The 56,293-nt window shown below is 67.5% G+C and carries 60 protein-coding genes and 2 pseudogenes; 37 read left to right on the forward strand and 25 right to left on the reverse strand.

Annotation, left to right across the window (positions count from 1 at the left end; genetic code table 11):
- Positions 1-152: 152 nt before the first annotated feature.
- Positions 153-842: a DUF6461 domain-containing protein gene (locus AB0E94_RS43830; RefSeq protein ID WP_360339490.1), complete on the forward strand. Its 690-nt coding sequence runs from the start codon at positions 153-155 to the stop codon at positions 840-842.
- 60 nt (positions 843-902) lie between these two features.
- On the opposite strand, the gene AB0E94_RS43835 is transcribed toward AB0E94_RS43830, so the two are convergent.
- Together AB0E94_RS43835 and tnpA are read right to left on the reverse strand one after the other, a co-directional pair.
- Entirely contained in the window at positions 903-1,475 is a 573-nt protein-coding gene (locus tag AB0E94_RS43835; RefSeq protein WP_360339493.1) for a TetR family transcriptional regulator, read from the reverse strand.
- Positions 1,476-1,661: 186 nt separating this feature from the next.
- Positions 1,662-2,067 (reverse strand): annotated as a pseudogene (gene tnpA / locus AB0E94_RS43840) (IS200/IS605 family transposase).
- Positions 2,068-2,110: 43 nt separating this feature from the next.
- Between tnpA and AB0E94_RS43845 the strand changes: the two are divergent.
- Complete coding sequence (locus AB0E94_RS43845; protein WP_360339496.1) at positions 2,111-3,334, forward strand: transposase; 1,224 nt, start codon at positions 2,111-2,113, stop codon at positions 3,332-3,334.
- 230 nt (positions 3,335-3,564) lie between these two features.
- On the opposite strand, the gene AB0E94_RS43850 is transcribed toward AB0E94_RS43845, so the two are convergent.
- On the reverse strand, positions 3,565-3,777 hold the full coding sequence (locus tag AB0E94_RS43850) for a hypothetical protein (protein WP_360339499.1): 213 nt from the start codon (positions 3,775-3,777) through the stop codon (positions 3,565-3,567).
- A 424-nt stretch (positions 3,778-4,201) separates the two neighbouring features.
- On the opposite strand from AB0E94_RS43850, the gene AB0E94_RS43855 reads away from it, so the two are divergent.
- The 9 genes from AB0E94_RS43855 to AB0E94_RS43895 all read left to right on the forward strand — a co-directional run bounded on the left by AB0E94_RS43855 (position 4,202) and on the right by AB0E94_RS43895 (position 12,148).
- Positions 4,202-5,044, forward strand: a complete 843-nt coding sequence (locus tag AB0E94_RS43855) for a helix-turn-helix transcriptional regulator (protein WP_360339501.1) — start codon at positions 4,202-4,204, stop codon at positions 5,042-5,044.
- A gap of 8 nt (positions 5,045-5,052) precedes the next feature.
- Positions 5,053-5,241, forward strand: a complete 189-nt coding sequence (locus AB0E94_RS43860; RefSeq protein ID WP_360339504.1) for a DUF397 domain-containing protein — start codon at positions 5,053-5,055, stop codon at positions 5,239-5,241.
- Positions 5,242-5,340: 99 nt separating this feature from the next.
- Positions 5,341-6,069, forward strand: a complete 729-nt coding sequence (locus tag AB0E94_RS43865; protein ID WP_360339507.1) for a hypothetical protein — start codon at positions 5,341-5,343, stop codon at positions 6,067-6,069.
- A 180-nt stretch (positions 6,070-6,249) separates the two neighbouring features.
- Positions 6,250-6,795 carry a helix-turn-helix domain-containing protein gene (locus AB0E94_RS43870; protein WP_360339510.1) on the forward strand — a complete coding sequence of 182 codons (546 nt, stop codon included), beginning with the start codon at positions 6,250-6,252 and terminating at the stop codon, positions 6,793-6,795.
- Complete coding sequence (locus AB0E94_RS43875) at positions 6,782-8,401, forward strand: CocE/NonD family hydrolase (protein WP_360339513.1); 1,620 nt, start codon at positions 6,782-6,784, stop codon at positions 8,399-8,401. The genes AB0E94_RS43870 and AB0E94_RS43875 overlap by 14 nt, the downstream gene beginning before the upstream one ends.
- A gap of 169 nt (positions 8,402-8,570) precedes the next feature.
- A complete protein-coding gene (locus AB0E94_RS43880) occupies positions 8,571-9,380 on the forward strand; it encodes an MEDS domain-containing protein (RefSeq protein ID WP_360339516.1) in 810 nt (269 codons plus the stop codon).
- The gene (locus AB0E94_RS43885; RefSeq protein ID WP_360339519.1) at positions 9,377-10,333 is read left to right on the forward strand and encodes a sensor histidine kinase; all 957 of its coding nucleotides are present in this window, start codon (positions 9,377-9,379) and stop codon (positions 10,331-10,333) included. Before AB0E94_RS43880 ends, AB0E94_RS43885 begins: the two co-directional genes overlap by 4 nt.
- Before the next feature lie 242 nt (positions 10,334-10,575).
- Positions 10,576-11,544, forward strand: coding sequence for a sigma-70 family RNA polymerase sigma factor (locus AB0E94_RS43890; protein ID WP_360339522.1), 969 nt, complete (start codon positions 10,576-10,578; stop codon positions 11,542-11,544).
- A gap of 193 nt (positions 11,545-11,737) precedes the next feature.
- Positions 11,738-12,148, forward strand: a complete 411-nt coding sequence (locus AB0E94_RS43895) for an SgcJ/EcaC family oxidoreductase (RefSeq protein ID WP_360339525.1) — start codon at positions 11,738-11,740, stop codon at positions 12,146-12,148.
- Between the two features lie 302 nt (positions 12,149-12,450).
- Here the strand turns inward: AB0E94_RS43895 and AB0E94_RS43900 are convergent, their stop codons facing one another.
- The 3 genes from AB0E94_RS43900 to AB0E94_RS43910 form a co-directional block, all read right to left on the reverse strand.
- Complete coding sequence (locus AB0E94_RS43900; RefSeq protein ID WP_360339528.1) at positions 12,451-12,774, reverse strand: plasmid stabilization protein; 324 nt, start codon at positions 12,772-12,774, stop codon at positions 12,451-12,453.
- Between the two features lie 120 nt (positions 12,775-12,894).
- A complete protein-coding gene (locus AB0E94_RS43905; RefSeq protein WP_360339531.1) occupies positions 12,895-13,773 on the reverse strand; it encodes an SDR family NAD(P)-dependent oxidoreductase in 879 nt (292 codons plus the stop codon).
- Positions 13,774-13,789: 16 nt separating this feature from the next.
- Complete coding sequence (locus AB0E94_RS43910; RefSeq protein WP_360339534.1) at positions 13,790-14,518, reverse strand: hypothetical protein; 729 nt, start codon at positions 14,516-14,518, stop codon at positions 13,790-13,792.
- A 108-nt stretch (positions 14,519-14,626) separates the two neighbouring features.
- Here AB0E94_RS43910 and AB0E94_RS43915 point away from each other — a divergent pair, with 108 nt between their 5' ends.
- Entirely contained in the window at positions 14,627-15,064 is a 438-nt protein-coding gene (locus tag AB0E94_RS43915) for a MarR family transcriptional regulator (protein ID WP_360339537.1), read from the forward strand.
- A gap of 4 nt (positions 15,065-15,068) precedes the next feature.
- Here AB0E94_RS43915 and AB0E94_RS43920 read toward each other — a convergent pair whose 3' ends face one another.
- Positions 15,069-15,656, reverse strand: a complete 588-nt coding sequence (locus AB0E94_RS43920; protein ID WP_360339540.1) for a hypothetical protein — start codon at positions 15,654-15,656, stop codon at positions 15,069-15,071.
- A gap of 263 nt (positions 15,657-15,919) precedes the next feature.
- Positions 15,920-17,221, reverse strand: coding sequence for a hypothetical protein (locus tag AB0E94_RS43925; RefSeq protein WP_360339543.1), 1,302 nt, complete (start codon positions 17,219-17,221; stop codon positions 15,920-15,922).
- A gap of 176 nt (positions 17,222-17,397) precedes the next feature.
- Here AB0E94_RS43925 and AB0E94_RS43930 point away from each other — a divergent pair, with 176 nt between their 5' ends.
- Complete coding sequence (locus AB0E94_RS43930) at positions 17,398-18,291, forward strand: dienelactone hydrolase family protein (RefSeq protein WP_360339546.1); 894 nt, start codon at positions 17,398-17,400, stop codon at positions 18,289-18,291.
- A gap of 5 nt (positions 18,292-18,296) precedes the next feature.
- On the opposite strand, the gene AB0E94_RS43935 is transcribed toward AB0E94_RS43930, so the two are convergent.
- Positions 18,297-18,887, reverse strand: coding sequence for a TetR/AcrR family transcriptional regulator (locus tag AB0E94_RS43935; protein ID WP_360339549.1), 591 nt, complete (start codon positions 18,885-18,887; stop codon positions 18,297-18,299).
- 138 nt (positions 18,888-19,025) lie between these two features.
- Here AB0E94_RS43935 and AB0E94_RS43940 point away from each other — a divergent pair, with 138 nt between their 5' ends.
- The 3 genes from AB0E94_RS43940 to AB0E94_RS43950 all read left to right on the forward strand — a co-directional run bounded on the left by AB0E94_RS43940 (position 19,026) and on the right by AB0E94_RS43950 (position 22,428).
- Positions 19,026-20,048: an alcohol dehydrogenase catalytic domain-containing protein gene (locus AB0E94_RS43940; protein WP_360339552.1), complete on the forward strand. Its 1,023-nt coding sequence runs from the start codon at positions 19,026-19,028 to the stop codon at positions 20,046-20,048.
- Positions 20,041-21,159: an alcohol dehydrogenase catalytic domain-containing protein gene (locus tag AB0E94_RS43945; RefSeq protein ID WP_360339555.1), complete on the forward strand. Its 1,119-nt coding sequence runs from the start codon at positions 20,041-20,043 to the stop codon at positions 21,157-21,159. The genes AB0E94_RS43940 and AB0E94_RS43945 overlap by 8 nt, the downstream gene beginning before the upstream one ends.
- Before the next feature lie 864 nt (positions 21,160-22,023).
- Positions 22,024-22,428 (forward strand): hypothetical protein, encoded by a 405-nt coding sequence (locus AB0E94_RS43950; protein ID WP_360339558.1) that lies wholly within the window; start codon positions 22,024-22,026, stop codon positions 22,426-22,428.
- Between the two features lie 81 nt (positions 22,429-22,509).
- Here AB0E94_RS43950 and AB0E94_RS43955 read toward each other — a convergent pair.
- Positions 22,510-22,707 (reverse strand): annotated as a pseudogene (locus AB0E94_RS43955) (hypothetical protein); the annotation flags it as partial.
- 135 nt (positions 22,708-22,842) lie between these two features.
- Here AB0E94_RS43955 and AB0E94_RS43960 point away from each other — a divergent pair.
- Positions 22,843-25,821: a S8 family peptidase gene (locus AB0E94_RS43960; protein WP_360339561.1), complete on the forward strand. Its 2,979-nt coding sequence runs from the start codon at positions 22,843-22,845 to the stop codon at positions 25,819-25,821.
- A 326-nt stretch (positions 25,822-26,147) separates the two neighbouring features.
- Positions 26,148-26,534 carry a divalent-cation tolerance protein CutA gene (gene cutA, locus AB0E94_RS43965; protein ID WP_360339564.1) on the forward strand — a complete coding sequence of 129 codons (387 nt, stop codon included), beginning with the start codon at positions 26,148-26,150 and terminating at the stop codon, positions 26,532-26,534.
- On the opposite strand, the gene AB0E94_RS43970 is transcribed toward cutA, so the two are convergent.
- Positions 26,531-27,850, reverse strand: coding sequence for an XRE family transcriptional regulator (locus AB0E94_RS43970; protein ID WP_360339567.1), 1,320 nt, complete (start codon positions 27,848-27,850; stop codon positions 26,531-26,533). The two genes, cutA and AB0E94_RS43970, sit on opposite strands and share 4 nt — an antisense overlap.
- 267 nt (positions 27,851-28,117) lie before the next feature.
- On the opposite strand from AB0E94_RS43970, the gene AB0E94_RS43975 reads away from it, so the two are divergent.
- A complete protein-coding gene (locus tag AB0E94_RS43975) occupies positions 28,118-28,396 on the forward strand; it encodes a hypothetical protein (RefSeq protein ID WP_360339570.1) in 279 nt (92 codons plus the stop codon).
- 77 nt (positions 28,397-28,473) lie between these two features.
- Positions 28,474-28,737, forward strand: coding sequence for a hypothetical protein (locus AB0E94_RS43980; protein WP_360339573.1), 264 nt, complete (start codon positions 28,474-28,476; stop codon positions 28,735-28,737).
- 67 nt (positions 28,738-28,804) lie between these two features.
- Here the strand turns inward: AB0E94_RS43980 and AB0E94_RS43985 are convergent, their stop codons facing one another.
- Positions 28,805-29,170, reverse strand: a complete 366-nt coding sequence (locus AB0E94_RS43985) for a hypothetical protein (protein ID WP_360339576.1) — start codon at positions 29,168-29,170, stop codon at positions 28,805-28,807.
- A gap of 95 nt (positions 29,171-29,265) precedes the next feature.
- Positions 29,266-29,886, reverse strand: coding sequence for a TetR/AcrR family transcriptional regulator (locus AB0E94_RS43990; protein ID WP_360339579.1), 621 nt, complete (start codon positions 29,884-29,886; stop codon positions 29,266-29,268).
- Positions 29,887-30,005: 119 nt separating this feature from the next.
- Here AB0E94_RS43990 and AB0E94_RS43995 point away from each other — a divergent pair, with 119 nt between their 5' ends.
- A complete protein-coding gene (locus tag AB0E94_RS43995; RefSeq protein ID WP_360339582.1) occupies positions 30,006-30,788 on the forward strand; it encodes a glucose 1-dehydrogenase in 783 nt (260 codons plus the stop codon).
- 2 nt (positions 30,789-30,790) lie between these two features.
- Complete coding sequence (locus AB0E94_RS44000; RefSeq protein WP_360339585.1) at positions 30,791-31,234, forward strand: nitroreductase/quinone reductase family protein; 444 nt, start codon at positions 30,791-30,793, stop codon at positions 31,232-31,234.
- Positions 31,235-31,547: 313 nt separating this feature from the next.
- Here the strand turns inward: AB0E94_RS44000 and AB0E94_RS44005 are convergent, their stop codons facing one another.
- Entirely contained in the window at positions 31,548-31,967 is a 420-nt protein-coding gene (locus AB0E94_RS44005) for a hypothetical protein (RefSeq protein ID WP_360339588.1), read from the reverse strand.
- Between the two features lie 55 nt (positions 31,968-32,022).
- Between AB0E94_RS44005 and AB0E94_RS44010 the strand changes: the two genes are divergently transcribed.
- Positions 32,023-32,535, forward strand: a complete 513-nt coding sequence (locus AB0E94_RS44010) for a DUF2199 domain-containing protein (RefSeq protein ID WP_360339591.1) — start codon at positions 32,023-32,025, stop codon at positions 32,533-32,535.
- A gap of 36 nt (positions 32,536-32,571) precedes the next feature.
- Here the strand turns inward: AB0E94_RS44010 and AB0E94_RS44015 are convergent, their stop codons facing one another.
- The gene (locus AB0E94_RS44015; protein WP_360339594.1) at positions 32,572-33,270 is read right to left on the reverse strand and encodes an alpha/beta hydrolase; all 699 of its coding nucleotides are present in this window, start codon (positions 33,268-33,270) and stop codon (positions 32,572-32,574) included.
- Between the two features lie 206 nt (positions 33,271-33,476).
- Between AB0E94_RS44015 and AB0E94_RS44020 the strand changes: the two genes are divergently transcribed.
- Complete coding sequence (locus AB0E94_RS44020; protein WP_360339597.1) at positions 33,477-34,082, forward strand: hypothetical protein; 606 nt, start codon at positions 33,477-33,479, stop codon at positions 34,080-34,082.
- A 468-nt stretch (positions 34,083-34,550) separates the two neighbouring features.
- Here AB0E94_RS44020 and AB0E94_RS44025 read toward each other — a convergent pair whose 3' ends face one another.
- The gene (locus AB0E94_RS44025; RefSeq protein ID WP_360339600.1) at positions 34,551-34,892 is read right to left on the reverse strand and encodes a hypothetical protein; all 342 of its coding nucleotides are present in this window, start codon (positions 34,890-34,892) and stop codon (positions 34,551-34,553) included.
- 351 nt (positions 34,893-35,243) lie between these two features.
- Here AB0E94_RS44025 and AB0E94_RS44030 point away from each other — a divergent pair, with 351 nt between their 5' ends.
- From AB0E94_RS44030 to AB0E94_RS44040, 3 genes are all read left to right on the forward strand, one after another.
- A complete protein-coding gene (locus AB0E94_RS44030) occupies positions 35,244-36,899 on the forward strand; it encodes a serine/threonine-protein kinase (RefSeq protein WP_360339603.1) in 1,656 nt (551 codons plus the stop codon).
- Positions 36,900-36,993: 94 nt separating this feature from the next.
- Positions 36,994-37,773: a hypothetical protein gene (locus AB0E94_RS44035; protein WP_360339606.1), complete on the forward strand. Its 780-nt coding sequence runs from the start codon at positions 36,994-36,996 to the stop codon at positions 37,771-37,773.
- A gap of 6 nt (positions 37,774-37,779) precedes the next feature.
- Positions 37,780-38,457 (forward strand): class F sortase, encoded by a 678-nt coding sequence (locus tag AB0E94_RS44040; protein ID WP_360339609.1) that lies wholly within the window; start codon positions 37,780-37,782, stop codon positions 38,455-38,457.
- Between the two features lie 206 nt (positions 38,458-38,663).
- Here the strand turns inward: AB0E94_RS44040 and AB0E94_RS44045 are convergent, their stop codons facing one another.
- A complete protein-coding gene (locus tag AB0E94_RS44045) occupies positions 38,664-39,485 on the reverse strand; it encodes a hypothetical protein (RefSeq protein WP_360339612.1) in 822 nt (273 codons plus the stop codon).
- 685 nt (positions 39,486-40,170) lie between these two features.
- Here AB0E94_RS44045 and AB0E94_RS44050 point away from each other — a divergent pair.
- Entirely contained in the window at positions 40,171-40,869 is a 699-nt protein-coding gene (locus AB0E94_RS44050; RefSeq protein WP_360339615.1) for a hypothetical protein, read from the forward strand.
- 207 nt (positions 40,870-41,076) lie between these two features.
- On the opposite strand, the gene AB0E94_RS44055 is transcribed toward AB0E94_RS44050, so the two are convergent.
- The 3 genes from AB0E94_RS44055 to AB0E94_RS44065 all read right to left on the reverse strand — a co-directional run bounded on the left by AB0E94_RS44055 (position 41,077) and on the right by AB0E94_RS44065 (position 43,900).
- Complete coding sequence (locus AB0E94_RS44055; RefSeq protein ID WP_360339618.1) at positions 41,077-41,709, reverse strand: hypothetical protein; 633 nt, start codon at positions 41,707-41,709, stop codon at positions 41,077-41,079.
- A 123-nt stretch (positions 41,710-41,832) separates the two neighbouring features.
- Positions 41,833-43,149, reverse strand: coding sequence for a hypothetical protein (locus AB0E94_RS44060; RefSeq protein ID WP_360339622.1), 1,317 nt, complete (start codon positions 43,147-43,149; stop codon positions 41,833-41,835).
- A gap of 250 nt (positions 43,150-43,399) precedes the next feature.
- Positions 43,400-43,900, reverse strand: coding sequence for a hypothetical protein (locus AB0E94_RS44065; RefSeq protein ID WP_360339625.1), 501 nt, complete (start codon positions 43,898-43,900; stop codon positions 43,400-43,402).
- A 29-nt stretch (positions 43,901-43,929) separates the two neighbouring features.
- On the opposite strand from AB0E94_RS44065, the gene AB0E94_RS44070 reads away from it, so the two are divergent.
- Positions 43,930-44,577, forward strand: coding sequence for a suppressor of fused domain protein (locus tag AB0E94_RS44070; RefSeq protein WP_360339628.1), 648 nt, complete (start codon positions 43,930-43,932; stop codon positions 44,575-44,577).
- Positions 44,578-44,660: 83 nt separating this feature from the next.
- Here the strand turns inward: AB0E94_RS44070 and AB0E94_RS44075 are convergent, their stop codons facing one another.
- The 3 genes from AB0E94_RS44075 to AB0E94_RS44085 form a co-directional block, all read right to left on the reverse strand.
- Positions 44,661-45,092, reverse strand: coding sequence for a DUF4259 domain-containing protein (locus tag AB0E94_RS44075; protein WP_360339631.1), 432 nt, complete (start codon positions 45,090-45,092; stop codon positions 44,661-44,663).
- Between the two features lie 149 nt (positions 45,093-45,241).
- Entirely contained in the window at positions 45,242-45,937 is a 696-nt protein-coding gene (locus AB0E94_RS44080) for a suppressor of fused domain protein (protein WP_360339634.1), read from the reverse strand.
- Positions 45,938-46,089: 152 nt separating this feature from the next.
- Positions 46,090-46,578 (reverse strand): DUF6193 family natural product biosynthesis protein, encoded by a 489-nt coding sequence (locus tag AB0E94_RS44085; RefSeq protein WP_360339637.1) that lies wholly within the window; start codon positions 46,576-46,578, stop codon positions 46,090-46,092.
- A 410-nt stretch (positions 46,579-46,988) separates the two neighbouring features.
- Here AB0E94_RS44085 and AB0E94_RS44090 point away from each other — a divergent pair, with 410 nt between their 5' ends.
- The 7 genes from AB0E94_RS44090 to AB0E94_RS44120 all read left to right on the forward strand — a co-directional run bounded on the left by AB0E94_RS44090 (position 46,989) and on the right by AB0E94_RS44120 (position 53,585).
- Complete coding sequence (locus tag AB0E94_RS44090) at positions 46,989-47,837, forward strand: ISAs1 family transposase (RefSeq protein ID WP_360339640.1); 849 nt, start codon at positions 46,989-46,991, stop codon at positions 47,835-47,837.
- 83 nt (positions 47,838-47,920) lie between these two features.
- Positions 47,921-48,058 carry a hypothetical protein gene (locus AB0E94_RS44095; protein ID WP_360339643.1) on the forward strand — a complete coding sequence of 46 codons (138 nt, stop codon included), beginning with the start codon at positions 47,921-47,923 and terminating at the stop codon, positions 48,056-48,058.
- A 169-nt stretch (positions 48,059-48,227) separates the two neighbouring features.
- Positions 48,228-50,705, forward strand: a complete 2,478-nt coding sequence (locus AB0E94_RS44100; protein WP_360339646.1) for a fibronectin type III domain-containing protein — start codon at positions 48,228-48,230, stop codon at positions 50,703-50,705.
- A gap of 880 nt (positions 50,706-51,585) precedes the next feature.
- Positions 51,586-52,344 (forward strand): ISAs1 family transposase, encoded by a 759-nt coding sequence (locus AB0E94_RS44105; protein WP_360339670.1) that lies wholly within the window; start codon positions 51,586-51,588, stop codon positions 52,342-52,344.
- Positions 52,345-52,428: 84 nt separating this feature from the next.
- Positions 52,429-52,569: a hypothetical protein gene (locus AB0E94_RS44110; RefSeq protein ID WP_360339649.1), complete on the forward strand. Its 141-nt coding sequence runs from the start codon at positions 52,429-52,431 to the stop codon at positions 52,567-52,569.
- An 85-nt stretch (positions 52,570-52,654) separates the two neighbouring features.
- Entirely contained in the window at positions 52,655-53,122 is a 468-nt protein-coding gene (locus AB0E94_RS44115; protein WP_360339652.1) for a hypothetical protein, read from the forward strand.
- A 115-nt stretch (positions 53,123-53,237) separates the two neighbouring features.
- Positions 53,238-53,585 carry a hypothetical protein gene (locus AB0E94_RS44120; RefSeq protein WP_360339655.1) on the forward strand — a complete coding sequence of 116 codons (348 nt, stop codon included), beginning with the start codon at positions 53,238-53,240 and terminating at the stop codon, positions 53,583-53,585.
- A 294-nt stretch (positions 53,586-53,879) separates the two neighbouring features.
- Here the strand turns inward: AB0E94_RS44120 and AB0E94_RS44125 are convergent, their stop codons facing one another.
- On the reverse strand, positions 53,880-54,302 hold the full coding sequence (locus AB0E94_RS44125) for a hypothetical protein (protein WP_360339658.1): 423 nt from the start codon (positions 54,300-54,302) through the stop codon (positions 53,880-53,882).
- Between the two features lie 432 nt (positions 54,303-54,734).
- Between AB0E94_RS44125 and AB0E94_RS44130 the strand changes: the two genes are divergently transcribed.
- Positions 54,735-55,334, forward strand: coding sequence for a GNAT family N-acetyltransferase (locus AB0E94_RS44130; protein WP_360339661.1), 600 nt, complete (start codon positions 54,735-54,737; stop codon positions 55,332-55,334).
- Positions 55,335-55,466: 132 nt separating this feature from the next.
- Here AB0E94_RS44130 and AB0E94_RS44135 read toward each other — a convergent pair whose 3' ends face one another.
- Positions 55,467-56,072 carry a DUF4760 domain-containing protein gene (locus AB0E94_RS44135; RefSeq protein WP_360339664.1) on the reverse strand — a complete coding sequence of 202 codons (606 nt, stop codon included), beginning with the start codon at positions 56,070-56,072 and terminating at the stop codon, positions 55,467-55,469.
- Between the last annotated feature and the right edge of the window lie 221 nt (positions 56,073-56,293).

The following is a 56,293-nucleotide window of genomic DNA, read 5'->3' on the forward strand; positions in this document are numbered from 1 at the left end:
CGCCGGAGGTAAGGTCGGCAGCCTCCCGCAGTCCGAGCGGATCATCGACAACGAGGCCTACACGGTCGCGATCACCTGATCACGAAGTGGTGGGCCGGGACGGCGTCGCGGCCCACCACGAACCGGCGGCCACCGGCGAGAGGATGGACCTCATGGCGGTTCGTGATCCGGGACCATGGCAGTTGGCCGGCGAGGTCGGCTTCACGGTCACTTTCGGGCGTGGCCTCGATCCGGGCGCGATGCTGGCCGCCTACGGGGCCGATCCGGCGAACGCGCGAGTGCTGACCCAGGCACAGGCCCGGGATGCGCTTCCCACCGAGTGGGGGCGGCCGCTGCTGCGCGCCGGCGCCCTCAGCGGTTCCGGGTGCGCGCCGGGACCCGTACTCCCGTGGGCTTTTTGTCTTGAGCAGGGCGGCGCGGAGGGTGGGCGGGCCGAGGTGCTGGCCGCGCTGTCCGCCGGCGGCGGCGCGGCTCTCGCGTTGGTGGCCGGACCAGGGATGGGCAGCTTCCACGACTACCGCGACGGGATTCGGGCCGAGATGTTCGAGCCGGGAATGTCGTACTCGCCGCGGGGGGAACGGCCGCACCGGTTCTATGAACGCGCGGAGGCGATCGCCCGGAGTGAGGGGCTGCCCGTCGACCGGGCGTGCCTGCGCGCGATCGAGGAGCACATCGGCGCCGTCCTCCGCGCGGACCTGCTGTCGGGGCCGCTGGCCACGCTGGTGCTGGACAGCCCGCTGCCGCCGGCGCCGCCACCGGCCCGGACCGGCCGCCCGCCGGGGCGGCTGATCGGCCGTCTGGACCTCCCGGCAACCCGGCGGATCCCGCCACCGGAGAGCTGAGCGAGAACACTCCCCCGGTCCTGGCGGCTCGCCGATGACGGTGCCGGGAAGAGCGGGCGCTCAGGCGAACAGGATCTGCCGCAGGACACGGCCCAGGTGGCGGGCCAGGTCGTCGGCGGGCATCGTGGCCAGGACGCCGGTGGGGGCGATGTAGCGCACGACAGTGATGCCGATCATCTGGGCGCCCAGCATCGCCACGCGGGCCGGGACGTCGTCCACCGTGTCGCCGAGCACCTCGCCGTACGCCTCGATGCTGTTGGTGACCATCGCGTCGAGCAGGCCTGCCGTCATGCTCTGGTCGGAGGCCATGCTGCGGAGCAGCACGACGAGCGGATCGCCGGCGGCGTTGCGTTCCATGCGCTCGACGAAGGCGTGCGCCACCCGTTCGGGCAGGGTCTCGCGGTCGCCGGCGATGGTCTGATCGAGCTCGCGGTGGCCGGGCACCGCGGCGAGGAACAGCTGCTCCTTGGTGCCGAACTGCCGGAGCACCAGGCCGTGTGTCACGCCGGCCCGGGCGGCGATGTCGCGGACCGTGGCGTGGGCGAAGCCTTTCTCGCCGAAACAGTCGCGGGCGGCGCTGAGGATGGCGAGGCGGTGTCCTTCAGGGTCACGGCGCTGCGGTCGGCGGCTCACACCCCCAAATTACCACGTGGTCATTAACGTGGTTACAGTCTTAATGACCACGTGGTCAACAAGCAGAGGAGACCTTCATCGAGAAGCCTCCGTGGAAACCCCGGCTTTAGCCTTGGGGAGGAATCGGATTTCCTGCGGAGCAGGTCAGGGATAGCCCATCCGCCAACAAGGCGGATGGGCGTCTGATCAGACGTTGCGCTGGTTCTCCACATACCTGTTCACGATCTCCGGGGTTGCGCTGCCAATGGTGGCGACGAGGTAGCTGTTGGTCCACAGAGTCGGAATACGGGTCCGGACCTCGGGGAACTCCTGCCGGACGAGCCGTGAGGAACGGCCTTTGATCTGCTTGACCAGGCGGTGGATGCCGTACTGGGGGGTCGCAGGTGACCTGCAGCTGCACGTGGTCGGGCATGGTCTCCAGCTCGGTGATGGGTGCGTTGCGTTCGTCGCAGACCTCGCGGATGATCTGTTTGAGCCGGATGCCGACGTCTGCGGTGATGACCTGGCGCCGGTATTTCGGGCACCAGACGACGTGAAAGGTGCAGCGGTAGCAGCGGTATACGGCGTTGTTGTTCGATCTGATCTCGTCCACCGCGGCAGCATTGTGGCTTCGATCGATTTGTATGCTGTCCTATGTGGACGAGACGGTGCGTTACACCTACCGGCTGCGGCCCGGCCGCATCGCGGAGGCCGCTCTGCTGGCCGAGTGGTCGCGCTGCCGGTGGCTGTGGAACGAAGCCGTCCACCAGCAGCGTTCCGGCCGCAAGCCGACGTTCGGGAAGCTGTCGAAGCTGCTGACCGAGGCCCGGTCCGTGAACGCCTGGCTGCGCTCCGGATCGCAGAACGCCCAGCAGCAGATGCTGCGCACCTACGGTGCGGCCTTGAACGACTCGTTCAAGGTCAAGGGCCGGGGCCGTCCGAAGGTGAAACGGCTCAAGGACGCCCTGCCGTCGCTGGAGTACACCCGTAACGGGTTCAAGCTGGTCGGCGGCCGTCTGCGGCTGCCGGGCAAGGTGTTCGTCCCGGTCGTCTGGTCCCGGGAACTGCCGTCGGGCCCGTCGTCTGTCCGGGTCTACCGCGACAGTCTCGGCCACTGGTACGCCTCGTTCGTCGTCAAACGCGAACAGGCCGAGATTTCGGCCCCGGACCTGCCCGGCATCGGCGTGGACTGGGGCGTGAAGACCACCGCCACCACCACCGACCCAACGTTCGACCTGCCGCACCTGGGCCACCGCCGCCGCTGCGCCGCGGAGTTGGCCAAGGCCCAGCGCAAGATGGCCCGCCGCCGCCGGCCCAAGGGCCAGCCGCAGTCGAAGGGCTATCTGACCGCGAAGCGGCAGGCCGCCCGGATCGCGAAGAAAGCGGCCCGGCAGAACACCCACGACGCCCGCGTCTGGGCCAAGACCGTAGTGACCCACCACAGCCTGATCGCCGTCGAGGACTTCAAACCGAAGTTCCTGGCCAAGAGCAGGAACATGGCCCGCAAAGCGGCCGACGCCGCGATCGGCGCCTGCAAACGTGAACTGATCGACAGTGGTCTGCGGGCGGGCCGGAAGGTGGTGCCGGTACCGCCCGCCTACACCACGATGACCTGCTCCGGGTGCGGCGAGAGAACCAATCTCCGCCTCGGACTGGGCGTACGGATTTTCGAGTGCACGGCCTGCGGCTACACCGCAGACCGTGACCTCAACGCCGCGAGGACGATCCTCGCCACGGCTGAACGCGACCGTGCCAGTGCCGACGACGTAAGACATCAGATCGCCTCCTTCCGGGAGGATTGGTCACATGCAGTCCGAGCTGGAAATCCAGGGCCTCGCCCCGGAGGAAACTCCCCCGGATTCATCCGTGGGGATCGTTAACACCATGCGAGAGGTGGCCGACGCCGTCGACTTCCTGCTCGACAACAGCGCGATGAACGCCCACGACCTGTACGTCGACGGCGGCGTACTCGCCGCCTGAGCGCCGGCTCACGCCCGTGTTCGCCCGCGACGATCACTTGGATATGCCCGAGATCTACCGGGCCACGAAGCCTCACAGGGATCGGCGCATCGGCATTTCACTGCCATCCGGGCGGCGTCACCGTCGACGTTCAGCGTGTCCATTTCAGGAAGCGGTCGAACATCTCCGCGGCCGGCGTCGGCGGGAGGTCGTGTACTGCCTGCTCGAGCTGGTTCCACATGTAGATGGCGAGCTGGACCAGGTCCTGGTCGGCTTTCAGGTGCTCGCGGGCGGGGGCGCAGGGCCAGTTCTGCTCGCAGGCGAAGCAGTCCCAGGACGGGCGTTGCGGGGTGTGGATCGTCATTGTCGGCGGCTGTGCCGTTGCTGGCCCCTGGTCATCAGGGGGCGCTGGTTGCCGCGTACCGGGGTGAAGTGGGCGGTCGGTCCGTTCCAGCGTGGGTCGGTGATCCGCAAGGACTCGGTAACCGGCGGAGGGTCGGCGGTCGCCGCGTCGGGGCAGGGGAACCAGGCGCAGCCGCAGGCGCATCTGGTCTTCCAGGGTTTGAACCACACGCGCACTTCCCGGTGCCTCCGCATGGCGGTCTCCTTCCGTGGAGATGGGAGGCGGGTGTGGCTGCCGCAGCACGGGTTCCGTCAGCCACCACACCCGCCGCATCGATATTGCGCGCGCATTTTTTGAGAGTCAACTTCAAGGGGACGTTTTTAGTCACTCGAAAGTGACCATGCGGGGCTGATCAAACAGCGATGCGTGCGGCAGAATGCTCGAGGTGGACAGCCCGACGTTCGTGAGATTCCAGCTCGGCGCACAGCTCCGCCGGCTGCGAGACGAAGCCAAGGTGCCGACCGAACAGGCAGCAGACGCCATCGAGGTCACGGCGAGCACGCTGCGCCGGATCGAGTCCGGCAAGGTCGGTATCAAAGGACCCGCGCTGAACGCGCTGCTCGACAAGTACCGTGTCGACGATCCGGAGCTCCGCGAGACCCTGCTGTCGATGGCCCGCGAGGGCAAGGCGCGCGGTTGGTGGGCGAAGTACAGCGACCTGCCACCGGTCTACCGGCAGTACATCGGCCTCGAATCCGCCGCCGAAGAGATCCAGGATTTCCAGACCATCGTGGTCCCCGGTCTCATCCAGACCGAGGCGTACGCGCGGGCCATGACGAGCGAGGACGCGTTCAAACCGAGCACTGCGGCGGTCGAACAGCGAGTGGCCGTCCGTATGGAGCGTCAAAAGCTCATCACCGAAGGCCGTTTGAGGCTCGCCGCCGTCATGGACGAGGCGGTCCTTCACCGCCAGATCGGTGGAGCCGAGGTCATGCACGAGCAACTGAGCGCCATGCTGGCGGCCGCGAGGCTACGAAACGTCACCCTGCAGGTAATCCCGTTCCGCGAAGGCGCCTACGCCTCTATGCTGTCGAGCTTCGCCATCCTCAACTTCCCCAACAATCCAGGTGTGGTCTACATCGAGGGATTGACCGGAGACCTCTACGCTGAAGGTGACGACGTCCAACGCTGCACGACCGTCTTCAACGACCTCCGATCGTCGGCGTTGTCGCCCAGCGCCTCCCTTGAGATGATCAAGAAGATTCGCGACGCGGAGCACCAGCATTAGGAGATCCCATGCTCGACCACAACTGGCGCACCAGCACCCGCAGCGGCAGCAACGGCGCGTGCGTCGAGGTTCGCCGTGTGGGCGACACCGTCGAGGTGCGTGACACCAAGGACCGGACCAAGCCCGCACACGCCTACACCTTGGCGGAGTGGGAAGCGTTCATCAGCGGAGCGAAATCCGGCGAATTCGATCTCTGACAGACCGCCCCGGGAGCCACGGACTGGCCGTTCACCCAGTGAGGGCCGGCACCATGCTGCCGGGCGCCCTCGATCCAACCGGTGATCTAGCGTGATGCTATGAGCGAGTCCTTGGCCGTCGCGATCAACTCGCTTTACGCCGTGTTTGCCGGGGTTCCCCGACCGAGCTCTATCGACTACTGCCCGTGCTGCTTCACTGCCGAAGACGAACAGGCCGTGCTGACCGACATGCCGGTACGACAGCTGCCGGCCGAGGCGCTGCGGCCATACGCGGCCAACGTCATGTTCACCGTCGGGGGTGTCGCCGACTTCCGTTACTTCCTGCCGCGTCTGCTGGAGATCGCCTGCGCTGAGGGGTTCAGCTGGCCGGACTTGGAGTCAGTGGTGGGCAGGTTGCGCTTTGCCGAGTGGCGCGGTTGGCGGGACGAGGAGCGAGACGCCGTCCACGACTTTCTGGCCGCCTTGTGGTCAAGCGCCCTGACCAGTGGACCCGACCAGGAAGACGTCGACACCATCCTCTGCGCGATCGGCAACGCCGAGGACGACCTCGAGCCCTACCTTATCGAGTGGGCGTCAGCCCTTACCCGGCCATCGGACAGGCCCGCGGCGACGGAGCAGCTACGGTCGCTGCTTGAAAGTGGCTACCGCTCGGACCGCAACAGGCGACGGCTCACCAATGCCTTCTGGCAAGACCGTGACCGACAGGCCCAGCAGGTCGTCGCCTGGCTGGCCAGTGCCGACCTTCAGGTGAGGCTGTTCGCGGCGTTCGACGATGCCGACAGCGAGGAGACGCTGCAAACTCTCGCTGACATTGACGATCTCGTGTGATTTCGAACCCTCGGGTCGCCATCTGACGAACTCGCTGTTGCCCCGGGAGCGGCCGGCGATATGCGTCGGCGATGGAGAACACTTGAGTTTTAAGTAACAGGTGTGCAGGATCTTGGCATGGTTCTTCCCACGCCTCAGCCGGCGACGGATCGGCGGGTTCGGCGCACCCGGTCGGCTCTGATGAGTGCGGCGGTGGCCCTGGTCGCCGAGCGAGGCACCACCGCGGTGGCTCTGTCCGACATCGCTGAGGCTGCCGACGTCAGCCGGCGGGTCGTCTACCAGCACTTCGGTGACCGGGACACGCTGCTGCTGGAGGCCGGCCTCGACCTCGCCCGCCGCGAGTTGCTTCCGGCGCTGACCGATGAGGCGCCGGTGGCGAGCCGGGAGCGGGCGCTGCCGGTGGCCCGACATTTCGCGCAGCACCGGACCTTCTACCGTGCGCTGCTGACCGGGTCGTGCGCGTTCGCTCTGGACCGGGGCCTGCTGCGGCTGATCCTGCCGGTCAACCGGCACGGGCTGCAGACGGTCCACGGTGACCGGCTGACCGCGCGGGCCGTCGAGGATCTCGCGACGTTCGTGACCGGCGGCGTGGGCGCGCTCGTCACGAACTGGGTGGTGGACGGCCCCGATCCGCTGGATCCGGACGAGTTCACCGACCGGCTGCTGGCGGCGACGTCGGTGATGATGACCGCCCTGAACGAGAGGATCGTCGATGAGCATCCTTAGCCGGATCATCCAGCGGCGGCTGCAACTGCCTCCGCCGATCACCCGTGACCTGCGGGTTCACCGTGACCTGCGGACACCGATGCCGGACGGTACGGTGCTGCTCGCCGACCGGTGGGAGCCCCGCGACGCTACGCCGGGCCTGCCGGTCGCGTTGATCCGCACGCCGTACGGCCGTCGCGGCCCGTTCGGGGCGATGCTGGCCCGGCCGCTCGCCGAACGTGGTTTTCAAGTGCTGATCCAAAGCGTCCGCGGTGGTTTCGGGTCCGGCGGCAGCCTCGATCCGATGCGGCAGGAACGCGCCGACGGCCTGGCCACTCTGGACTGGGTGATCGGGCAGCCGTGGTTCGGCGACGCGATCGTGCTGTACGGGCTGAGCTACCTCGGATACGTGCAGTGGGCCATGGCCGGTGACCTGCCGCCACAGGTGAAGGCGATGATCCCGCAGGTCACCGAGTCGGCGTTGACGCTGGAGTTCCTGCGCGCCGACGGCCTGTCGCTGGAGACCCCGTTCGGCTGGGGTGTGCTGGTCGGCACCCAGGAACGGCCGCTGGCGATGCTGCGGCAGTTCGCCCAGGCACGCCGGACGGCGCGGGCGTTGTGGACGTTGCCGCTGGCCAGTGCCGACACCGCTGCGATCGGCACGCGGTCGCCGTACATCCAGGATGTTCTCACCCACGACGCGGCCTCGCCGCGATGGACGGACCTGGACCACCGCGAACGTGTCGCCCACGTGGGTATTCCGGTCAGCTCGATCGGCGGCTGGTACGACATCTTCCTGCCCGGTCAGCTGCGTGACTTCCGGGCGCTGCAGCAGACCGGCCTGCCCGTGCGGCTGACCGTCGGGCCGTGGACGCACACCGAGATGACCGGGGTGCCGGTCCGTGAGGCTGTCGAGTTCGGCCTGGCGTACGCGCGCGGCGAGCAACCGCCGCCGCGGCCACCGGTGCGGCTGTACGTGACGGGTGAGGAGGCGTGGCGTGACTTCGCGTCGTGGCCGCCCGACGGGTACGCGCCGCAACGCTGGCATCTGCAGCCCGACGGTGGCCTGGCCGTGCACGCGCCCGCGGCGTCGGCGCCGGACCGGTACCGCTACGACCCGGCCGATCCGACGCCGGCGGTCGGTGGGGTGCGCATGGTCGCCGACGCCGGCCGGGTCGACAACACCGCCCTGGAGGCCCGGCCGGACGTGCTGGTCTACACCGGTGACGTGCTCGACGACGACCTGGAGATCGTCGGCGAGGTCAGCGCGGAGATCTGGTTCGAGTCGAGTGCGGAGTTCGCCGACGTGTTCGTGCGGCTCTGCGACGTCGATCCGCAAGGCCGGTCGGTGAACGTCTGCGACGGTCTGACGAGTGTTTCCGGAGCGGGTACGGCCGGGCGGGTCGAGGTGCGGCTGTGGCCTGCCGCGCATCGATTCCGGCGTGGCCATCGCATCCGGGTGCAGGTGTCCAGTGGGGCGTTCCCGCGGTACGCCCGCAACCTCGGGACCGGGGAACCGCATCCGGTGGCTACCCGTATGGTCGCCGCGGATCAGGCTGTTCATCATGATCCGCAGCGGCCGTCGTCGGTCGTCCTGCCGGTTCGTGCCGGCCAACCGGCCGGGTGATCGGCGCTCGCAGTCCATGGCGTACCACTGAGTGCCAGGTCCGGCCCGCGTCGCGAATCGGCGATCCAGTGCGGCGCTGGCGCCTGTTTCACGCGCGTAGGCGAATGAGAGAGCCAACGCGGCCCCGAGGTGCATCGCCAAAGGCGTCCGGCGGCGCTAGTCTCGCCGCATGACAGCCGCGACTACCACCCATGCGTGCTGGTCATACGACTCCCCGACGGCCCTGGATGCGTACGCCCGGGAGTTCCTGCGCGCTGGGCTCACCGCCGGTGAACGGATCTGGTACGTCCCCGGTTCCCGATCCGGCGCCGTCGCCGACTGGCTGCGAAGTCTCGCTCCGGTGTCGTCTCGGCCCGACCCGATACGGATCATCGCCTGGCAGGACGCCTACACCGCCGGGCAGGTGATCGACCCGGCCGAACAGATCGCCTCCTATGCGGCTGTGACGCAGGCCGCTCTCGCCGACGGCTTCACCGGTTTCCGGGTGGTCGCTGACGTCACCGCCCTGGTCCGCACCCCGGCGCAACGTGATGCGTTCGCCCGCTACGAGTACGCCATCGGCCGGTACATGCGCATCGCGCCGATGCGCGCCCTGTGCACCTACGACCGGCGGGAACTCGGCGAGCGGGTGGTCGACGAGCTGGCGTGCCTGCACGAGACGAGTCACGCGAGCGACGTGACGTTCCAGCTGCACGCCGGGCTGACCAGCGCCGAGGCGGTGCTGGACGGTGAGCTGGACATGGCCGGCCAGGACCTTTTCGCCGATGCCCTGTGGCGCACCGATCTGGAACCGGCCGGCGGCGAGGTGACGGTGGACGCTCGTGGCCTGCGGTTCATCGACCACCAGTCGCTGCTCGTCCTGCAGCGTTACGCGCAAGCCCGCCGGTTGACCGCGGTCGTCCGCACCGGTTTGAGTTCGGCGGTCCGCCTGGCCGGATTGCTCGAGCTGTCGCATGTACGGGTGGAGACGGCGCGATGAGGACGGGTGCGGCAGCCGGGCACACCGGCTACTTCCACACGGCCGGATGTTTCGGATCCGACGACGAGCTGCTCGCGCTGGCCGTGCCCTTTCTGATGGGTGGCGTGGTCAGCGGCGAACCCAGTGTGGTCGCCCTCGGTGAGCGCAACGCGGAGCTGGTGCGGGCGGCGTTGCCGGCGGGCGCCGCGGTCACGTTCCTGCCAGGTGGCGCGATGTACGAGCGGCCGGCCTCGGCCATCCGCTCGTACCGGAAACTGTTGGCCGGCCACGTGGCCGGCGGCGCGGCGCAGATACGCATCTTCGGTGAGCTGACCACGCTCACGCAGCACGTGACCTGGGACTGGTGGTCCCGGTACGAATCAGCCATCAACCAGGCCTACGACGACTTCCCGCTGTGGAGTATCTGCGCCTACGACACTCGCACGACTCCGCCGGCGGCGCTGGCCGACGTCATGCGCACGCATCCCCGCACGGCTCTACCGGACGGGCGGCACCTGCCGAGCGACGGCTTCACCGACCCGCTGCTCTATCTGAGTGAGCAGCGCCCTCCAGTCCCGGACCCGCTCCAGAACCGCGAACCGACCGTCGAACTGCTCGACCCGACGCTGTCCGAGGCCCGCCAGGCAGTACGCGCTGCCGACCTCGGCCACGTCGCATCTGCTCAGGTGGACGACCTGGTCGTGGCCGTCAGCGAGACGGTGGCCAACGCCCACCGGCACGGCCTCGGGCCGGTCCGGCTACGGCTGTGGAGCGGCACCGATCGCCTCGTCGCCACGGTCACCGACGCCGGTGCCGGCCCCAAGGATCCGTTCGCCGGCCTGCTGCCCGCCGGTGACGGCACGAACGGTGGCCTCGGACTGTGGATCGCCCACCAGTCCTGCAACCATGTCGCCCTGCACCGGCATGCCGACGGTTTCACCGTCCGGCTGACCGCCGGGAATCCCCACCACTGACCGCCGCCGACGCGCCCGGTCACCCGACACGTCGGTCATCGAGGAGCGGCCCTTGATATGGCGGCGCTTGGCCGCGGCATACAGGTCAGCCCACCAGTAGATAAGTAGCCGATTAGCGGCGCCGGGAGCTGTTGCCCAGACCGGTTGATCACGCGATCCGTCGGCTGTCCTGGACCCTGGATGCGCTACGCCGTCAATTGGCTGCGATATGGTCGCCCGGGCGCCTAAAGAAGGGTAAGCACGTGGTGACGGCGACGGTGGAAGAGTTCGATCGCAGGATCGATCCGTACCGCTCGGAGCTGTTGGCCCACTGCTACCGGATGCTCGGCTCGGTCCACGACGCGGAGGATCTGGTTCAGGAAACCTATCTGAGAGCGTTCCGCGCGAAGGACCGGTATGACGACAGCCGCAGCTCCCTGCGGACCTGGCTGTATCGCATCGCGACCAATGCCTGCCTCACCGCGCTGGAGAGCCGCAGCCGCCGTCCGCTGCCCTCCGGTCTGGTCGCCGAGAGCGACCCGCGTGGACCGCTGGTTCACGGCGGGGAGATCACCTGGCTTCAACCGCTTCCAGACTCTCTGCTGAGCCTGGGCGAACCGGAGACCGCCACAATCGACCGCGGGAGTCTCCGGCTCGCCTTCGTCGCCGCCATACAGCACCTCTCCGCGCGGCAGCGCGCGGTGTTGATCCTGCGTGAGGTGCTCGACTTCTCCGCGGCCGAGGCGGCAGACATCCTGAGCACCACGACCGCCTCGGTCAACAGTTCCCTGCAACGGGCCAGGGCCACGCTGAAGGAGGCGGGGATCATGGAGGAGCAGGTCGCCGAACCGTCCGCAGCCGAGCAGCGCGCCTGGGTAGACAGGTACATGAAGGCCTTCGAGAAGGCTGACGTCGAAGGACTTAAACGACTGCTCACCGACGACGTGCGTATGGAGATGCCCCCGATGGTCAACTGGTTCGTCGGGCGCGAGAACTACGGGATGTTCATGGACTGGGTCTTCGCCAAGAACAGTGACCAGTGGCGCTTCCTGCCGGTCGGCGCCAATTCGCAGCCGGCGTTCGCGGCTTACAACCGGGGCCCGAGCGGCGCGTTCGAGCTGCACACGCTGCAGGTCTTCACGGTCACCAGGAACGGCATCAGCCGCAACTCGGTCTTCCGGGACGCCGAGGTGTTCGCCTCCTTCAAGCTCGCCGCCGAACTCGAAGGCTGACCGGACGTTCCGCCCGTCCTCCTCGTCGGCGGTTACGGCCCACAGCTGTCCGGCGGGTTCCCGGTCAGCAGCCTCGCTCTCTGCAGCGCGCCCAAAATGCTTCACCCGGGCGCGATGAGTTCCGACCCCAGCGCAGGTATGTATTCGCGAGTTCGCCGGAATACCTGGCGGGCCGAGCCTGAGGGAGAATCTGATGTCAGATCGTCATGCAGACGACGAGGCCGCCATCCAAGCCGTGCTGGACAACTCCTACAAGGCGTGGGAGGCCGGCGACGCCGACGGCATGGTCGCCGACTACACCGCGGATGCGACCGCCATCATGACCGGCTCGCTGCGCGACAGCCGTGACGTGATCCGCGAGAACATGGCCTTGGCCTTCGCCGGGCCGCTCAAGGGCAGCTCGACCTACAACAAGCAGCTCAGCCTGCGCTTTGTCGGCGGAGACGCCGCGATCGTCGTCAGTGAATCAGGTATCTTGTTCGCCGGCGAGAACGAAGTTCCGGATACGCGCAAGGTAAACGCGACCTGGGTTTTCGAGAAGCGGAACGGCCAGTGGCTGATCGCCGCCTATCACAACAGCCCGGCGCTGACGCCTGGACAGTAAGCATTTCCTGCAACCGGCAGTGCAATATGTGGTGGCACAGCGATCTGACTTCGCTGACCTCGATATCTGAGCTCCGTTGCCGAGTCGCGTGAAACCCCTGTTCAAAGTAGGTCTTGACTAGAGATCAACTTTGAACAGGGCCTCACGTGCGACCGTTCTGCCGCAGACAACGCGTCCGAATTGCCGCGCCCGTTACCGAGCGTGAGCGGCATGCCCGTTCGGCGATGGGCGGATCCGCCGATCCGGCGGTGGTGCCCAGAACTCGCGAACATCGAGATCGGCGAGATCTCGGTGGTGCATGGTCAGCGGGCCAGGGCGTGTTCCAGCTGCGCCTTGGACATCGACGAGCGCCCGGCGATGTTGCGTTTCTTGGCCTCGTTGTACAGCTGTGCCTTGGTCCGGCCCTGCGCGCCGCTGTGCGAGCGTTTACCGCCGCGGTGCCCGGACGACACGTCCTCGATCGAGGTACGGCTGGCCGTCCTGGATTCGCCGGCGCGCGCACGCTCCTTGTTCACCGTGCGGGCCGCGATCTCCTTGGCCTTCTTCGTGGAGCCGCCGCGTTTCTCGACGCTGTCTTTGATGTGTTCGTATTGCCGTTCGCGTTTCGGGCTCGATCCTGCCGGCATCATCACCTCCGAGGGTTGCCTGCTCGGGTGAGGGATGCCCGCCGTCGTTGCGGCGAAACCAGGCGGCCGGAAACGCGGCGAATCGTGACAATGCTGCCGGGCGACGGGATTTCCACTACATCATCGGATCGCCCCCGGATTGCGGGCATCCCGCGGCAGCGGGCAAAGACCGAGGGCGGCTGCCGTACGTTCATAGATCTCAGCGCCGAGTGTGGCGTCGAGGGCGGTGACGGGTGGCGTCGCGGCGCCGGTCTTGTCGAACCAGCCGCCGGTGGGCTGCGGAGCCGGTGTGGCCGTGGCCAGGCCGGCCGGCACGCGGGCGGCCCTGTCCGGGCTCTGGGCGAACCAGCCGCTGACGGTGGCCACCGATTTGAGCAGGCCACCGGACTTGGCGTTGAAGCCGGTCCGGATGACGCCCGGGTTGGCGCTGTAGGCGTTCATGCCGGCCGGGAGCCGTTCGGCGAGCGCGGCGGTTGCCATCAGGCTCATCAGCTTGGCGGTGCCGTAGACGGCGAGCTGGGAGAACCTGTCGTGCCAGGTCGTGCCGGTGATGTCGGGATCCTGGGGGTCGAGGCGGCCGCGGGTGACCAGGTCGCTGGAGATGGTGATGATGCGGGCGTCGGCGGCGAGGACGCCGTGCTCCAGCAGCAGGTGGGTGAGGTGGAACGGCGCGAGGTGATTGAGGGCGTGGGTGCGTTCCACCCCGTCGGGGGTCTGCCCGTACTCGGGAAAGGCCGCGCCGGCGTTGTTGATCAGCACGTCGACCTGGCCGGTGATGTCGGGCAGCCGGCCGGCGAGCGCACGCAGGTCGTCCCGATCGACCAGGTCGGCATGCAGAGTGTGTACGGTGCCGCCGGTCAGCGTGTGCCGGGTGGTGCGGGCGCTGTCCGCGTCGCGGGTGACGGCGATGACGTCGAAGCCGGCGTCGAGCAGCCGTCGGGCCGTGGCCTGGCCCAGGCCGCCTGCGGCGCCGGTGATGACGGCGGTTCGGGTGTTCACGGGTGTCTCCTTCGGGTCAGCGGCGGATCTGCAAGGTGACGTCGGCCCGGTAGCCGTCCGGCGTCGGCTGGATGGTCGGCCAGCTACCGGGCGAGCCGTCGGCGATCCGGATCTCGATGTCGTGGGCGTTGACGTAGGGGCTGAGGCCGCGGGCGGCGTACGGCGGCAGGGTTTGGATGTGGGCGGCGAAGCCGTCGGGAAAGTAGAGCTCGGTGCCCAGCAGCGGTTCGCCGTCGAGGCTGACGCGGACGTGGATGTGCAGGGTGCGGGGGGTGTACCAGCCGGGCACGATGGTCCGGAACTCGACGTGGCCGTCGCGGTCGGTGCTCTGTTGTCCGCGCAGGAAGGTGGTGTTGTCGGTCGGCCGGAACCGGCGCAGCGTCAGCGAGATCAGAGCCGGGAACCGGTCGGCGCCGTAGCGCTGGTATCCGGAGTAGATTCCCGCGGCGTCGCAGTGCCAGATCTCGACGTTCGCCCCGGCGATCGCCGTCAGTGTGCCGGACTCGACGGTACGGATGTGCAGCAGCAGTGGCACGCCGTCGCGGTCTTCGCGGATGTCGCGGCGGTGCGGTGATCCGGGCACGTGGTACGGGCCGTTGCCCTGGTTGGCTGTCTGCTGGCCGGCGGTCAGGGCTGTCGCGCGGCTGATGCGTTCCCGGTTGTCGATGCGGCCGAGGATCGCTGTCAGGATCCGGCGGCGCAGCCTGTCCCGCCGCGTGTTCAGCCGGCCCGCGGTCGTGCTCATCACATGCTCCGATGCCATCGCAGATGCTTGGACTCTCCAAGCAATCGCCATCCTTGAGGCAATAGCTTGGAGTTGTCAAGCATTTGAGTGTCCAAGTAAAGTGCGGGCATGGACGGAGAATCGCTGACCTACCGACTGCTGCGGCTGGTGCACGCGATGGACATGGCGACCAACGCCGAGGTCGACGACGTGCTCGCCGAGCTGAAGCTCACGCATGCGCTGGCCGACGCGCTGTGGCAGCTGGATCCCACCGCCGACGCGCCGACGATGCGGCAGATGGCGGCGAAGCTGCACTGCGATCCGTCCACCGTCACGTTTCTCGCCGACCGGCTCGAACAACTGGGCTATGCGACGCGTTCCACCGCCCCCGGTGATCGGCGCACCAAGGTGATCGCCCTCACCAGCGACGGCCATGCCGCGCGTCAACGCCTGGTGGACACTGCGATCACCCGTACGCCGCTGGCCCGGCTGACCGAGACCGAGCAACGAGCCCTGCACGACCTCCTGACCACCGCGATGACACCACAACCCCAGGCATCGAGCTGACCGGTCAGGTGTCGGCCTTAGCCTGCCGAATCCTGTGCTGCCGCTCCAGCTCGTACTGCTCGCGGGGTGAGCCCTCCGCCTCCCTGGGCGAGAAAGCCCCCGTCACGCCCAATTCAAGCCGGGCAAGTTCGTGGAAACGGTTCACTGCCTGGTAGTAGTCCCGCTTGGCGACGTGCCAGCCGTCGATGTCCGTGTCGTCGAGCAGCCCTCTGGCGAACCACTCCAGACGCCATACCGCCCGGTTCAACGCCCTGGCCGCCACGACGAGCTCCCGGTCGCCCATGAGGGCCAGCGTCTCGAACGAGTTTCCCCGCGCCATGTTCGCCTCGGCCAGCACATCCAGGCCGACGCTCCGGGCCAGCGGCGGAGCCTGATCGTCGAGGCCGACGTCCGCCGCGATACGCGACGCGACGCTCTTCATCCGTTTCACGTCGGCGAGGAAGGTGCCATAGGTCTGCAGGCGTCGTTCTCGCCACTCACGGCTCAGCGCCCACCGCTCCCGGCGCCGCTCACCCTGCACCGAAAACACATACGACAGCACGGCACCGATGAGCACGCCGCCGAGAGCGATCAGAGGGCCGAGGATGCTCACGAAGCGCCTCCACAGGTCGCAGCCGGAACACTGGGGTCAACGCTGGGCGGCTCGCCGGCCGGTGGCTAGGCCTTCGTCGGAAGGCCGTCGCCACCTGGAGTGCGGCGGCCGCCTGCGGTAATGGCGGATGTGGTGGTCGTGGTGGCCACCCGGGAGTACGACGCCCTCGTCGTCGATCGGCCGGTAAGCACGGCGGTCCAGCGCAGCGACGGGGTCATGCTCCGGCTTGCCGGGCCGATCGGGTTTTGTCGAACTGGGTCCAGCTAGCCCTCATCGTCCGGGTGGGCGCGCAACTGTGCGTAGTGGTCCTCCAGCTCCGTCCTGCTCTTGTTGATCACCAGGGTGGCCTCGGCCAAGGCGGTCCGCAGGTCTTCGGCGGAAAGGTCGTCACCGGGGATGAAGCGGATCGCCGCCAGTGCGCTGGTGCCGTAGGTGAAGTCGGACGGGCACCGCTCGACGGTCCATGGGCCATGGCGCAGTTGCTCTTCGGGGCGCAGGAGCCACCAGTCCTCGGTCTCCTCCATTGCATGCCAGTGGTCGTCGTCGTCCTCGAAGGGCGGGGACCAGTCGGGCTGGCCGACCACCAAATCGATGCGGTCACCGACGCGAGCACAGGCGAACCATGTCTCACGGCCGTCGACGGGCTCGGTGGCCTGGAAACGCAGAACAGTCTGGCTGTTGCCGTACTCGAAAGTCATCCTGCTGGTGAGTTCGTAGCCGATCTCGTCGGCCGCGGTGAGCAACTGTGCTGCCAAGCCGGGCCGGAGCGTCGCCGCGATCGGGATGACCGCGACCGGGCGGTCGTGCAGGAGGGTCCATCGGGCGTCCGGGACCAACTCCTGATACGCCTGCACCACGCCGGTGAAGTCGTCGTCGTACTGGATCCACTCCCCCGCCGGCTCGCAGCCACCGGCCAGGGCCGCGGTGAGGCGGGCCAGGTCGGTCAGCGTCTCCGGATCGACGGCGCCGTCGAGATAGGGCAGGGCGCCGCGCATCGAGTCCCAGGCGTTCATCCAGGCCAGCGGCCGCCACGCGACGCTCCCGCATCCGCAAGGCTGCGGGAGCTCAGCAAAGGGGTCCAGGAGGGCATCGCATGACGGGCAGCGCAACGCGTCGAGGCTGGTCTGGGCCTTGGCGCGGAGGGCGGCCAGTTCGCCGGCGATCTCGGCGGGCCGCCCGTCGAGGAAGCCCGCCCAGCCGAAGTCGGTGTAGACCTTCACCACATAGTCGCGGCCTTCGCGTTGCCAGTCAGCGATCTCCCACCCGTCGGGCCCGAGCGCGGCGGTGAACGCGGCGACGAGTCTCGGATCGATGTCGTCGTCGATGGGGCCGAACGTCGGTGCCGGCGCGGGGCGTCCCTGTGCGGCGGCCAGGATGCTCGCGGCCCGGTGCACGGCCTGGGCCTGCGACCATGTCGATTTCGCCACGGTGTAGCCGGTGAAGTGGCCGGCGACGTCGTGGGTGACCGACAGTTGGTGGCCGTCAGGGATCGGGAGGTCGACCTCGGCTGTGGAATGCCGGGCACAGGCCAGGGCGTCGTAACCGCGCACGAGCGCTGGGCGCACTTCCCGGCTGTCGCCGCACACGCAACAGCTCACGGAGACACGCTCTCGCCGTCGTCGGGTCATCGACGCCCTCCCTTTCGGCTCTGTCGCCTCGTCGCGGGACAAGTATGAAACGGGGGTACGACAGGAACTTCCTGCCACGAAGGTGCCGCCCTCGCCGTGGCATCATGCACCGCGTGACACAGGGTGCATTCGACCGTATGTCCCTGCTGGGGTTTCTCGGTCCTGTCCCGACGAAGGCCGACCTTGCCGTCGAGTGTCTGGAGCGGGTCGATTGCGGCCGTTACGTTCGCGAGAAGATCAGGTACTCGGTCGGCCCGGGCGAGTTCGTCTCGGCGTTCGTCTGCGTGCCCCACGACCTGACCGGTCCGGCGCCGACGGTGTTCTGTCACCATCAGCACGCATCCCGATTCGATCTGGGCAAGAGTGAGGTCGTCGGGTTGGCCGGTGATCCCGACCAGGCCTACGCACATGAGCTCGCCGAACGTGGCTTCGTCACCATCGCGCCGGACGCGATCGGATTCGAGGAACGCAACTGGAGCCCGGACGGGGCGTCCAACGTCACCTGGTTCGAGTCGTCCACCCGGCTGGTTCGCGGACGGACCATGCTCGCGGCCTGCCTGCATGAGATCTCGGCGGCGCTCGACTACCTGACGTCGCGCCCTGAGGTCGACGCCACCCGCATCGGTTTCCTCGGCCATTCCTACGGCGGCCGGATGGCCCTGTGGGCGCCCGCCTACGACTCCCGGATCACCGCCTCGGTTTCGAACTGCGGCTGTATTCCGTTTCGGCACTCGTACTCCCACGACACGGGTATCCACGCCGAGTTCGTGGTCCCCGGGTTTGCCGCGAGCCATGACCTCGAGGATGTCATCGCCTGCTTCGATCGAACGGCGCTGCTCATCTCGGCGGGAACGGCTGACAAATGGAGTCGCGGCGCCGAGGAACTGTTCGCCGCCGTCGAACGCCAGCTCGGCGACCGCGCCGAGCTCGCACTGTACGAGGGCGGCCACGTCTTCACCCCCGCCATGCGCGAACGGGCGTACCAGTTCCTGACCGATCGCTGCTGACGCGACTACGCGGGCCGGATCGTGAGCTGGATGAGGCGCTGGAGCTGGGTGGCGGTGCGGTCGAGCGGCTCGATGCTGTGTTTGGCCCGGCACATCGCGACGGTTCCCTCGACGGCGGCGACGATCAGGGTGGCGACCTCGTCGGCGTTGGTGGGGTCGGCGCCGTGTTCGCGTAGTGAGGTGGCCAGCAGGTTCTCCCAGTCGGTGAAGGCTTGGGCGGCGGCGGCCAGGGCGGGCGGTGTCGGGCCGTCGGGTGGTTCTTCGATGGCGACGGCCAGGACGGGGCAGCCGGCGCGGAAGTCGGTGTCGACGACGATGGCGCGCCAGAGGGCGAGGAAGGCTTCCAGGCCGGCGGCGGGTCCGGCGCGCAGGGCTTTGCGCAGGCTGTGGGCGATGGTGTCGCCGGTGTAGCGGACCGCTTCGGTGGCCAGTTGCTGCTTGCCGTCGGGGAAGTAGTGGTAGGTGGATCCGAGCGGGGCGCCGGAGTGTTTGGCCATTTCGCGGATGCTGGTGGCGGTCAGTCCGCGGCGGCTGATCATGTCGGCGGCGCCGGCCACGATGCGCTGGCGTGCTTCGGGTTTGTTGCTGGTGACCAATGCCGTACCCCTCCTGGCTATAACGACTGTCATAGTCTACCGTTGGCCCGGCTATAACAGTCGTCATAACGCGTGGAGGTCGCCCGATGCCGCTGAACACACTCACTCCCCCGGCAGGTCGACGCGCAGGGCGTACCGATGCGTGAATTGATCTATGCGGCGCGCAAGCGCGTCGAATGGCGGGAGGCCCCGGATCCGGTGTTGCGGTCGGATCGGGAGGCGATCGTCGCGCCGGTGGCCGCGACCAGCTGCGACGTGGACTCCGCGATCCTGGCCGGACACGGTTTCCTGGAACCGCCGTTCGCGATCGGGCACGAGGCGGTCGCCCGGGTCGTCGACATCGGTGACGCGGTCACCGGAGTCGCGCCGGGTGATCTCGTCGTGGTGCCATGGGCGATCAACTGCGGCAGCTGTACGGCGTGCACCGCCGGCCTGACCGCACACTGCGCGTCGGTGCCGCACATGGCGATGTACGGCGCTCCGCTCGGCGGCACCTGGGGCGGGCTGTTCTCCGACCTGGTCCGGGTGCCCTGGGCGGATGCGATGCTGGTGCCCCTGCCTCCCGGCCTCGACCCGGTCGCGATGGCGTCGGCCAGCGACAACTGGTCCCTGGCGTGGCGCCTGGTGGCTCCGCACCTGAAGGCCCGGCCGGGCGCCCGGGTACTGGTCATCGCCCGCGGCAGCATCGGCCTCTACGTCTGCGACATAGCCCGCGCCCTGGGCGCCGGTGACGTCCTCTACGTCGACCCGGACCCGGAGCACCGGAAACTGGCGGCCGGCTTCGGCGCGCGTACCGCCGAGATCCTCGAACCGGTCCGGCACGGCTTCGACCTGGCGATCGAAGCGACCGGTCGCGTCGCCGAACTGGCGGCCGCCTTGCAGAGCCTGGCGCCCGAAGGCTTCTGCGAATCCGCCGGCAACCATTTCCGGCCCGGCGAGCTGCCGCTGCTCGACATGTACCTGACCGGCGTGACGCTGCGGATCGCCCGCGACAACGTCCGCGCCCACATCCCCGACGCGCTCGCCCTGGCCGCCACCGGCGATGTCGATCCCCGGCGAGTGGTCTCACACGTCCTGGACTGGGAGGAGCTGCCGGACGCGCTTGCCGAACGGCGGCTCAAACCCGTCTTCGTCCGCGACCTGCGATCCGCCGATGCGTGAGCTGCATTTTCTTCGGGCCGGGCGGCTCGGCTGGCGGCCGGCCACCCCGCCGGCCGCGCTGCCCGCCGATGCGGCGGTGGTTCGCCCGTTCATCGCCGGCCGCTGTGACGGCGACACCCTGCCCATCCACCGCCCGGTGTCCCGCGCACTGCAAGCCGGCATCGCCGCCGGCCTGGTCGACCCGGTCGTGGCGGGCATCTGCGGCCCCGTGCCGTTTCGCGGGCCGTTCGGTATCGGCCACGAGTGCGTCGCCGAAGTCGTCGCCGTCGGCACCGACGTCCACGACATCACGGTCGGCCAGACCGTCATCGTCCCCTGGGCCGTCTCCTGCGGCACCTGCCCGCCCTGCCTGCGCGGACTCACCTCCAAATGCAACACCACCCGCAGCGGTACGACGTTGGCCGCCTACGGGTTCGGCCCGGCCAGCGGCCCGTACGGTGGCATGATCACCGACGCCCTCGTGGTCCCTCACGCCGACCACATGCTGGTCGTCGTCCCCGCCGGCGTCCCACCACTGCGAGTGGCCGCCGCCAGCGACAACCTCGCCGACGCATGGCGCACCGTCGTGCCCGCGCTCACCGAACGCCCCGGCGGCACGGTGCTCGTGCTGGGCGGCGGCGCCAAGAGCATCGGCCTGTACGCGGCCGGCCTCGCCGTCGCCCATGGGGCCACCGTCGTCGACTACCTCGACGACGATCCGGGCCGGCGCCGTATCGCCGAGAACCTCGGAGCACGCGTCGGCGCGCTCGGCAGACTCCCCCACCGCGGCGGCTACGACATCGCCGTCGAGGCGACCTCGCGCCCTCGATGCCTCCGGCAGGTCCTGACCGCGGTCGCTCCCGGCGGGACCTGCACCGCCGTCGGCTACTACCTGTCGACCGGGACCCGCATACCCCTCATGCGCATGTACGCCACCGACGTCACCCTGCACCTCGGCGTGTCCCATCCCCGCGCCGTCCTGCCGCAGCTGCTGGCGTTCCTCGCCGCCACCGGCTTCCCCGCCGAGTCAGTGAACACGCTTGTCGCGGACTGGGACGACGCCCCGCACGCCTACCGCGCCAGGACCACCAAGGTGATCCTGCAACGAGACTCGTCGCGGACGACGACCTGACCGGTATCCGGTGGCGCCGGTCTGGCACCGTACGGTCATGGTCGACGCCGTAGCACTCCGGGCCGCCTACGACGCGCAGATGCGCCTGCCGACCGGCGCGGTCCCGACCGGCGTGACGCATGAGTACGACGGTCCGGTGCTGCGGATCGTCGGCGGGCATGTGGGCCGGGTACGGGCACCGCGTGACGTCGGTGTCACCGGTGCCGAGCTCGACCGGCTGATCGCGCGCCAGCGGGACTACTTCCGAGCTCGGGGGCAGGGCGTCGAATGGAAGCTCCGGGACCACGACCTGCCCGCGGAACTCTCCGAGCGCCTGGTTGCGGCCGGGTTCGTACCGCAGGAGCCGTCGACGGTCCTGGTCGGCTTCGCCGGGCAGGTGGCGGCCGACCCGGTCCTGCCCGACGGTGTCGTCTTGCGACGGGTCAGTGCGGTCGAGGATCTGCGGCGGTTCGCCGATCTGCAGAGCGAGGTCTTCGGCGTCGACTGCTCGTGGGTCGCCGGCGACCTCGCCGCGCGGGTGTCGGCTGACCCCGGCCAGCTCAGCATCCTGGTCGCGCAGGCCGGTGACCGGGTGGTCTGCGCCGCCTTCGCGGACTTCTGCCCGGGGACCGACTTCGTCGCGCTGCTCGGCGGTGCGACCCTGCCGGATTGGCGGGGACGCGGTCTGTACCGTGCCATGATCGCCGAACGGGCCCGGGAGGCCGTCGCGCGGGTTCCGGCTGCTGCACGTCGATGCGTCGCCGGCCAGCGCGCCCATCCTGCGCCGGTGCGGCTTCCACGCGATCGCGACCTCGACGCACTACCAGTGGATGCCGTAGAAACAGCCGGCGTCGATCATCGTTGCCGGCGAGTAGGGTCCACTGTGTGCACTCGAATCCGGGCGACATCGTCTATGCCTACCGGAAGACGAAGCCGCCCTCGCGGCGCCGCTTCAGCTTGCGTTTCGGTGTCCAGCATCCGGTCCTGCGCCTGGAGCCGTGGTATCACACCGACAGTGACGGCACCGACTGGATCTCGGTGCTGCCCGTGCCGTACGGCGTGCTCGAGACGCGGCTGGACCCGCGCGATGTGGTGGTCATCCCGGCGGTCGACTGTGTCGCCTACAAGGACACCATCCCGGGCGACATGCTCGAGGTGATCCGCGAGGTTCTCCGCGGCGAGCATCCGCAGTACGCCTGGATCTCAACCGACAGCGACGAGGGGCAGGAGCGCCCCGCCGACGTCTTCCCCACCGTCCGTGAAGCGCTCCAGCACCCGGAGTCCACGTGATGCCCATTCGTCGAATGGGCCGGCGGCGAAAGCAATTCATGCGGTCTTGATAATATGTTCACGGCCGGGGCCAGTTGCGGGTCAATGAATTAACTGGACCGAAATCACCACGAACGGCGTCCCCTGTTGACACGTGGTCATCAGGTCGGGGACCACCCGGCCGGTCACCGCCACCCGCGCACCGGCCCTGATCACCGCACGGTCGCCGCCGACCAGCAGATATTCGCCGAGCAGCAGACATTGACTCTCGACACCGGCGGTGACAATTCCCGTCAGAGTGCGCGGATCGGTTTGCATTGCACCATCATCACCCCGCACTAGGATCGGCGCGAGATCTACCACCGGTCGACCATTCTCAATATGCTCCGGGCCAATGTGAGTCCCTCTGCTCGTGCCCGGAGGACACCTGTGCCGTTGAAGAAATCCATCCGCACGGCCTTGGCCGTCGCCATGTCGACCACCCTGGTAGCGACCGGCGCCGACGTGGCCCGCGGTGCGCCGGACATCCCCTCGGAGCTCTACATCGTGCAGCTGGCGGCACCACCCGTCGCCGGCTACACCGGTGGGGTCTCCGGCATTCCCGCGACCCGGCCCGACGCCGGCGAGAAGATCGACCTCGGCAGCAGCGCCGCGACGGCGTACCGCAGTCATTTGAAGTCGGAACGCCAGCGGACCCGCAACCTGGCCGGGGTTTCGGCGGCCGAGACCCTTTATGAGTACGACGTGGCGTTCAGCGGATACGCCGCCCGGATGACCGCGACCGAGGCCGACGTGCTGCGCCGCAGCGCGGGCGTGCTGGCGGTGTCGAAGAACGCCGTCCACAAGGCCGACACCATCTCCACCTCGGAGATGCTCGGGCTGACCGGCCGCGACGGTGTGTGGCAGCGCCAGTTCGGCGGCTCCAAGAAGGCCGGCCTGGGCGTGATCGTCGGCGTGATCGACACCGGCATCTGGCCGGAGAACCCGGCGTTCGCCGCTCTGCCCGGCCCGCGCCCGGACCAGCGGATCATCAACGCCAAGTGGAAGGGCGTCTGCCAGCAGGGTGCGGAGACCGACCCGGCCCGCAACATCACGTGCAACAACAAGCTGATCGGTGCCCGGTACTTCACCGAGGGCGGCGTCAACGACACGAACCCCGGTGAGTTCCAGTCGCCGCGTGACTTCAACGGCCACGGCTCGCACACGGCCGGCACCTCCGTCGGTAACCAGGGTGTGGACGCGGTCATCGACGGCAAGGTCGTCGGGAAGGCGTCGGGCATGGCCCCGGCGGCCCGGCTCGCCGTCTACAAGGCCCTGTGGGATCAGGGCGGCGGCAGTGGCAGCGGTACGACCGTCGACCTGGTCGCGGCGATCAACGCGGCGGTCGCCGACGGCGTCGACGTGATCAACTACTCGATCTCCGGGTCCACGTCGTCGTTCGTCGACCCGGTCGAGCTGGCGTTCCTCAACGCCGCCAACGCCGGGGTGTTCGTCGCGGCGTCGGCCGGTAACAGCGGGCCGGCGGTGAGCACGGTGGCGCACAACTCGCCGTGGATCACCACGGTGGCCGCCAGCACCCACGACCGCGGCTACGACAAGACGCTGACTCTCGGTAACGGCACCACCTACCCGGGCGCCGGTCAGGGCACCGCCGTGCCGTCCGCGCCGCTGGTGGACTCCGAGGTGGCCGGTCTGCCCGAGACCCCGGTCGCGCAGGCGCGGCTGTGCTACTCCGGCGGGCTCGACCCGGCGAAGGTGACCGGCAAGATCGTGCTGTGCCTGCGGGGCGGCAACGCCCGTACCGATAAAAGTCTTGCGGTCCGGCAGGCCGGCGGTGTCGGCATGATCCTCTACAACAACCCGGACAACTCCATCAACGCCGACTACCACTTCGTGCCGTCCGTGCACGTCAACAGCGCCGCCGGTCTGGCGATCAAGGCGTACGCGGCGACGGCGGGCGCCACCGCCACGCTGTCGGCGGGCACCGAGATCAAGGTCCGGGCGCCGGAGATGGCGTCGTTCTCCTCGCGTGGCCCGGCGCTGGCCGGTAACGGTGACCTGCTCAAGCCGGACATCACCGCGCCCGGTGTGGACGTGGTGGCGCCGGTCGCGCCGCCGGGCAACCACAACCGCACGTGGGACGCCTACTCGGGCACGTCGATGTCGAGCCCGCACATCGCCGGCCTGGCCGCCCTGGTGATCAGCGAGAACCCCGGCTGGTCACCGATCTGGGTCAAGTCGGCGCTGATGACGACGGCAGGGCAGACCGACAGCACCGGCCAGCCGATCCAGCGTTCCGGGGCCGCCGCGACGCCGCTGGACTACGGTGCCGGGCATGTGCGTCCCGGGCTGTCGTTCCGGCCGGGCCTGGTCTACGACTCGACCTACCCGGACTGGATCCGGTTCGCCTGCGGCAGTGGAGCCAGTGGGGCCGCCTGCGATCAGTACGGTGCGATCGACCCGACCGACCTCAACTACCCGTCGATCGCGATCGGTGACCTGGCCGGCAAGCAGACGACCACCCGTACCGTGAAGAACGTCAGCAAACTGCCCGGCCTCTACGAGGCGAAGATCCAGGCCCCAGCGGGTACGACCGTGACGGTCACGCCGAAGAAGTTCGTCGTGCTGCCGGGCAAGTCGGTGTCGTACAAGGTGACCGTGACCCGTACCGACGCAGCGATCGCCCAGTGGACGTTCGGGTCGCTGACCTGGGTGAACAAGGCCGATCCGAAGCGTCTCGTCTCCTCCGACGTGCGTAGCCCGATCGCGGTCCGGCCGGTCGCCATCGCCGCCCCGGTCCAGGCCGCCGGGACCGGGGTAAGCGGGTCGGCCGCGCTGAGCGTCATTCCCGGCTTCACCGGCACCCTGAGCGCCGCCCCGGCCGGGCTGGTCCCGTCCACGGTGAACAGCCTGCACCTGGTCGGCTCGGAGACCGATTTCGACACCGCGGCTCCGGCGGTCGGCCCGTCGGTGGGCAAGGTGACGCTGACCGTTCCGGCCGGCACCCGCCTGGCCCGGGCTGCGACCTTCGACGCCGACGTTCCGGAGGGCACCGACCTGGACGTGTTCGCCTACCGGGCCGGCACCAGCACGCTGGTGGCGTCGAGCGCCGGGTCGACGGCTGAGGAACAACTCACCCTCGCCGCCGGCGCTTACGACATCTATGTGGTGCAGTTCGCCACGCCGCCCGGCGTCGAGGAGCTCGACGTGCCGCATCACTCGTGGATCGTCGGCGACACCGCCGCCGGCAACCTCACCGCCACCCCGGCCGGCCAGGCCGTCACCCTCGGCACCGCCGTCACGGTGACGGCGACCTGGACCGGCCTTTCCCCGGCAACCCGCTACCTCGGACTGATCGCCTACAGCGACGGCTCCACCCGGATCGGCCAGACGATCCTGTCCGTAGTGGCCTGACGCCTCGTCGGGACACCGCCGCCCCCAGCGGTGTCCCCACGATTTCACCCCGGAGCCGGCCGAGCCCTTTCGGCCGGGCGTTTCAGGCAGGCGAGTCGAGCGCCGCCCCGACCCGTCCCACGACCGCCGGCACGTCGCCGCGTTCTCCGGCGAGCAGCCATTCACACAGCTGGACGGACGCCTCGACCACGGTCCGGACACGGTACCTTCGGTTGTTGTCTGTTGTCGGGCTGTTCCCTGATTTCCGCTGACGATCGGACCGATGTATCCGCAGGTCAGGATCGGGCGACAACCTGCATCAGAAGGCAAGCCGAGTGCCTGAACGCTTGGCGATCAACGAGAATGGCCGGATGACCACGAGCGCACGACCCGATCCGGGCAACGCAACCGAGTTCATCGAGGTGAGTACGGCCACCGAGACCAGAGACGCCGCTGTCGCGCTCGCTCGGATGGCCGTCGAGTCCCGTCTTGCCGCCGGGGCACAGATCACCGGACCAGCCATCTCGGCGTTCTGGCACCTCGGCGAATTCGGGACCGGTGAAGAATGGCGACTTGTCCTACGGACACGATTCGACCTGTTTGATGACCTGCGAGCCGAGCTGACGAAGAATCATCCGTGGCAGAAACCCGAGATCATCGCAACCCCGATTCTCGCGGGCTCAACGGAGTTCCTTGAATGGATTAGAGTGTCGACACGAGACGCAGACAGCTAGGCGTTAACCTTCTCGAACAACTCTGCGACCTCGGGAACGGTCCGGTATTCACCCAGTCCCCCAAGGACTCGGGAAAGTTGCTGCCGAGGACGAACCGAGGCGACTCCCGCCGTGAGGTCGAGGGCACGACTGACAGTGGCGGCCGATTCCTCGACTTCTCCGGCATTCAGATACGAGTCCGCCAACCAGGACAGATAGAGCGCCTTGTCACGAGCGTATGCGTCGTCAAAATCGGCAAGAACGGTCTTCAGGATCGGTACGGCCCGGAGCGGTCGCCGTAATTCCGTCCAGCAACGTCCTGCCATGATCTGTAGCTCACTCTCGTCGACCCAGGCCGACCAATCAGGATCCGGTTCCTGCCCGCCGACCATGAGCGCCTGCTGAGCGTCATCGAGTGCTCGCGCTGTCTCGTTGGCGTTACCGGCGACAGCGTGTGCCCAGGCACGACGTTCGTGAAGCAGAGCCCCGGCTGAGCCGACTGCGGCGATGCCAGCAACCTCACATGAGGCCGTAGCGAGTTGGACAGCGACAGCCGGATCCGCCTGGATTCGCTGGTAGGCAAGGAACGCGAACGCGTTGCCTGCGAGCAGCGGCTCGCTGGCTTGCTCCGCCGCCGTGCGGCTTGCCGCATAGAGCCGCGCAGCTTCGGCGTGGTCGCCAGCATCGAATGCGGCCCACCCCGCCTGTTGGGCTTGCTCGGCCAGAACCGACAAGAGTTCGCGGCCCGTCACGTTCGAATACACCCCGTCTTTGATGAGAGCCTTTGTAGCCTCGTACTCGCCAGCGTAGATACGGAATGTGTCACCGCCACCGAGCACATTATCGAGGCGCCGGAGGCGCGCCGTACGCTTCCTCAGGACAGCCGGAAAATGCGGGCCAACGCGATGTCTTCCGTTTTCCAGCCGAAGGCCGACCGCGAATCCCGTGCCGACGGTGGCAGCCTTGAGGAAGTCTCTGCGGTGCACGGAACTGTCTCCATTCCATCGATCGTCGGCAAGTGACTGCAGGCTTTCTCCCCGCGGGAAGCACTCCCACACGCGAGGGGCGAGACCCATCATCCAACCCGGGATGAGCAGCGCGTCAGAGATTTGCGCGATCTTCTCATACGAAGTGATGCTGCCAACCCCGCGCGCCAATGCGCCCACACGCTCGGGCTTGATTCCGCACGCTTCGCCGATCTTGGAGTAGCTGATTCCCGCCCACTTCCTTACCAGGGCGAAGAGCTGTCCGAAGTCGTGTCGCGCAAGGGCTTCCCGAACATCGGCCCGATCAAGTACGTGCGCCGGAATTCCGGTGGCCGAGCTGTCCGCCGTCACTCGTACACCCCCTCCCCACCGACTCGGTACCCCCATCATGGGTACCCCCATGATGGGGAAGAGAACAGCCCCTACCAGCGCGCATCGTGGATCCACATCGAATGTCACACGACCGGGGGGATCAATGCTAAGCGCAGCAATCGTGTTCTTGGTGGTCGGCTTCGCGGCCGGACTCTTCCTTTTCAAGGTCAAACAGCGCTGGTGCCCGCACTGCGGCTCGATGACGACCGCGACCGTTCCTGAACAGCCCATTCCGGGAACACCGTCATGTCGACCGAGTTGATCGGTGTGGCGCGGCCGATCCCGGAACAGCCTGGCGACCATGTTCCCGAGCGGCCATCGTGGGACTGCGGCAAGTGCGGACAGACTTGGCCGTGCGCCAACGCGAAGTCTGACCTTTTGTGCGAACACTTCACCACTCCGTCGGGCGCGCTGGTCCGTCTGGCCCTGCACATGTGGGAGGCGTTCGACGACTTTGCCGCGCGCGGCCAGATACCGCCGGATCTACGTGAGCGGTTCATCGGATGGGTCCGCGATTTGCCGTGAGTTATACGGTCCGGCGGTTCTGCCGCCTTTCAGAGCCCAGGAATCCATCCTCAGCGACGAGAGAGAGTCAATCGGCGATGACCACAACGCGGCCGGACCCGCACGAGCCGGTGATCCCCGTACGTGACCCGCGCTCCCGCCGGACGGTGTTGACGGTCGGTCCGCGTCATCTGCCGGCCGACGGGTGGGCGAGCGTGTGGCTCGACACCGGGTCAGGACCGGGCTACGTGCGCCGGGTACGTAGCGATCGGCTCACACTCGCCGACGCCGATGATGGCGACGGCGACAGCGCGATCTACCATCTTCACCCCGCGTCGGAGGACATCCACGGGTCCCTGTGAAGTGTTCCCATGAGGATCGGCAGGAGGATTGCAACAGGTCAGTTGGCGGGCACCGCGATCGCACCGGTCAGCGCTGCCGCGGCGCCACCGGCAGGGCGAACCTCCAGAAACCGTCGAAGTCGGGGTCACGCATCACCCAGAAGGCGCCGACGTCGCTGCTCTGCTGCTCGAACGTGAAGCCGACCACCTCCGGCTCCGGTTCGGTGTCCACGACCGTGCAGGAGAGACGCCCGGGACCGGTCATCGACCAGGTGAACTGCTCGGTGATTACGCCGCCGAGCACGCTGTCGCTGTGGATCTCACCGGTGCCGCCGGGATCGAAGCGGATGTAGTCGGACATCAGCGCCGTGTGCGTGCCGGGCAGGGTCACCCACTCGCCGATCGGGCCCTCGGTCAGCAGGCGGCTACGCACATCAGGCTCACCGAGGTCCATAGGCCGGATTCTATCCGCGCGCTACCCGCTGGAGCCGTCGGAGCCCGTACATCAATCGCTGGTTTGTCTCTTGTATGAAGCGAAATGCGCAGCGGTCAGGACGCATATCTGGCGGTCATGGTGTTGACCGCCTCGGTCACGGCCTGGTCGGTCGCCGATCGCGCCGGCGCCCAGTCGGTGAGCAGCAGCGTGGGCCAGAAGACGAAGTTGGAGATCATGCCGAGGAACTGGGTCGCGGCGAGGTCGGGATCGTCGACCTTCGCGGCGCCGGCGGCATGGGCGGCCGCCAGGTATCGGCTGACCGATTCGAAGTACGGCATTTTGCCCCGGCTGAACTGGGCCTCGCCGAGTTCGGGGAAGCGCGGCAGTTCGGCGATGACGATCCGGAACAGTGCCGTCATCCCGGGCCGGGTGAGCAGGTCGACGTACCGGTGGCCGATCGCGGTGAGGCCGGCGCGCAGGTCCCCGGCGTCGGGCTCCGGGCCGGCCGGGTCCTCCACCTGCCAGGACTCGGTCACGATCGCGTCGAAGAGCGCGGCCTTCGTGGGGAACTGCTTGAAGAGGGTGGCCTTGGAGACCCCGGCCGCGTCCGCGATCTTGGCGAGCGAGGTGCCGTCGTAGCCGGTGGCCAGGAACAGGCCGGTGGCGGCCTCGACGATGGCCGCGCGCTTTTCTTCGGCTACGCGCCGGTGGTACGCGGAGGGTTCGGTGCTCACGGCTCCCAGTATGCCCGAAGGCGAGGTGAGTCACTTGACTCACCTCGGCAGCCGCCCCTAACCTCGATCCTGAGGTGAGCCGCTCGACTCACCACCGGAACTCTGCAGAGGTGCGCACCATGCCACGTTTCACCGGCCAGACCGTCCTGATCACCGGCGGCACCGGCGGGCTCGGCGAAAGCCACGCCCGCGCCTACCACGCCGAGGGCGCGAACGTCGTCATCGGCAGCTCGGCGGGCAGCCCGAGCAAGGCCACCACACTTGCCGCCGAACTGGGCGAACACGCCCTCGCGGTGCAACTCGACGTCACCCGCGAACAAGACTGGACGAACGCCGTCGCCGCGGCCGACCGAGCCTTCGGCCCGGTGACGATCCTGGTGAACAACGCGGGCGTGCAGAACCCCGCCGCCACGATCGAGGCGACCGACGCAGCCGTCTGGGACCGCACCTTCGCGATCAACGTGACCGGCCAATTCCTCGGAATCAAAGCGGTCACTCCGGCGATGCGGCGAGCCGGCGGCGGCGTGATCGTCAACATCGGATCGACCATGGGGTACGGCGGCACCGCGCTCTACGCCCCCTACGTCGCGAGCAAGTGGGCGATCCGGGGGCTGACGCTGAGTGCCGCGCTGGAGCTGGGCCGGGACAACATCCGGGTCAACGCGATCCACCCAGGCGTCATCTCGACCAAACTGATTCACGAGCCGGCCGTGCCGGGCGGGCGGCCGATCTCGGACTTCTACGACCCGGAACCGTTCGCGATCCCCCGGCTCGGCGACCCAGCCGACGTCACCGCCGCGCTGCTCTACCTCACCTCGCCGCAAGCGTCGTTCGCGACCGGAACCGAACTGGTCCTCGACGGTGGCCTGCTGCTCGGCCCGGCCCTGCCCGCCGGAGTCTGACCGTGGCCACCGACGCCGCCGTCCGCACGGCACTGGAACTGACCCTCGCGTCGCCGACCCGCGCGCGGATCATCGACATCACCACGACCGGACGCCGCACCGGCCGCCCCCGGCGGATCGAGATCTTCTTCTACCGCGTTCGCGGCCGGTACTACCTCAACAGCGGGCTGCTGCGCCCACCGAGCTGGTACGCGAACCTCCTCGCCCATCCCGACTTCACGTTCCACCTGAAGAACGGGGTTCGGGCCGACCTGCGGGCGCACGCCCGGCCGGTCACCGACCCGGACGAGCGCCGCGCGGTCTTCACCGAGGTGGTCGCCGACCTTAACCAGCCCAGCAACCCGGGCACCATCAGCCAGCCCACACACCTGGCCGACTGGCTACGCGTGAGCCGCCTCGTCGAGATCACCTTCCCTGACCTCCCGTTGCCCATCAGTGAGCTTTAGTTGGCTCACGATCGGCTGTCGGTCGTTTCCGGCCGACGGTCCCCTGGCAGGTGGACGCTTCACGTCCGTTGCAGCCTTGCGGCTGCGGGTCTCCGGCCACTCCGGTACCCGACTCGCGTTCAACCAGCAGTGCGAGGTTTCGCGCCACGTTCAGATCCCGGTCCAAGGCCAGCCCGCAGGCGTCACACACAAACGTCCGGAAACGTAGGGGCAGCTTGACTTACGCCACCCCGCACCCGGAACAGGTCTTCAACGACGGGAACCAGCGGTCGGCGACATGCAGCCAGGAAGTAACCTCAGCGAGTTCTCTGCGTCAATCGGAGCCCCGATAGGTCCCGGTCGTGTCTACAACATCAGCGAAGTCAGCGAAATCCAGGTTGGCGATCGAAAGGTTCGCCGAGACCTCGGCGTAGCACTGCAAGGGAACGCGGAAGCTGCGGCCCGGCTCGGCATCCAGGTCGACAGCGAGAAGCGGGGACTCGTTGTCAGCCAGAGTCTTCGAGTCGGCGACGAACAGGTAGAACACCCTGTCATCGATGTCAGCGGCGGCATCGGCGTCAACAAGTTGCTGGACCGTAGCGTCGGCGAACACGGTGTCACTAACGAACGTGACCATCCGATGGTTGCCGATGCTACTCATAATTTCCATGAAGGCTTCCCACCGACGATCGTCATCGAAGTCCGTGCGAAGGACCAGCGATGTCAAATCATCGGGTTGAGGCAACGGCCGCATCGGGAGATCATCTCAGGCCGGACCCTGGATTGGTCGTCAAGATAGGGTCGCCGCCATGCCTGATGATCTCGGCTTCGCCTGCTCGTGCTGCGGTCAGCGGCATCCCGATCTCCCGATGGCGTATCACGCCGAGGCCCCGATCTACTGGTCCGGGCGGCTGCCGTTCAGCCGCCGGAATCGCCTGAACTCCGACCAGTGCGTGATCAAGGGCGAGGCGTTCTTCATCCGCGGGCTCATCGAGATCCCGGTGGTGGACGCCGATGACGTCTTCGCATGGGGCGTGTGGGTGTCATTGAGCAGGGAGAACTTCGCTCGGGCCGACGAACTCTGGAAGACGCCGGGCCGGGAGCAGGAACCGCCGTATTTCGGGTGGGTGTCCACGGAACTTTCCCTGTACTCGCCGTCGACCGTCAGCTTGAAGAGTCATGTCCACACCCGCCCGGTGGGCCGGCGTCCGCTGATCGAGCTCGAGGCGAGTGACCACCCGCTCGCCGTGGAACAGCGCACCGGGATCACCCTGGAACGGGTGCGCCAGATCGCCGAGACGATCTTGCATCCGCAACGCTGAACCAGCTGGTCAGCGGCCTAGCGATACGGCTACCGGTCAGTGCCAGGCGGCCGCCATCGCGACGATCGCGGCCGCTACCGCTTCCGGGTCCACCAGCTGGTGGAGATGCCGGCCAGGGACGTGCTCGACCGCCCACCCTCGCGCCGACGCTAGCTTCGCCAAGGGCTCGTACGGCGGGCCGAACAGCAGATAGCCACACGGACGGTCGTTCCAATCGGCCGGAACGGGCACCAGCTCCTCGTAGTAGCTCAGCGGCAGCCGTGGCTGCTCAGCAGACACCGCTGAACGGGTTGTCGCGTCGGGGAACATCGGCGCGACGTCGGACTCGTCCCACCACTCCGTCCACTTCGGCAACCGGCCGTCGGCAACTTTCGGCCGCAGGAAATCCAGCAGCTCAGCCGGGGCGGCGGGGGTGGGCCCGGCCGGGGACGGCAGCGCGGCGTCGACGAAAAGGCATCCGGCGACCCTTCGCGGGCTCGCGTCGACGATGACCGGCATGAACAGGCCGGCGTTGCTGTGCGCGACGAGCACGATCGGTTGATCCTGCGGTATCTGCTCGATCGCGTCCCGGACCGCGCTGACCACCGGCCGCCAGAACGGTGGACTCGCATCGGCGACGCCCACGAGCGACGGCACGATGGCCCGGATGCCTGCGGCGTCCAACCTCTGGGCGATAGGAGCCCAGGTCAACGGGCCGACCGACGGGCTGTGGACCAGAACGAAGGCGACATCCATCCGCCCACCCTGCACGACGATTCCTGTCAGTCGCGACCCCGATAGTCACGCTCGCCGCGAACAGCGTATGAGTCTCCCCCACTGAGCCGGATCACCGGACCGTCGTCAGTACGTACGGCCGAGTCTTTGGTTTAGGACATTGATTCTCGTGACTCAATGGATAACTATTAACAAAGTTTGCTGATTGGCTGAGGAGAAGAGAAAGCATGCGGAAACCGATGCTCACCGTTGCCCTGTCCGTGGCCGGACTGGCCATGTCGGCCCTGATGGCGCCGCCCGCGGCCGCCCATCCACGAGAGTGCGCGAGCCCGTCGATCGACCGCTACCAGCAGTGGCTGGCCAGCGGCGAAGGGACCACGGTGCCGGCCACCGGGAGCATGCTCGTGCCGGTGCACGGCAGAGACCGGTATGCCGCCCGGATCTCCTTCGTCAACCAGGAGTGGCACGTCGCCGTGCTCTGGCTGGGCAACCAATTCGAGGCCCAGGCCGACCTGTCACGCTCGGCCGGATTCCGGCTCACCTACAGCGCGACCGACGACGTCTACCTGCAGCTGCGGCCGGCCTCGAAGTGGAGCGGCGGCGCCCAGTGGGCCACCCTCATCCCGTCAACTCACGGGCGCACGGTGACGCGGTTCTTCACCTTCCGGCCGTACGCGTGGGGGCCGGTGACCGAGCTGGGCACGCCCACACATCCGTTCTCGACGGCGCTCGCCGAGGCGCGTGGCTTCGTGATCGTCGGCAAGACCGCCAACCAGCTGGAGTTCCGCGGGCTGCGGGTGGACGGCTACACCCCGCCCTGCGTCGAGCCGTAGACACGGCGCCGCTGTAACGGTCAGCGCGCCGGGCCCACTCATCTCCGGCAACGCGATGAGACCAGCTCACCGCCCGAAATGAGCTGGATCGTACGGTCGCTGACCGGCCGTGCAATGACAGCAACGCTCCACGACGCCATCCGCGTTGTACCAGTCGTGGCGACCGCAGTCGGTTGTCCCCTTTCGGGCCACGCCCCGATCGATCAAGAACCACGGAAAATGTCGCCTCAACCGTGTCCGCCATCGATACCGACCCCGGCCGTTGTGATCCATCACCGAAAGCTACGGCAGAGTGGTCCGGAGCCGCAGCCGATATCAGCCCGGCCATCGTCTGTGGTCAGCGCAGCACGTCCTGCCCACCGTCGGCAGGCCTGCGACGACCAGTCGTTGCGGCCCCGGCATGTCTGGCGCCCGGATAACAGGAGGTCCGCTCCGGGCCTGATGTTGTGGCTGGCCGCGAATCGCCCGTCAGGTCTTCGTCGACGTCCAGGTGGACCCGTTAACCACGACCAGCGTCAGGAGGATCACCACCACGGCGCAGACCGTCGTCACGGCCGCAATCGGCGCCGACCATGACCGGAACCGCGGAATCCCTCTGACGACCAAGGCGACGACAAGCGCTGACGGCACTATGAACAGCTCAAGCAAGCCGTAGAGCCCCGCATACCCACGGCTGCTCCCCTCCGCGCTGTTGACGCCCATGCACATCAGAACGACGACCAGAACGTGAGGCGCTGCGGCCAGGCCCGCGCCGACCTCTGGCCTGCCCTCCGGCGGAGGCCGCGAATCCGCTGGCATCTCTTCATCCACATGGACTCCCGCAGCAACGCTATGCACAGAAGATCTGTGTCTGCGGGGAAAACCTAGAGTGTGACTCTTTTAAGCACATCACGGAGAAGTCCCTGGCTGGCGGTGCGCCGACACGTCGTCAGCGTGCGGTCGCGCGCGGACGGATCGTCGTGCCGTCGGAGAGCGTCAGCGACACCTGCGGCGATCCGGGTTCGACCGAGTAGGGGCATCGCTCGGCGGGGTCCTCACAGATCGCCGGCAAGCACTCCGGTGGACGGCGATCGAAGTAGCCGCCCGAACGGCCGATCCACCGGCTCGTCGGCTCCGAATCCCTGCATGTCGGGTGGTCGATGCGCAGGAAGACGGTGACGCGTGGAACCGGAGAACGACGACGGCGTCGGGGAACAGGCCCGTGACCTGGTGGTGGCCGACCGGTACCGGCTGATCGCCCTGGCCGGGTCCGGCGGCATGGGCCGGGTGTGGCGCGCTCACGACGACCTGCTGGACCGGGAGGTCGCGGTGAAGGAGGTCCTGGCGCCGGACGCGCTGCCGTACCTCGACCGGACCGAGATCCTGCGCAACACGGTCCGGGAGGCCCGGGCCGCGGCCCGCCTCGATCACCCCAACGTGATCCGGGTCTTCGATGTGGTCCGTGCGGCCGGCCGGTCGTGGATCGTCATGGAGTACGTGCCGTCGCGCTCGCTGCACGACATCGTGACCCGTGACGGCCCGCTGGCGCACCGGCACGCCGCCCGGATCGGGTTGACGCTGCTGGAGGCGCTGGACGCCGCGCATCGCGCCGGTGTGCTGCACCTCGATGTCAAACCGCACAACGTGCTGATCGCCGAAGACGGCCGGGTCGTGCTCACCGACTTCGGGCTGGCGACCTTCGTCGCCGTCCCGGCCGGGCAGGACGAGCCGCTGCTGGGATCACCGCGTTACCTCGCCCCGGAACGGCTGCGCGACGGCGTGTCCAGCCGGGAGGCCGACCTGTGGTCACTGGGCGCCACCCTCTACATGTCGGTGGAGGGCCGGCCGCCGTACGCCCGGCCGAAGGTCGAAGATTCGCTGGAGGCCCTGCTCAGCGGGCCTCCGGATCCGCCGCAACGCCCGGGCCCGTTGCACACCGTCATCGCGGGTCTGCTGCTCACCGACCCGCAGCAGCGGCTGACCGCGGACGCCGCCCGTTCGCAGTTGCGGGATCTGACCCGGCGGGCCGTCGGGGTCCACGCCGTGCCGGCACCGCGCCGCCCGGCCGGCAAGGCCGTGCACTATCGGTCCGCCGCCGCGCCGGTGGTGTCCGCCCCGCCCGCGGAGCCCGTTCCCGTACCGCCCGTGGAGGCCGTACCACCGCGATGGCGTGGCCTGCTCATCGTCGGCGTGGCCACGGCCGTCGTGGCCACCGGAGCCATCGCAGCGGTCCTTGCCAACGACAACCGCGGCGACGATGCTGCCGCAGCGCCGTCACCCGCGCCGGTGGCCGTCGCCAGCCCGATGACAGCCTGCCCCACCGCCGAGTCGCAACCGGTGAGCGACTCCGGATCGGAGGCGCCGATCTCGCTGCCCGAGGGCTGGTTGTGGCATGTCGACACCGCCGGGTTCGCCCTGCCTGTTCCGCGCGGCTGGCATCGCGGCTCCGACGGCGGCGACGTGTGCTTCGGTGATCCCGGCGGCGTCCGGTCGTTCACCGTCCAGGCCGGCGGCCCGCTCGACGGCCGGCCGCTGCGCCGGTGGCAGGACGCCGAACGGGACACGCCGCCCGGCTACCGCAAGGTCAGCATGGGACTGCTGCTGGTCATCGGTGGCGGAGCCGACTGGGAGTACTCGTGGCAGCCGGGAACCGGGCCGCGCCTGCACACGTACCGGATGCTGCTTGCCGCCGGCGATGATCGCTCCTATGCGCTGACCTGGACCACCCGGGACGCCGATTGGAGTCTCGACCTGCCCATCCAGCGCACCCTGGTCACCGGGTTCCGCGACTCGTCCCGGCCAACGGCGACCTGGACGATCCCGGGTCCACGAAAATGACCGAAAAGAAATCCGCCATCCGGACCAATCTGAGCGACGTTCGGCCACGAATCCCTGCTGACGGAAAGCCCCACCCTTCAGCAAGGAGCACCTCGTGAAACTCTCCCGCACCCTTCTGGCAGTGCCCGCCGCGGCAGCGATCCTGCTCGCCGTGCCCACCGCCGCGCATGCCGACGAGAGCGTCCACGTCAAGCTCGACCCGCTCAACCACTCCGGCGCCGCCGGCACCGCCACCCTGACCGCCATGTCCGACGGCGACCTCAAGGTCAGCATCCGGTCCACCGGCCTGGTCCCGAACTCACCGCACGCACAGCACCTGCACGGCTCCACCGACGGCATGGACTTCCACTGCCCCGACATGTCCGCCGACGCCGACGGCAACGGCTACGTCAGCACCGAAGAGGGCATGCCCGACTACGGCAACATCTTCATCTCACTGACCACCAAGGGCGACACCACCCCCAAGAGCGGCCTGGCCATCGACCGGATGCCGACCGCCGACGCCAAGGGCAACCTGTCGTACGACCGCGTCATCCCGGCCGCCGACCTGCCGGCCGGCACGATCAAACACCTCACGGACCTGCACGTCGTGCAGCACGGCATCGACGCCAACAACAACGACATGTACGACCTCGACGGACTCGGCGAATCCACCCTCGCCAAGTCGGCCGGTCTCACCGGCATCCCGCAGGAGGCCACCGACCCGGCCCTGTGCGGCATGGTCACCGGCGCCGCAGCCGGCTCGGTCCCGGTCGGCGGCGTCGACACCGGCGACGGCAGCACCCGGCACGACCCCACCCCGCTGTACGCCCTCGGCGGCATCGCCCTGCTCGGCGCCGCCGGCGCTGTCATCGCCCGCCGCCGCCTGGCCTGACCGACCATGACCGACACCGGCACTGCGCAGCCGGCCGGGACCCGCTGGGGGCGCTACGCGCTCTCAGCGGCCGTCCTGGTCCTCAGCCTCATCGGCGTCGCCGCACTCACGCAAGGCGGCCGGCAACAGTCGAACCAGATCCCGCTCGCCGGCACCGCATCCCCGCCCAGCTCCAGCGGCACCCCCGCCGGCACCGGCGAGCTGACCACCGGACCACTGATGGCGACGTCGAACCCGACCCGCGTCGTCATCCCCGCCCTCGACGTGGACGTACCGCTGATCGGCCTCGACCAGCAGACCGACGGCACCATGCAGGTCCCCACCGACGCCCAGGCCGTCGGCTGGTACACCAGGGCACCCACCCCGGGCGCCCTCGGCCCGGCCGTACTCGCCGGCCACGTCGACTACAAGAAACAGCCTGGCACCTTCCAACGGCTCGCCGACCTCGAACGCGGCGACTCCGTCAACGTCAACCGCGAAGACGGCAGTACGGCCATGTTCACCGTGGTCAAGGTCGAGCGCTACGCCAAAGCACAGTTCCCCACCGACGCCGTCTACGGCCCGATCAACCACGCCGGACTTCGCCTGATCACCTGCGGCGGCGACTTCGACCGCGATGCCGGCCACTACGAGGACAACATCGTCGTCTACGCCGACCTCACCATGGCCCACCCCGCCCCGTGATCCGGCCGTCGAGCGGGACGCCTTTGTCCAAGCCCGTCCAATCCCGGCAACACATAAATCGATGACGTCCCAGCTTCCGCCGACGGCTCTCCGAGGCTGAGTCGTACCGGTTCGGCGGACGCCAGAACACTGGCGCCCGCCGAACCGGCCCTGATCAGCGCAGTGGACGAGCGCATCAGTTGGGGGCCTGGTGCCGAGAGAGTTCGCTATCGCTTGATCAGTTTCTTGGCAAGGGACCAGGGCACGAATCGGCCGATGACGCCTTCGACGCAGCCTTGTGCGCCGGCCTTCACCACCTCACGCCACACATAGCCGTTCCACACGACCTGCCAGGCGCTGCCGGCGAGCCAGCCGAGCCCGCAGGACCACAACGCGGCCTGAGTTGCGGCGACGACAGCAGCCGGGGTGACGACGAGCCAGAGCGGGTCGACGGCGAGCGGGTAGGCCAGACCGGAGCCGTGGTGCGGCACGTTGAGCGCCAGTTCGCCGCCGACGACGCTGTAGTGCACGCCGGTCAGCGCGGTGTTGTCCGCGGCGCTGCCGTACGGTGCGGGTAGCGCCTGGACGGGCTTGCCGGACGCGTCGGTGTAAAGGACGCTGCCGTCCTCGAGGATCGTCGGAACGCCGAGCGTGCTGGGGTAGACGAACTGCTCCGGAGCGTCGGCGTTGGCGATGACCTTGAACATCTGCGGGCCACCGCTGGTCACCCGGACCACGTCGGAGGTGCCGTCGGTGCCGGCGTAGGCGACGGTGCTCGGGCCGATCAACTTGCCCGCCCCGTCGGTGCCGTTCGGCAGGTCGATGGTGACTTTCGTGCCGTTGTCGAGTTTCACGTCGACGCCGTCGTCGGGGTTGCGGGGAACATCGACCGAGACGTTCTGCGCGGCGCTGTCCACGTCGGAGGCCGCCGGTGCCGGGGCCGCCATCGCGACGCCGGTGTCGGCCAGCGCCGCAACAGTCTCGGCTGCGGTGACGGTGTCGTCGGGGTTCGCACCGGCAGCGGATGGGACGGCCAAAGCCGCAGTCATGCAGAGCATGCTCGCAGCGATGGAGGAGGTGAGGAGACGCGGAAAGGCCACGAAATGACCCCTTCTGATGGTTGCTTGGTGGTCGAGATGACAACCCAGGCCGCGCTACGGGGCCAGGCGATCCAGGAGACAGGACCGGTTGCCGTGTCAACCTCAGCTTTAGCAGCGCCGAACAGACCCCTGAAAGCCATCGACAGCGAGATTCGCCCGGCCGACCGGAAGTCCCGTCGACCAGGGTCGCCGCTTCGGTTGCACGGCAGCCCCGTCCAGCGCACTCGTCTGCCACGAACGTCCCGGACCAGGTGAGTCTTAAGGACCACCGAAGCATCCAGCGGTCGTGGCCCATTCGCAGAATGATGCGGTTGATGTGCCCGACAGGGCCGATGGCGGCTTCGATCAACGCGGACGACTCAGCCGGACGCAGGGGTCATGAGCGAAGTGCGGCTAATGAGTAGAGGCGATCTTGGGGCAACTGTGTCATCGGATATGCCTTCTGGGTGGCCGAGCGGGCGATTGCCGCTATCGGCTGTTCGCCTCCACCTTCAAGCCATTCAGGCGGACGTGCGTCGGCGCGAAAGCACTGACGTCCGGTTACGGCATCGGCGCACTAAACGCGCCATAACGGATTAACGAAACCCGCGCTACCATCCCGATCCACCCGCGCCAGGGCGATCAAAGGAACGACATGACTTTCCACAATGCCGGTCCGGCACATCCTGAGCCGGCGAGCCCGGATGAGTCACCGGCCGGTATGAAGCCCGGTGCCGGCCTGACGAAGCGCCGTCGATTCCTGATATCCGCAAGTGTTGTTCTCACGGCTGTCACCGGTGTCGCCGCAGCGCACGCTGCGACGGCCGCGGTCAGCGAGCCGCCCCTCAAGCAGCCTGATAGTGCCGCGACGAGCTTCGACGCGGCGTTCTGGCAGCGCCAGGAACTGCTCGTCGATCTGAGGGGCTGGACCGAAGGCCTGCCCGGTATCAAGACCAGCGGCTACGTCACCAGTATCAACAACGAGCCGGTCGACGGCTCCGTCGTCCTGGTGTGGCACGGGCCGGCAGACCCGGTACAACGGCAGATCATCGACGAGGCCGGGCGCCGGCACATCCCCATCTCCGTCCAGCAGCGCAAATACAGCATGGCTGACCTCGAACGGGCCGCTGACCAGATCTTCGCCATCGAATCCGGCACCGGCGAGTTCCAAAACTTCAAGATCAGCGGAGCCGCCTCCTTCAGCATCGACTTCGACGGCGTCACCGTGATCGGGCAGTATCTTCATCCGCCGGCCGAAGGCATCGCGGCCGCGGACACCGCGCTCACGCGGGCCCTAACCGCTCGAACCGGCGTAGCGGTCACGATCGAACACGGCGAACTCGTGCCCCATTGACCAGCCCGGCCGAAAACTCCCTGTGTCGACGGCGCGGTGGGTCACCGTCGCGGCGAACTCACACACGAGTTGGTGAGCGTGAGTTCGCCGCGTTCGGGACACCGGCCGAGCAGGGCGGCCAGAACTCTGCCGGTCGACGTCGGCCAGCTTGCCCGGCAATGACGCCGTCACGACCCGCGAGCTGGGCGGTGCGAAGGCGCTGACCGGTCAGGGACCGGCCACTCCGCTCGGCTGGGGCCTCTCCGGTTCCTGGCAGGTCCAGGACACGGTGCCGCTGATGGCGGCGCCGGGCAGGCCGCCCTCACCGGTCTTCGCCAGTTTCTTGAACGTCCAGGTGCCGCCACCGTTGCCGTCGGTGGTGGCTTTGCTTGCGGTGCTGTCCGGCCAGGTGCCGTAGACGGTGTTGTCGATCGCGATGCTCGGCCGCGAGCCGGGAGCGACGAGCTGGTCCTTGGGGTAGGTGCCCGGCCCGGCGTAGTCGGCGATCCACATCTCCATCGTGATCTTGTGACCGTCGACCGGTCCGTCGAGCAGTCCCGCCGCCATGTATTGCTTGTCGGCGGTGCCCTTGGCGTACTCGTCGCAGAATTCGAGGAAATGGGCGCCGCCGGACGGTGCGAGCGCGGTGGTCGTACCGCTGAAGGTCTTTGCTCCGGTGATGTCGAAGGTGAGGGTGACCCTGGGGGCGATGGAGAGGGCGACCTCGTCGGAGATCTCGCTGCCGGGAGGCCCGGTGTCGAAGATCGGGCCGGGGCCTTCCTCGGCGCTGCCGCAGGCGGCGAGGGCGGCAACCGAGATGGCGGCCATCAGGGCCGAGGCGGTCCGTCGAGCGCTGAACATGTTGTCTCTCCTTGTCTGACCTGTGCAAACAGCATGGAGAGCACCACCAAAGAAACCCCAAAGACCGAGAGACTGGGTACGGGTGACGGTGGCAACCATTCAGGGGCAGATTCGGACGCGCCATTACGGGCGTTCTTGATCAGGTTCCGTTCTGCTTTCAAGTTGCCGCTGGGTCCGCTCGGTGATCTCGTTGGAAACTCTGCCCATCATCGATCTGGCGCGTCCCAGGGCCTGCACGCCGAAACGGCTGGCGACGCTGACGCCCTCCGATCCGGTCTCCACAACCATGTCCTTCACCTCAGCTCCGGTGCTGAGGACCTTGACACCCACCTCGGACCCGGTTTCGAGAACCTTGTCGCGCACTTCCACGGCTGCGTCGAGCCACCGCCGAGCTCTCCATGATCGCCCGTGGCGGACGATGCCGAGCCGGCTGTTGAAGTCGACAACCTTGGTCGCGAGCAGGTTGGTCGAGTGCACCACGGCGCGTGATGAGGTCGGGTTCAGCAGCACCTTCGCGTTGGCAGTGCCGACGGCTGCGTCCATCCGTGCGACCAGGCGCTGGACGGTGGAGGAGATGAGCTCGACACGCTTCTGCCGGGCGATCCGGATGGCAACGCGGTGCCTTTCCAACTCTTCTACGGACGTCTCCAGTACGCGGTCGAGTTCGAGTACGGCAACCGCGTCCTGGAGTTGAAAGCAGCGGGCCAGAACGGCGAGCCATTCCGGTAGCTTGACCTCGGCTTTCCGGGACGACGTGGCCAGGTCACCGACGCTGGTCGTCTCCAACTCCTCAGCGATGGCGTCGAGTTGCCGCAATGCGTACGCCTGCGTCCGGGCCAGCGGCACCGGGGTGGCCTGCACCTTCGACCAGGTGACTTCAGAAACCCGGCCTACCTGCTCCCGGATGGTCAACGCCTCGTCGACGACCAGTTCCACCCCGATCATGTCCGCCACTACTGCGTCGGTCTGCGCGCGAAGCACAGCGTCGACCTTCGCGTCGATCACTGCGAGATAGTCGGTGATCTCGTCCATGGTCTGCTTCATAGCGAGTTGCGCCATGAGTCCGGCGGCGCCGGTCAGGATCGCCGGGTTGGTCAGCATCGCGCTTGGGGTTTGCACGATTTCGAGCAGGCCGGTGATCTTGCCGTGGTCGGTGAGCACGGCGCGGCTGAGACCATTCTCCGAGCCGCTCATGAGGTTGTACTTCTTCATCGCCGCAGCGGACTCTGCGGACAGTTGAACCCATCGACCGGACTGCTCGGAGATCTCGGCGCCGACTTTGGCGATCTTTGCGCCGGCACCGAAGGCACTGCTGAGCCGCTTCAGTCCAAGGTCTTTCGAGGGCAGCCGCTCCGTAGACAGGAACCGATCGACAGCCGCCGGATTCCCGATGACCGCCAGACCATCGCCGTCACTGATCAGCTGGATCTCGTTCTCCAACGCCCTGCTCCTTGATATGAGGCACAATCGACCCAACGCTATGTTGGCCTCGTCGGCCTCACCATGGCCCGCTCGTCTCGATCATCTCCGAATCAGAGGATGCCGTGCGACCACGCCACCCTCAGCTACGAGCGCTCGCACCGCCCCGTTTGGGCTACTACTCACGGTTACGTTCTCGGAGTCGCGCTGCACGCTGCGCGGCATGTGAGTGCTCAGCCGCCCGGTAGCCAAGCTGAAAGAAGGTTGATCTTCAACTACGCCGTGGCCCCGCCTGAAGCGCGTGCCACTCTCCGACATCGCTGGCCTGTCCGGTGCGAGTGAAGGCGCTGACCAAGTCCCACGCGCGGTGAACGTCCAAGACCACGTCGCCCATGAACCGCGTCAGTTCGTCCATGACCGGGACCTGGACGTACGCCTCGTCGGGAACTGTGCCGTCGCCGGCAAGAAGGAAGGACTGCTCGACCGGAGCAATGACGAGCAGGTGGATGACCGCGTACCCGCCGCGGAACCCGATGGCTAACTGCGGAGACTCGACCGCCGGAACTTCGACCTCGATGTAGCCACGGATGCGACGCCGAAGAAGATGACGGAAATGGCTGTCCAGTTCTGCCGGATCCGACCGCACCGGGGTGGGGCGGAAACGGCGTGATTCCAGCGCCGTCGCGGACCACACCACATCCATCGCGCGATTGTAGGCGTACCTACGGGCGTCGCCGCGCATCAGGTTGCCGAGAGTCTGGTCATCCGCCAAGTCCGACCTGGTAGCTCGGATCACGACAGATGAGCGTGCCGGTCTTGGGTGACGACACCGCACGGGATAATGCGGCTCAGCGGCTGTGGCGGGTGATGGAGAATGCGGCAATGACCTCGCGCGTGGAAAAGTTTCTTGCTCATCTCGACCGGCTCAGCGGCGGTGTGGAGCCTCGTTTTCTCCCGGTCGAGTCGACGCACGAGGGCCTCAAAGACGTCACCGTCATGGCCTACGAGAACCTGCCCGAGGGACTCAACACGGCTGTGACCTACGGCCTTTCCCTGGCCGACCATCCAGACTGGCTGCATGGACGGCCCGAGCTGTGCATCAGCGTCCACTCCGACGACGAACGCTGGGCCCGCGTGATCGGACATCTCGCCGAACGCCTACGCGGTTCCTGCCCGTTCTGCTACGGCAACACCATTCGCTTCGGCCAACCGGTGACTCCGCAATCACCTATGACAGCTTTCGTCGTCTTCGCCCCCATCGCCCTGGAACGCGAAGACTGCCACATCGACGTCAGCCCTCCCGGCCACGATGGCCACGACATCATCCACATCACCGGCATCTACCCGATCCACGAGACTGAACGGCAATACATCACCGACCATGGACTCGAAGCGTTCTGGGCCCTCGACTGGGACCCGTACGACACCACCCGACCATCGGTCACCTGAGCGCCGGTCGCCTGGCACCCATAATTGCTTGACGTGACGCTTCGTGGCGGTCGGATCGCGGTAGTCGAGGTCGACACCCCGCGCTAAAGAACAAAGAGTGTCTCTTGCTGCGGCGGGTCCAGAACGGCACGCAGACCAACGACAGTCAGGCGCCATTTCATGCGGTCGGGACTCGCGTTCCAGGCTTCAGCAAGCCACGTCGGCTTCGCAATAAGGCTGTCCAAGGCCTTGATGGCGAGGTCCCGGAGGTAGGTGGGGAACGGCGGCATAGGTGTGCTCGGGCCGTAGGCCGAGTCTACGGTGACCCCGCCTGGGTATTGGGCCGCAATCAGCGCTGCAGCGGCGACGGCACGCGGGGCGTCGGAGAGCCGGGAGTCGTCGTCGGCTGGGTCAGCGACGCGCTCGAGGACTGAACCGATCATCTCTATGCGGACGTGCGCCGGCGCATCATCAAGAGCGTCGGCAAAGTCTGCGGCGTCATCGTTGTCGAACGGCCCGACGTCCCATGTCCCCATGATCGCTATCCTCCAATCGCTGGAGCGATCGTCGCACAGCGGCCTGCCTGAGACCCGCCCACAGAGCGGCAGATGCGGATGCCGGTGGTCAGGTCGATCGGAGTGATGACGGACCTAGCAGGCGACGCCTCGGCCGAATGTAGGGGTTGTCAGACGAGCGGAGGCCGGTTCGGGTCGAATGCCTCGGTGATGTGGCCCCGGCTGAGCGCCTCGATGAGAGCGTTCGTTCCGCGTTCGCGCTTGAGCACGATCTCGGCCGGATGCAGCGGCAGCAGGGCGAACAGTTCGATGCGAGTGCCGTCGCCGACGTCAATGGTCTGAGCTTGTTCCGGCACGGTCAGCATCGGCACGACGACCACCCCGGCGAACGGCGTGGCCGGCGCATACGGCCCGGCGGGGTCACCGTTGGGCACCGAATGCCATGGACCGAGCCACGTGCCGTACTCATGGGGAAGGCGGGCAACCTGCTTGAGCAGACGCAGCGGCCAGTAGACGTTCTCGTCGCGGAACGACTCCTGATCGAGTGGCCAGTCGGCAGGAAGGCAGATCGCGAGCTCCGCGTAAGGGCTGGTGCCGTGCCCCTGCGGCACGGTCATCGGCAGTTCGCTCATCCCCGATGTGATCAGCGTGCGGAACGGTCGCCGATCGGTCGGCTCGACGACATAGATGTGCACGGCAACGTGGTGCGACACGATCTCGTGGAGAACGCCTTCAACCGGCCCGAAATGCTCGGTGATATGGCGGCTGATGGCATCGGCGACCTCCTGGCGCTGCCCGTGCGACGGCACCAACCCGTCATGCCGCGCCTTGTGCCGCAGGATGCGCGCTCCCTCACTTTCCGCCATGATCCACAGCGTACCGGGCGTCCTGGCCGGCTACCGGACCGACCGCAAAGCGTCGGACCCAGGCGCCGACACACCATCGGTGAGCAGACGCGACCATGGCGCCGAAACGAGTGGGCCTGCACACCATCGGCAGCATGTGAGTCTGCCGCGGATCAGTTGTTGTCTCGCGTTCGATCGTTCGCTGGATCGAAGTGGTCTGGAAGGCGATTAATTGCCCATGCGATCGCTTCCGTCGCGGTGGCGACCCGAGCCAGCGTCGGGCCGTTCCACCATTCCTTGAGAGAATACTCGCCTTCATGGGAGGCCAGGAGAGTGGCAAAGCTGGGCGTGAACGGGTACGAGGTTGCGGAGAAGCTCAGCGCCCAGTGACTGGTGTAGGGGTATAGCGCTCGCATTCTTGGCTCCCCGTAGGCTACTTCGATCAATGCTTGGTACTCGGGCCAGCAAGATTGCCGGGCATCTTTGAGCAGCCATTGCCACTCCGCGGCAATGATGTCGGCGGGGTCGCCGCACGGTATCTCAAAACGTCCGGTCAGGAGGTCGAAGGGCGCGGCACGGCCGATATCGTTCAGACTGGCTCCCTCCGCCCAGCCGACGACGACCGCCGGAAGCTGAAGCAGGTCAGTAGTGGTTCCGCTCAACACAACACCGTTGCGTGACGTGCCTTGAATCCACCATTTGTGTTCAAATTTCCACGCAGAAACGAATAGCGACTCCCGATGCGGGAGAATGCTACTGATCGTCGCATGCCGAAGGGGATCCGACCAGGGCCGTTGCGTTCTCGCTCGGCGAGCCGGTGAGCTGGGATGATGCCGGGTGATTGGCCTATATGGAGGCGTTTGGAGCGGGTGAAGCCCTCAAGGTGATCATGGAGTTTCTCTAGGACTTCACGCACCGAGGACTCCACCCGCAGATGGCATCATCCCTGATCTCCGCACTGACCGTGACAACCCCCGACGGCGACACTCCACCAACACCGATCACCGATGGTGAACATCCGGGACTTCTCGAAGCCGTCAGCGTGATCCCGGACCCTCGCGACCCTCACGGAGTGCGGTATCCCCTGGCGGCCCTGCTGACCGTCGCGGTCTGCGCGGTCCTGGCCGGGGCGACCTCGTTCACCGCGATCGCCGATTGGCTGTACGACCTGGACGAAACCGACCGGCGACGGCTGGGATTCACCAGGGGCATACCGGCAGGCACCACGGTGTGGCGGCTGCTGATCCGCCTCGACGCGACCCTGATCAGCAGCGTTCTGGCCGGCTGGTTACGTTCCCGGACACCGTCGGTGACCAGCAGTCCGCGCCGCTACCGGACCGTGATCGCCGTGGACGGTAAGACACTCAGGGGCTCCCGCCTGCCCGACGGCCGGCAGACGCACCTGTTGTCCGCCCTGGACACCAGCACCGGTATCGTCCTGGCCCAGGTCACCGTCGACACGAAGAGCAACGAGATCCCAGCCTTCACCCCGCTGCTGGACGCCGTCCAGACCGTACTCGGCAGCTTGACCGGCATCCTGTTCGTCGCCGACGCCATGCACACCCAGACCGGCCACGCCGAGCAGACCACCGCCCGAGGAGCACACCTGCTCCTGCACGCCAAGGGCAACCAGCCGACCCTGTCCGCGCAGCTCAAGAAGCTACCGTGGGCGCAGATCCCGGTCGGGGACCGCACGCGCGACCGCGGGCACGGCCGCAAGGAGACCCGCACCGTCAAAGCCGTCACCCTGCACACCCCGGGCGGGATCGCGTTCCCGCACGCCCAGCAGGCCGTCCGGATCATCCGCACCCGCACCATCGACGGCACGACCAGCCGCGAGACGCCTACCTGGTCACATCCCTGCCCGCCGCCGACGCTCAACCCGCTGACCTGCAGAAATGGGCGAGAGCGGAATGGCTGATCGAGAACCAGGTCCACAACGTCAGAGACGTCACTTTCCGTGAAGACCTACATCAAGCCAGGACCGGCACCGGACCCGCCGTCATGGCCACCCTGCGTAACACCGCAATCGGCTGGCACCGCATCAACGGCGCCACCAACATCGCCCGCGCCACCCGACGCGCCGACCGCCGATCACACGACCTCATCACCACCGTGACCAGCAGCTGGCCGATCAATTGAAATCCGCGATCATGGGCAACCAAAGCGGCCGGGAGATTTACACCGAACTCGCCACCGCTCCGAGGCCTTCAGTGGAAATCCACCCGAATGGGGATGTCTTTGGTGGATGCCGATCAGCGGGCTCCGGTGCTGTGATGGTCTCGGCTGTGTGCTGAGGTGGATCGTATCGATGATCGGGGCGGCGACGATGTCGGCCGCGATGACGGCCGGCTCGGCTGCGGCTCAGCCGCAGGTCACCCCGGCCGTCCCGGTCGTGCAGGTGACCGCCGGCCAGGCCCACACGTGTGGCCTGGGCGGGAACGGCCGGGCCTACTGCTGGGGCTCCGGCTACTACGGTCAGCTGGGCAACGGTGGCACCACCGACCGGCTGACTCCGGTGATGGTGAGCGCCCCGGCCGCCGGGGTGACCTTCACCCAGCTCATCGCCGGCACCGACCATACGTGCGGGCTGGGCAGCGACAGTAAGACCTACTGCTGGGGTTCCGGCGGCTCCGGTCAGCTGGGCGACGGCAGCACCAGCAGCCGGTCGACTCCGGTGGCGGTGAGCGCCCCGGCCGCCGGGGTGACCTTCACCCAGCTCGCTGCCGGCTACGGCCACACCTGCGGGCTGGGCAGCGACAGCAAGGCGTACTGCTGGGGCCGGGGCGGCGCCGGTCAGTTGGGCGACGGCGGTGCCACGAACCGGTTGACTCCGGTCGCGGTGAACGCCCCGGCCGCCGGGGTGACCTTCACCCAGCTCACCGCACGCAGCGACCAGACATGCGGGCTCGGCAGCGACAACAAGGCCTACTGCTGGGGTTCCGGCGGCTCCGGTCAGCTGGGCGACGGCAACACCATCGACCGGTCGAGCCCGGTGGCGGTGGACACCCCCGCCGCCGGGGTGACGTTCACCCAGCTCACCGGCGGCCGGTTTCACACCTGCGGGCTGGGCAGCGACAGTAGGGCCTACTGCTGGGGCTCGGCCGGCGGCGCGGACGGTCCGAGCCCGGTGGCGGTGAACGCCCCAGCCGCCGGAGTGACCTTCACCCGGCTCACCGCGGGCGACCTGCACACGTGCGGGCTGGGCAGCGACAGCAAGGCCTACTGCTGGGGCTCCGGCGGCTCCGGTCAGCTGGGCGACGGCAACACCATCGACCGGTCGAGTCCGGTGGCGGTGGACGCCCCGGCGGCCGGGGTGACCTTCATCCAGCTCACCGCGGGCACCGACCACACCTGTGGGGTGGGCAGCGACAACAAGGCCTACTGCTGGGGCCTTCTCAACACCGGCCAACTGGGCACCGGCGGCAGCACGGACCGGTCGAGTCCGGTGGCGGTGAGCGCCCCGGCCGCCGGGGTGACCTTCACCCAGCTCACCGCCGGCCGGTTCTTCACGTGTGGGCTGGGCAGCAACGGCAAGGCCTACTGCTGGGGCCGGGGCGGCGGTGTGAACGGGTCGACTCCGGTGGTGGTGGACGCCCCGACCCCCGGGGTCACCTACACTCGACTCGCTGCCGGCGGATATCACGTGTGCGGTCTGGGCAGTGACAGTAAGGCCTACTGCTGGGGCGGCGGCAATCACGGTCAGTTGGGTGACGGCGGCACCGCAGGCTGGTCGGATCCGGTGGCGGTGGACGCCCCGGCCGCTGGGGTGACCTTCACCCAGCTCACCGCCGGTGAGGAACACTCGTGCGGACTGGGCAGCGACAGTAAGGCCTACTGCTGGGGCTCCGGCGGCTCCGGCCAGTTGGGTGACGGCGGCACCACGGACCGGTCGAGTCCGGTGGCGGTCGACGCCCCGGCCGCCGGGGTCACCTTCACCCAGCTCGCCGCCGCCGGTGAGCGCCACACGTGCGGTCTGGGCAGCGACGGCAAGGCCTACTGCTGGGGCTCCGGCAGGTACGGCCAGCTGGGCGACGGCAGCGTCACCGACCGGCTGAGCCCGGTGGCGGTCAACGCCCCGGCCACCGGAGTGACCTTCACCGAGCTGGCTGCCGCCGGCTACCACCACACGTGCGGGCAGGGCAGCGACGGCAAGGCTTACTGCTGGGGCTCCGCCAGTTCCGGCCGGCTGGGCGACGGCGGCACCACGGACCGGCTGAGCCCGGTGGCGGTCAACGCCCCGGCCACCGGAGTGACCTTCACCGAGGTCATCGCGGGCAGTGACCATACCTGCGGGCTGGGCAGCGACACCGTGGCCTACTGCTGGGGCAAAGGTGCCTCCGGTCAGCTGGGCGACGGCGTTGACCTGTACCTGCCGGCTCCGGTGGCCGTGTCGCCGTTCCCCTCGATGCCGGCCGGCCCGCAGCCCCCGACCGGGGTGACCGCCGCGGCCGGTGACCAGCAGGTCGTGGTGTCCTGGACCGCCCCGGCAAATCTGGGTGACGGCACCTTGACCGGTTTTACCGCGGCCGCGTCGCCGGGTGGGCAGACCTGCACGGGTATCGCGACGACCTGCACGATCACCGGGCTGGCCAACGGCACCGCCTACACGGTCACCGTCACCACCGGCACCACCGCGGGGACCTCGGCGGCCAGCGACCCCTCGGCGCCGGTCACGCCACAGGGCGTGCCGCAACCGCCCACCGGCGTGCCCGCGGCACCCGGCGAGCGGTTGATCACCGTGATCTGGACCCCACCGCTCCAAATCGACGAATCGCTGGTGCGATGACCGCGACCGTCTTCCTTCACCTTCAATGTCCGCCCTGCCGAACACGGAAAGAAGTTCATCGCCAAGAATCGCGCCTACGACCGGACCGGCAACCTCCGCTCCAGCGGCAAACGCACTTACCACAGTCAGGCGTGATCGTCGACGGCCACGTCGAAGAGCAGGCGGCGCCGCCAGACCACGGCCGGGTCGTTCTCGCGGCGGGGATGCCAGTGTGCGGCCTCGGTGATGTGCACCGTGGGCAGCCCATCCCGCAGGGCCGTTGCGTTCTCGCGAGCGGACGCTCTGACCTGGGATGATGTCGAGTGATCGGCCCATATGGAGGCGGATCGAGCGGGTGAAGCCCTCAATGGCTCGGAGAGCGAACGGTGGCCCCACCTTCGGAAGAACGATGGCCCCACCGTGTCCGAGCCAGAATCGCTGCGGACGAGTTTTGGCCCCACCCGAGAGCGGGCCAGCACACGGTACGCGACCAGGGCCGCCGCCCGTGGCTGGCCGAGAAGGTGGGGCCACTGAGCGTTAGTGATCAAGCATCGCAAGGTCGGGAAGTGGGGCCAGCAGTGACTTGTAGGTGGGCCAGAGCTCGTGCGTGAAGCCACCTCAAGGTGATCATGGAGTTCTTCACACTGCACGACCACCGAGGACTCCACTCACCGATGGCATCATCTCTGATCTCCGTACTGACCGTGACAACCCCTCGCATTGACACGCCACCACCGCCGGTCACCGCCGGTAAACGCGGCGGGCTCCTGGCCCGCCGCGAGCCTGGTCCCGGACCCGCGTAACCCGCGCGGGGTGCGATATCCGCTGGCATCGTTACTGGCCGTCGCGGTCTGCGCGGTCCTGGCCGGCGCTACTTCCTTTCACGGCGATCGCCGACTGGCTGTACGACCTCGACGAGTCCGACCGGCAGCGACTCGGGTTCGACCGGGGCGTGCCGGCCGGCACTACAGTGTTGCGGCTGCTGACCCGACTCGACGACGCACTGGTCAGCCACGTGCTGGCCGGCTGGCTCCGGGTCCGAAGACCGCCACTTGACGTGGCGCGGCCGCGCCGCTACCGGACCGTGATCGCCGTCGACGGTAAAACGCTGCGGGGTGCCCGGCTGGCCGACGGCCGTCAGGTGCACCTGCTGTCCGCGCTGGACACCAGCACCGGCATCGTCCTCGCCCAGGTCACGGTGGACACCAAGAGCAACGAGATCCCGTCGTTCACCCCATTGCTCGACGCCCTGGAGAACCTGCTGGGCAGCCTTGCCGGGGTGCTGTTCGTCGCCGACGCCCTGCGCACCCAGACCGGCCGCGCCGAGCAGATCACCCGCCGCGGAGCGCACCTGTTACTCCAGGCCAAAGGCAACCAGCCCACCCTCCACGCCCAGCTCAAAGCCGTTCCCTGGGCGCAGATCCCGGTCGGCGACCGCACCCGCGAGCGTGGTCACGGCCGCAAGGAGACCCGTACGGTCAAGGCCGTCACCCTGCAGGCGGGATCGCGTTCCCGCACGCCCGGCAAGCCGTCCGGATCACCCGGACCCGCACCGTCGAGGGCAAAACCAGCCGGGAGACCGCCTATCTGGTCACGTCCCTGCCCGCTGTCGACGCTCAGCCTGCTGACCTGCAGAAGTGGGCCAGATCGGAGTGGCTGATCGAGAATCAGGTCCATAACGTCAGAGACGCTCACGTTCCGTGAGGATCTTCATCAGGCCCGGACCGGCACCGGACCCGCCGTCATGGCGACACTGCCTAACACCGCGATCGGCTGGCACCGCATCAACGGCGAAACCAACATCGCCCGCGCCAACCGACGCGCCGACCGCCGTCCATCCGACCTCATCACGGCCGTGACCAGCAGCTACCCGAACACGCAATAGCCCTGGTCGGCGGGCCAGGGGCGTGCCCGGTCCGGAAGGTCACCGTGGCCACGTTGGTTGTCACCGGCCCGATTAGAATTCGATCATGACCGACGCATCCGTGCACCTCGTCGCCCAGCCTCGTCTCGACACGCTCGTGACGGAGTTCCGCTCCGATGCCCAGCGGCTGCGCACCGACTTCGCAGGGACGGCCTGGATCGGTGACATCCCCGACCCGGCATCCGGGATGATGGGACCGAACTACCAGCGGCGTGCTGTCGACTCGCAGTTGTTTCTGCCTGACACCCACTGGTACACCGTCAGCGAGCTCGACGACGCCGAGATCCAGATCGTCGTCGGACTGCTTCAGGTGCCGGGCACCACGCAGGGCTCACAAGGGCTGGTCGGCGCCATCGCGGACCCAAGTGCGGATTTCTTCGAGCACCCGGAACACGAAGACCGGGTCGGCATCTGCCTCACGCTGCGGGGCCGGATCTGGTCCAACGTCGGTCTGTCGTATCGAATCACCGTGCTGTGCCGGCCGGAGGCCTTCATCAGCAGCGCACCCGAGTGATGCGAGGGCCGCACTGAACCCGGCACCAGCGTGGGTGCCGGCCACCACGAACGCTCGGAGCAGATGAGGGCGTCGGCGTGTCGTCCACTCAAGGGATGCGGCGTAGATTCCGCGGGTGGACTTCGACCGCCTCCTTTGCCTGCTCGACTCGGAGGACGAATTGCTGGCCGCGTGTCGGCAGGCGATTCTGTACGGCAGGCGATGGCGTGTTTACTCGACGCTGGTACCGGCATCCGAGCTTGCGTGGATCTATCAGATCCGGGAAGCGCAGGTCCGAGAAGCCGGCATCGAGACGATCGGCCTTTCGGCGGCCGTCGAGGCACTACGATCGCTCGGCGATAAGCCTTTACGTCTGGGGTACGCGGTGAGCGCGGACAACCCGCCCTACGAGTTCCAGCTCTTCCTCAACGCGCACCTGACGGCTGTCGTGGCATGCCTGGCGGTCAGGCTTGTGAGATATTGAGCACCGTCGCCCTGCGGACAACCCGTCCCCGGCTGGTTTATTCGCGAGTTGGGCTCCACCCCGAACGAGACCCGCTCAGACGTCGCCGGTCCGCCCCATCGTTTACGCACGGTGACGGTGGCTGAGGCGAGCACACCTTGTCTGCGGCAGGAGAGGGCGTCGGAATCAGTGTCCTGGATTATCGGCGGATGGGCATTCAGATTGAGCTGCATGCCGCCAATCAGCGGAACCGCGGAACCGCGGAATAAGCGGGGTGCACTACCTTTGGCGACCATGCAATCACAGTCTGCTTGCTCAGAATGTTCGGCTGGTCAACCAAGTGGACTGCTCAGAAGGATTGAAGGGGTTGTACACCGAACCGGACAGCCGCCGGTCGAAGGTCAGCGAGCCTACGTACCGGCCACGGCCGCCGTTGCCCCAATGGACGCTGAAGGCAATATTCGAGTCGGTGACGGCACCGTCGTTAACGGTCGACATGTCATTGTCCCACCGCGCAGTTCCGTAGAGTTTCCCGTTGGAGTCCTGTGTGAGGTTGAGCCTCACAACAGGGCCATTCGCCTGATACAAACTCCAGTTCCCAGTCGCGTTGAAGTTTGGAGCTGTCACCACGCTGGCCTCTTGCGCGGCGGCGTAAGAGGTGCTGGCCTGGGCGGGGGCTGCGGCTCCAGCAGCCATGGCAGCAGCAGCCAGGCTTGACGCCACAAGCGTGGTGGACATTCGTGCCTTCTCTCAGATTGAAATAGTCGGATTACAGTGGATACGAATGTCGAGATGCCGACAATGGCCAGTTCGACCCCGCAAGGGGCACCTTGCGCCGTCAGGCACAATCCAGCGTGCAAGGACCGCGAAGGCTGCCCCTCCTGTAGTCGCCCAATGCTATGACGTAATGTATGGGCGGGGATGCCTAACGGCCGAACCGGATCGGCGGAGGCCAGCGTTCATGAAAAGGGCCGCTGGGCGGACAGCTAACCGTAAACCACGCGAGAACCGAGCGGTGCCCCGGCGGCTCGACGCGACCAGATGCCGCAGCGGGAACCGGCCGTAACACGCCGCGGGACGGGCGCTATCTGCGGCAAGAGAGTGAGCGCCGTCGTGCCGCACTGCGGGTCGTACTTTCCTGACTTCCGCGGGTGATCGTAGGCTCGCGGTGTGCAGGGTCCCTCTCATGCCGGTGTTGCACTTCGGGCTCTCGTGCCAGAACATGCTCGGACCATCGCGGCGTGGACGCTGGTCCCCGGATTCGTTCGGGAGGCGGATTGGACTCCGCGTTCGTCTCTTGATGAGTACGAGAGCCACCATCGGCAACTCATCCAGGCTCCCCCGGTGGGCCACCTTCGTCTTGGTGTCTTCGAGTCGGAGGAACTGGTCGGGTATGTCGACTTTCATGGCCAAAGCCCAGTACATCGCGAGCTGGGGTTCCTCATCGGCGTCCGTGATCGCTGGGGTACCGGGCTTGGCCTGGGTGCAGCTGCAGCAAGCGTGCGCTATGGCTTTGTCGAACTCCAGCTCAGGGAGATCAGAGCCCGAGCTTTCGAGGCTAATGTGCGATCAGTCCGGATCCTTCGGCGCCTGGGTTTTCGGATGATCGATTCAGAGGAAGGCGCTGAGTTTGGAGGCGCGCCGACCAGTCTTCTGCACTTCACGCTCTCATCAGAGCGGGCCGCGGCAGGCTCAGTAGTTTGCGACCGAGGCGCTCTCTCGTCGGAAGGACAAGACGCCGGTTCCGGAGCTGGCAACCACCGGCCGTGACGGCGGCGCCGGCCGAGCCCGGATCGCGTCAGATCCGGATGCAGTGATCGCTAAGAGCCTGCTGATCGCATCCGTGCCATCCGAATGGAGGGCCTCATGTTTGCCCCAGTGACCGCGAAAGCTGGGTGAACACTACTGGATCCTGCTTCTTGGCGCGGAAGTGCTGTTGATGGCGACGGCCCCACCATGAAAAGCGTCAGCCCGGCGGGTGTCTGCTTCAAATAGACGCTTGAGCCGCGGGCGGAGTTTCTCAGCTAGCTCTTCTAATTCGGAGTAGGCAAGAGAATGCCCGGTTGCTTTGCGAATCCGGTAGATGAATTCTTTGTATGCGTCGAACACTCGAACAATGATTGTTCCGGACGTTCTCGCGACTACGTCAATATCGAATACGTCGCAGTTGATGCCGCTAGCTAGGTTTTCATAGTAATTGAGGTAGTTGCGCAGCAAGCGTCCGTTCGGACTGTTCGAGTCTGCATCTTTACAGAAGTCACGGACAGCAACCGGGTCAGTGTCGGGAGGAACTTCCTTGGCCACATCCTGGCGATGGCTCATGGTCGTGGCGAGGTGCTCAAGCGTTGACTGACGCTTGATCCGAATCTGTTCCAGGGCAAAAGTTTCACTTGTATTAGTGATCTGTGATTGCAGCAGGCGTAGTTGCTTGATCACGAACACCAAGAAGATCACATTGACACCAAGCGCCGCTACGGCTGTCAACGCAGAGATCAAATCGGGCTTCACGATGTCCTCGCAGGATCGTAGCAAGTGTCGATTCGCTCACTGCCCACAACACTATCCAAGCCAATCAAGTGGGTCCTGGAGGAACTTCTTGACTGGGGCGGATGAAGCGAGCAGCAAACGGCGCAAGACCTGCATTCCCGACTTTTTTCTGTGCGGTGCAACGCAAATTGCGCCGTCTGGTGGTACTCGCGGTCACCTGATCGGATTATCAGCTGTTTCCG

The sequence above is a fragment of the Actinoplanes sp. NPDC026670 genome (genome assembly GCF_040638175.1).
Lineage (GTDB): Bacteria > Actinomycetota > Actinomycetes > Mycobacteriales > Micromonosporaceae > Actinoplanes.

Coding starts and splice junctions, on each gene's coding strand:
- AB0E94_RS43830 (WP_360339490.1), top strand. CDS start 153: ATGGCGGTTCGTGATCCGGGACCATGGCAGTTGGCCGGCGAGGTCGGC.
- AB0E94_RS43850 (WP_360339499.1), bottom strand. CDS start 3,777: ATGACGATCCACACCCCGCAACGCCCGTCCTGGGACTGCTTCGCCTGC.
- AB0E94_RS43860 (WP_360339504.1), top strand. CDS start 5,053: ATGCTCGACCACAACTGGCGCACCAGCACCCGCAGCGGCAGCAACGGC.
- AB0E94_RS43865 (WP_360339507.1), top strand. CDS start 5,341: ATGAGCGAGTCCTTGGCCGTCGCGATCAACTCGCTTTACGCCGTGTTT.
- AB0E94_RS43870 (WP_360339510.1), top strand. CDS start 6,250: ATGAGTGCGGCGGTGGCCCTGGTCGCCGAGCGAGGCACCACCGCGGTG.
- AB0E94_RS43875 (WP_360339513.1), top strand. CDS start 6,782: ATGAGCATCCTTAGCCGGATCATCCAGCGGCGGCTGCAACTGCCTCCG.
- AB0E94_RS43880 (WP_360339516.1), top strand. CDS start 8,571: ATGACAGCCGCGACTACCACCCATGCGTGCTGGTCATACGACTCCCCG.
- AB0E94_RS43885 (WP_360339519.1), top strand. CDS start 9,377: ATGAGGACGGGTGCGGCAGCCGGGCACACCGGCTACTTCCACACGGCC.
- AB0E94_RS43895 (WP_360339525.1), top strand. CDS start 11,738: ATGTCAGATCGTCATGCAGACGACGAGGCCGCCATCCAAGCCGTGCTG.
- AB0E94_RS43900 (WP_360339528.1), bottom strand. CDS start 12,774: ATGCCGGCAGGATCGAGCCCGAAACGCGAACGGCAATACGAACACATC.
- AB0E94_RS43910 (WP_360339534.1), bottom strand. CDS start 14,518: ATGAGCACGACCGCGGGCCGGCTGAACACGCGGCGGGACAGGCTGCGC.
- AB0E94_RS43915 (WP_360339537.1), top strand. CDS start 14,627: ATGGACGGAGAATCGCTGACCTACCGACTGCTGCGGCTGGTGCACGCG.
- AB0E94_RS43940 (WP_360339552.1), top strand. CDS start 19,026: ATGCGTGAATTGATCTATGCGGCGCGCAAGCGCGTCGAATGGCGGGAG.
- AB0E94_RS43945 (WP_360339555.1), top strand. CDS start 20,041: ATGCGTGAGCTGCATTTTCTTCGGGCCGGGCGGCTCGGCTGGCGGCCG.
- AB0E94_RS43975 (WP_360339570.1), top strand. CDS start 28,118: ATGTCGACCGAGTTGATCGGTGTGGCGCGGCCGATCCCGGAACAGCCT.
- AB0E94_RS43980 (WP_360339573.1), top strand. CDS start 28,474: ATGACCACAACGCGGCCGGACCCGCACGAGCCGGTGATCCCCGTACGT.
- AB0E94_RS43985 (WP_360339576.1), bottom strand. CDS start 29,170: ATGGACCTCGGTGAGCCTGATGTGCGTAGCCGCCTGCTGACCGAGGGC.
- AB0E94_RS43995 (WP_360339582.1), top strand. CDS start 30,006: ATGCCACGTTTCACCGGCCAGACCGTCCTGATCACCGGCGGCACCGGC.
- AB0E94_RS44005 (WP_360339588.1), bottom strand. CDS start 31,967: ATGCGGCCGTTGCCTCAACCCGATGATTTGACATCGCTGGTCCTTCGC.
- AB0E94_RS44010 (WP_360339591.1), top strand. CDS start 32,023: ATGCCTGATGATCTCGGCTTCGCCTGCTCGTGCTGCGGTCAGCGGCAT.
- AB0E94_RS44015 (WP_360339594.1), bottom strand. CDS start 33,270: ATGGATGTCGCCTTCGTTCTGGTCCACAGCCCGTCGGTCGGCCCGTTG.
- AB0E94_RS44020 (WP_360339597.1), top strand. CDS start 33,477: ATGCGGAAACCGATGCTCACCGTTGCCCTGTCCGTGGCCGGACTGGCC.
- AB0E94_RS44040 (WP_360339609.1), top strand. CDS start 37,780: ATGACCGACACCGGCACTGCGCAGCCGGCCGGGACCCGCTGGGGGCGC.
- AB0E94_RS44045 (WP_360339612.1), bottom strand. CDS start 39,485: ATGACTGCGGCTTTGGCCGTCCCATCCGCTGCCGGTGCGAACCCCGAC.
- AB0E94_RS44050 (WP_360339615.1), top strand. CDS start 40,171: ATGACTTTCCACAATGCCGGTCCGGCACATCCTGAGCCGGCGAGCCCG.
- AB0E94_RS44055 (WP_360339618.1), bottom strand. CDS start 41,709: ATGTTCAGCGCTCGACGGACCGCCTCGGCCCTGATGGCCGCCATCTCG.
- AB0E94_RS44070 (WP_360339628.1), top strand. CDS start 43,930: ATGAGCGTGCCGGTCTTGGGTGACGACACCGCACGGGATAATGCGGCT.
- AB0E94_RS44075 (WP_360339631.1), bottom strand. CDS start 45,092: ATGGGGACATGGGACGTCGGGCCGTTCGACAACGATGACGCCGCAGAC.
- AB0E94_RS44080 (WP_360339634.1), bottom strand. CDS start 45,937: ATGGCGGAAAGTGAGGGAGCGCGCATCCTGCGGCACAAGGCGCGGCAT.
- AB0E94_RS44095 (WP_360339643.1), top strand. CDS start 47,921: ATGGCCACCCTGCGTAACACCGCAATCGGCTGGCACCGCATCAACGGC.
- AB0E94_RS44100 (WP_360339646.1), top strand. CDS start 48,228: ATGATCGGGGCGGCGACGATGTCGGCCGCGATGACGGCCGGCTCGGCT.
- AB0E94_RS44110 (WP_360339649.1), top strand. CDS start 52,429: ATGGCGACACTGCCTAACACCGCGATCGGCTGGCACCGCATCAACGGC.
- AB0E94_RS44115 (WP_360339652.1), top strand. CDS start 52,655: ATGACCGACGCATCCGTGCACCTCGTCGCCCAGCCTCGTCTCGACACG.
- AB0E94_RS44125 (WP_360339658.1), bottom strand. CDS start 54,302: ATGTCCACCACGCTTGTGGCGTCAAGCCTGGCTGCTGCTGCCATGGCT.